Source organism: Roseobacter sp. FCG-D35, from assembly GCF_033436665.1.
In the GTDB taxonomy this organism is placed as follows: Bacteria; Pseudomonadota; Alphaproteobacteria; order Rhodobacterales; family Rhodobacteraceae; genus JAWQFO01.
The window spans coordinates 112,755-168,141 of sequence record NZ_JAWQFO010000007.1 but is presented as its reverse complement, the minus strand read 5'-3'; the positions used below and the strand labels follow the sequence as shown (position 1 = coordinate 168,141).

Here is a 55,387-nt window from a genome sequence, read left to right as displayed (position 1 = left end):
CTTCCCTCGTTCGACGAGTGCCGAAAGCCACGCATCCGCGTGGCTTTTCGCGTCTCGGGGCCCCTGCGAATGAGTGTCAGGAACGGCGATGCCCAAGGAAGGCCACTACATCAATCGCTCCAACTGGCTGCGCGCGGCGATGCTCGGGGCCAATGACGGGATCGTCTCGACGGCAAGCTTGCTGGTCGGCGTGGCCGCCGCCGGCATGGACCGCACCCACCTGCTGCTCGCCGGGCTTGCAGGACTGACGGCCGGCGCGCTGTCGATGGCCTCGGGGGAATACATTTCGGTCTCGACGCAGGCCGATGTCGAGGCCGCCGATCTCGAGCGCGAGCGTCTCGCCCTTCACGAAGATGCCGAGTACGAGCTTGGTGAACTTGCCGATGGGCTGTCGCAGCGCGGTGTCGACGAGGATCTCGCCCTGACCGTGGCCCAGCAGATGACCGACCACGACGCGCTCGATGCCCATGCGCGCGAGGAACTCGGCATGAACGGGCTGGCCGGAAACGCCAACCCGATTACAGCGGCAGCGGCATCCGGGCTCGCCTTCGCCGCCGGCGCGGCGATGCCGGTGACCGGTGCGTTCCTGGCCACGCCCGGTCGCGCCGCACTTGTGATCCCCATCGTGGCGCTTTTGGCGCTCGGCCTGCTGGGCGCGCTCGGCGCGCGGCTGGGCGGCACACCTGTGCGACCCTCCGTGCTTCGGGTGCTGTTCTGGGGCTGTTTCGCGATGACCGTCAGCTCGGGCGTGGGCTGGCTCTTCGGGGTTGCCGTCTGACGCTCAGGGCTCGGGCTTTTCCGCGGGGCCGCCGGCCAGCGTCGTGAAGCGCCGTTCGTCGTGCAGCCGATCGACATGTTGCACGCGGTCGTGCTCGGGATATGTGACCCGGTCGAGCGGCGCGCGCGTCCCTACGATTACATAGCGCGCGGGCGCGTCGCTGCGGTTGAGCAGGCAATGCGCCACCGGCGTGTCCTTCGGCCAGCAGACCGCGTCACCGGGTTCGAGCGGTGTCTCCTCACCGTCCTCCCGCAGGATCACCTCGCCCGACAGGATCAGGACCATCTCGTCCTCCTCTCGGTGCCAGTGCGGCAACGAGCTCTGCGATCCCGGTGCGAGCTCCTCGACCAGGGCCCCGAACTGGGTGAGCCCGCCGCTGTCGCTGAGCAGTTCGGCGGAATAGGCACCCAGCGGATCCTCGGGACCGGCTTCTTTCTTCCGGGCCGTGCCCGCCTTGATTACTGGCATTCCTCCGGCTCCTCCCCCCGCGCAGCCGGTCCTATGGCTATGAACCGTTGCTGCATTTCTGGCACGGCTCTGCTGGCCGCTGCCTGCAAGGCTAGCGCCGTGGCAGCGTTGCGTCGAGTCTCGGCCGCGGGTCGCGCAATCGCGCCGGATCCAAGGCTCCTGTTTCCACGCACGAAAAAGGCCGGCCCCAACCGGGACCGGCCTTATCATCAGGTCAGGATCCTGCGCTTATTCGCGGTTGCCGAACAGTTGCAGCAGGAACATGAACATGTTGATGAAGTCCAGGTAGAGGCTCAGCGCGCCCATGATCGCGGACTTCCCAAGCCACTCGCTGTCGCCGTGATGGGCGTGGGCGAGGTAGTTGTTCTTGATCGTCTGCGTGTCATAGGCGGTGAGGCCGGCGAAGATCAGCACGCCGATCACCGAGATCGCGAAGGCCATCGCCGACGAGGCGAGAAAGATGTTCACGATCGACGCCACGATCAGGCCGATCACGCCCATGATCAGGAAAGTACCCATCCCGCTCAGGTCGCGCTTGGTCACGTAGCCCCAGAGCGAGAGGCCCGCGAAGGCGATCGCGGTGATCAGGAAGACCTGCGCGATCGAGTAGCCGGTGAAGACCAGGAAGATCGAGCTGATCGACAGACCCATCACCGCCGCGAAGGCGTAGAACACCGTCTGCGCCGTGGCGGCGGACATACGGTTGATGCCGGCGCTGAAGCCGAAGACGAACGCCAGCGGAGCAAACATGATGACCCACTTCAGCGGCGAGGTGTAAAGCGTGGCGCCAAGCTGTGTCAGGTACTTGTCGGTGCCGATCTGGGCCACGGCGGCAGCCGGGTCGGTCGTGACCGCCAGGCCCGAGATGGCCCAGGCAGCTGCGAAGGTGATGAGCATGCCCACGGACATCGTGCCGTAGACCTTGTTCATGTGTGCGCGCAGACCCTCGTCAATCTGGGCAGCGCGCGTCCCTGCCGCAGTCCGGATTGTATTCACGTCAGCCATTTATCCCTCCAAGTTAAGACGCTTTCCCGCGGGTCCGCGGGACTTGTTGCGAATATCGGGATCATGGCGGCCCAATTCAAGAATATTCGGACGCGATTTCGCGGGTTTGATCGGAAATGAGCGGCAACGGACCGTTTCCGCGCAGGCTCGGCACCGAGTCGCCGCGCAAGCGCGCTCCGAACGTGACCTGCGCGGCGTAACCTCGCGCCTAGCGATGGCGCCAAGTCGACGGTGCATCCCAGAACCCGCGGGACGCCTCGCGCCTCGCGTCCTCCGGGCTGACACCGATGTCCTGCAACGCCTTTGCATCCAGTTCGCCTAGCCGCCGGCGCGATTTCTGCAAAGCGATGCGCGAGATCAGTCCACCCACGAACTTCGGCGTTCTGCGGGTCCGGGTCCTTCCAGAGATCAGGTCAAGCATAGCCATTGGTCGTATCCTTTCACGATTCGCGAATGTTCACAGCATCCGCATCAATTATCTTGATGTATCTATGCCGTTGTGAGAGATTGCGGAAACGAATGTTTGTAGGGCTTGGGATCAGGATTCTTGATATGCGTAATTTGGACGTCACGACCTTGCGGTCCTTCGTGGCCGTGGCCGACGCTGGCGGGGTCACCCGGGCGGCAGGCTTTCTGCATTTGACGCAGTCAGCCGTGTCGATGCAGCTCAAACGGCTCGAAGAGCTTCTCGGAGTGGACCTCATCGACCGCAGCGGTCGCCGCGTGGCCCTCACGGCTGCCGGCGAGCAGTTGCTGGTCTATGCCCGGCGCATCGTCGCGCTGAACGACGAAGTCGTGACGCGGCTGACCGACCAGGACTACGAAGGCGAGATCCGGTTGGGTGTGCCCCACGACATCGTCTACCCGGCGATCCCGCAGGTATTGAAGCAGTTCAACGCGGCCTTCCCGCGCGTCCGCGTCCAGCTCGTGTCGTGGAACACGGTGAACCTGAAGACCGAGTTCGCCCGCGGCGCCTGCGACATGATACTGACGACCGAGGCCGACCTCGAGCCCGGCGGCGAAACGCTGTCGGCCAAACCGCTGCGCTGGGTGGGCGCCCCGGGCGGCGCGGTCTGGCGGAGTTCGCCTTTGAAGCTCGCATTCGGACGCCAATGCGTGTTCCGGCCGCGGGTGATCGAGGCGCTGGACGAGGCCGACATCGCCTGGGAAGTCATCGTCGAGACCGAAAGCGACCGGACGATCGAGGCGACGGTCAGCGCCGACCTCGCAGTCCACACGATGCTTGACGGCACCGAACCGCCGCATCTCGAGCGGATCGATCACGGTGGGGCACTGCCGGAATTGCCATGGCAACTGGTCAATCTTTACGGCGGACACCAGGGTCGGGGCGTGGTTCACGATGCGCTTGCCGGATTCCTGCGCCGCGCCTTCGGCGGTCCCGGTCAACCACAAGCCCGGCTGAAAGCCGTCTGACGGGATGCCGGGCTTCACGCAGAGATTCGCGTTATGGTGGTTCAACCTCCGGGATTTTTACAATAAACGACATTTTCGAAAAAATAATGTCGGAGAATTTTTCGCGCATCGGCGGAAACTGGCCGTACCAAAAGCGACGTTTCCTCACGCTGCGTTGGGTTCCCGCCAAGCGAGAACTCTCTGCTGATTTGTTTGCCATAAACCAGCCAACAGCACGCTATAGTTGATTGATTTTGGGTCAAGCGGCTGATTTCCGCCTCTTTTCAACAGTTCATCTCGACCGCGGCCGCGTGGAAAACAGCCTGCCGACGCGCGCTAGAAGTGTATCGGGGATCATTCCGAGCGAACCATTCGCCCGGTCGAGGTGTTGATAGATGTCTACATCGCTGTATGTTGATTTGGTGCCAGAGATCGCTTCGGTACACATTTCAGTACCGTGTAGCGTTGCAAAATTGGGACCATGTATCCCGAGGGGTGTGAGGTAGTTTCGAATGACACATGTCGTGGACGTGCATGTTGGCAAGCGGATCCGTCAGCGTCGCTGGCTGGTCGGGATGACCCAGCAAAGACTGGCTGAACTGGTGGGCATAAAGTTCCAGCAGATTCAGAAGTACGAGACCGGTGCCAATCGGGTCAGCGCCTCGCGCCTCTGGGACATTGCCGATGCCCTCGAGGTCGACGTGTCGTTTTTCTTCGAAGGTCTCCGAACCGACCAGAAGGCTGACAAGCGCAAGTCGTCTTCCGTTCCGGACGACATGATGGGCGACAAGGAAGCGATGGAACTGGTGCGCAGCTACTATGCGATCCCCGAGAACCAGCGCCGCCGGCTGTTCGAACTCGCGCGGGTCCTGAGCGACGTCGCCTGATACGAACGGGGTTGCCTCGACGCCGTGCCGGTGGCACGGCTTCTCCATGAACGAGCGCCTCCAAGACATCGACAGCGTGGCCAACCGAATGGCCGACGCGGCACGCACTGCGATCCTGCCGCACTTCCGTGCGACGGGCCTTCTCCAAGAAAATAAGCTTGCCGGGGGATACGACCCGGTGACAGAGGCCGACAGGGCAGCCGAGCGGTCAATGCGCGAGGTGTTGGCGAAGGCGCGGCCTGACGACGCCATCCTCGGTGAAGAGTTCGGCGCCAGCGCCGGCACAAGCGGGCTGACCTGGGTGCTCGACCCCATCGACGGAACCCGTGGATTTGTCAGTGGGACGCCGACCTGGGGGGTCCTGATCGCCGTGTCCGACGAAACCGGACCGATCTACGGCATGATCGACCAGCCCTATATCGGAGAACGCTTCGTCGGCGCGGGCGGGATGGCGCATATGTCCGGGCCGCACGGCAACCGTTCGCTCAAGACCTCCGGCATCCGCGACCTGTCCGAAGCGACGCTTTTCACCACGTTCCCCGAGGTCGGCACGCAAGAGGAGGGTGCGGCCTTCCGTGCCGTGTCGCAGCATGTGCGCCTGACCCGCTATGGCATGGACTGCTATGCCTACGCATTGCTCGCCGCCGGGCAGATCGAGCTTGTCATCGAGGCCGGCTTGCAAGCCTACGACATCCAGGCCCCCATCGCCGTGATCGAGGCTGCCGGCGGGATCGTCACCGACTGGCGCGGCGGACCCGCGCACGGAGGCGGACGCGCGCTGGCCGCCGCCAACCGCGACATCCACGCCCGGGCGTTGGAACTCCTGCGGAACGTCCCGACGTGACCGAGCTGCTGATCCGCGGTGCTGCGCTGCTGGTCACCATGGACGACGCGCGCCGGGAACTCGAAGACGCCGATCTGCTGATGCGCGAGGGCTGCATCGCCGCCATCGGCACCGGTCTCGAAACCACGGGGAAGGTCGTCGACGCGCGGGGCTGCCTGGTCACGCCGGGGCTGGTGAACACCCATCATCACCTCTACCAGACCCTGACCCGCGCGGTGCCGGGCGGGCAAGATGCGCTGCTGTTCGGCTGGCTGCGCACGCTCTACCCGATCTGGGCCCGCTACACGCCCGAACACATGTTCGTCTCCGCTCAGGCCGGTCTCGCAGAACTTGCGCTGTCGGGCTGCACGACAAGCTCCGACCATCTCTATCTCTACCCGGGCGGTTCCCGCCTCGAAGACACGATCCACGCCGCGGCCGAGATCGGCCTGCGCTTCCACCCGACCCGCGGCGCCATGAGCATCGGTGAAAGCGCCGGCGGTCTTCCGCCCGACAGCCTTGTCGAGAGCGAAGCCGCAATCCTCGAGGATTGCATCCGCGTCGTCGACCGCTTCCACGATCCTGCCGACGGCGCGATGTGCCGCGTCGGGATCGCGCCCTGTTCGCCGTTCTCGGTCAGCCGCGAACTGATGCGCGACGCGGCGCTTTTGGCCCGCGACAAAGGGGTGATGCTGCACACCCACCTGGCCGAGAACGACGAGGACATCGCCTATTCCCTGTCGCAGTTCGGCTGCCGTCCGGGCCAGTATGCCGAGGAACTCGGCTGGACCGGGGCGGATGTCTGGCACGCCCATTGCGTCAAGCTCGATGCCGGCGAGATCAACCTCTTCGCGCGCAGCCGGACCGGCGTCGCACATTGCCCCTGCTCGAACTGCCGGCTCGGCAGCGGGATCGCCCCGGTGCGCGCCATGCGCGACGCCGGTGTCCCGGTCGGGCTCGGCGTGGACGGCTCGGCCTCGAACGACGCCGGCAATCTCGTGGCCGAGGCGCGCCAGGCCATGCTGATGCAGCGCGTGGCCCGCGGCGCCGACGCGATGAGCGCCCGAGAAGCGCTCGAGATCGCGACCCGCGGCGGCGCCGACGTCCTCGGCCGCTCCGATACCGGACGCCTTGCGACCGGCAAGCGCGCCGACATCGCCGTCTGGGACATGTCCGGCATCGAGGCCGCAGGCAGCTGGGACAAGGCGGCGCTGCTGCTGGCCGGCCCGTCCCGCGTGCGCGACCTCTTCGTGGAGGGACGGCAGGTCGTCGCCGACGGTCACCTGATGACCGTAGATTTGCCATCATTGGTTGAAAAACAGGAGCGGCTGGCCCTAACCTTGAGGGAATGACCATGTTGCGCATCCTGCCGATCCTGCTGTTTGCAGTGGCCCTCGCCGCGCCGGTGCCGACGCGCGCCAACCCGCAGGTCGCGGCCACCGTGAACCAGCTGCGCGCCGCCAATGGCCTGACATCGCTTGCCTACTCGAGGTCGCTCGAAGCGGTGGCGCGGCGGCATGCGAGAGACATGGCACAGAACAAATTTTTCTCGCATCGCGGCTCGGACGGCTCGAACGTCGCGCGCCGCGCCCGCGCGCACGGGTACAGCTACTGTTTCGTCGCCGAGAACATCGCCATGGGGCAGCGCTCGCTGGGCGAGGTGATGCAGGGCTGGTGGCAGTCGCGCCCGCACCGGCGCAACATGATGAAACCCCGTGTCCGCGAATTCGCGCTGGCAAAGGCGCCGGGCGATATCTGGGTCATGGTCCTTGCCGATCCCGGCTGCTGAGGCTGACGGGCTTTCTCTGGTTCACAAATAGCCCGGGGGAGCCGCGCAGCGCGCGGCGGGGGCAGAGCCCCCGTCAGCACCGCCGGGCGGGAATGTCGCAACCCTATTGGACGTAGCGCCGCAGTTCCCGCTCGCGCTCCCGGCCAAGTTCGATCCTGCACGACTCGATGCCGATCCCGGTGCCTGAGCCGCCTCCGAACATCGCACCGACATAGTCGCAATGGCTGTCGCGATAAGCCGTCCACGCCGTTTGCCCCGCCTCGAGCGCAGGCAAGGCGGACGCGCGCCCGGTGACCTCGTCGAGTTCCTGCGCCGCGCCCTTGGCGAACCCGAACATGATCTCCACCGAGGCATCGACGCGCGCAAGCGTGTCGGAGACACAGGCGCCGATCTCTACCTGACTGGCGCCGCCGCATTCGGTTGCCGGATCGGCCAGCGTCGGCCCGGCAACACTGGCGAGAGCGGCAAGGTAAACTTTGAAACGCGACATGGGCATATCCTCACAGCGATGCATCCTTCCCGCGCTGGCAGAGGTGCCGCGCGCCTGCCAGAGAACGCCAGAGCGCCGCGCGTCCTGTCAAGACGGTTCGATGATCTCGGTTTCGGTCACGACGAGATCGAGCGGCTGATCCGTCGCTTCGAGGGGCAGGTCCCGCGCTTCCTGAGCGGCGTATGCAAAGCCCACCGCAACGGTCGGTCGGCGTGCCCGCAGGAGGGCGAGCGTGCGGTCGTAGAAGCCGCCGCCGTAGCCCAGCCGTCCGCCGTTTCGCTCGAAGGCCACCAGCGGCACGATCAGCAACTCGGGCTCGAAGAACTCCAGGCGTTCGGGCACCTGCGCGCCGAACGGCCCGGGCACAAGCGCGATCCCCGGCTCCCAGGCCGCGAATTTCAGCGGCTGTCCCTTGCCTTCGATCACCGGTACGCCCACGGGGCCGTGCGCGGCCGCCTCGGCCATCGCAGGAAGCGGATCGATCTCGGTCCTTATCGCGAGGTAGCCCGAGAGAGGCACGCCGCGATAGCCCGCCAGCAGCGACGATAGCAGTGCGGCACCGGTGCCGCGGTCAGTGGCATGAGCCTGCTTGCGGCGCGCGAAGGCCGCGGCGCGCGCCGCCGCCTTGTCGCCGGCAAGCCGGGTCACAGCAGCAGCGCCGCGGCGAGACCGAGGAAGGCGAAAAAGCCCACCACGTCGGTCACGGTGGTCACGAAGGTTCCAGAGGCCAGCGCCGGGTCGACGCCGACCCGTTCCAGTACGATCGGGATGCAGGTTCCGGCCAGTCCCGCCACCAGCAGGTTGATCACCATGGCCGCGGCGATCACGTAGCCCAGCGCGGGCGAGCCGAACCAGATCACGCCGACGACGCCCATCACGACCGCGAAGACGAGCCCGTTGATCAACCCGACCAGCGTTTCGCGCCGGATCACGCGCCAGACGTTGTTGCCGGTGAGATCCTTCGTGGCCAGCGCCCGCACCGCCACAGTCAGCGATTGCGTGCCGGCATTGCCGCCCATAGAGGCGACGATCGGCATCAGCACGGCCAGCGCCACCAGTTGCGCGATCGCGCCTTCGAAGAGCGAGATCACCATCGACGCGACGATGGCCGTCACCAGGTTCACCGCGAGCCACGGCAGGCGCTGCCGGGTGGTTTCCATGACCCGGTCCGACAGCGAGCTTTCCTCGCCGACGCCTGCAAGGCGCAGGATGTCCTCCTCGTGCTCCTCGTCGAGAACGGCCATGGCGTCGTCGATGGTGATGATCCCGATCAGGCGGCCTTCCTCGTCCGTCACGGGGGCCGAGATCAGGTGGTACTGGTTGAAGGCGTAGGCGACGTCGGCCTCTTCCTGCATCGCCGGGATCACGCGGAAGGTCTCTTCCTGGATGTCGGCCAGCTTCACCTCGCGCTTCGAGCGCATCAGCTTGCCCAGCGTCACGTTGCCCACCGGATGCAGGCGCGGATCGACCAGGACGATATGGTAGAACTGGTCCGGCAATTCCTCTTCCGGTGTCGAGCGCAAATGGTCGATGGCCTCGCCCACGGTCCAGAATTCGGGTGCCATGACCACCTCGCGCTGCATCAGGCGGCCGGCGGAATACTCCGGGTAGGACAAAGCGCGCTGCACCGCCATGCGGTCGGATTCCTCGAGCGCGCCGAGGATCGCGGTCTGCTGGTCGTCCTCGAGATCCTCGACCAGATCGACGACATCGTCGCTGTCCATCTCGCGGACCGCCTCGGCGAGGACCTGCGGCGTGAGAATCGCGATGATCTCTTCGCGGATCGCCGGATCGAGCTCGGAGAGGATCTCGCCGTCGAACTCGCGGTCGTAGAGCCGCACCAGCCGGGCCCGGTCGTAGGCGTTGATCTGCTCGAGCAGGTCGGCGATGTCGGCCGCGTGCAACGGCTCCATCAGCTCGACGAGCTTTTCGCGATCCTCGATCTCGACTGCGTAGAGGATCGCCGCGATCACCCGGGGCGTGAGCGAGTAGGCGTCCTCCTCGCCGGCCTCTTCGATCTCCTGCTCCAGGTCTTCGGTCTGGTCGGACATGCCGGGATCTCCTTTCGCGCGTGGCGGACACTACGCAGCCCGCCGCGCCGTTACAATGGTCGCAAGCCGGCGCGGGACTGGCAATTTACCTCCGACCGCGCTGGGCCTAGAGATAGGTCATGAGCAACGAAAAACTTCTTCTCGGCCAGGTCCTCGAAATCGACGGCGATCCGTTTGCGGATGCCTGGCAGGACGTGGTGCGGATCGACACCGGGGGCGGCGTGCTGGTGTCGGACGGGGTGATCCGCGCGGTGGGCGACGGCGCGGCGTTGCGCCAGGCGCATCCGCGCGCCGAGGTGATCGACCACGGCGATCACCTGATCTGCCCGGGCTTTGTCGACGCCCATGCGCATTACCCGCAGACCGCGATCATCGCGAGCTGGGGCAAGCGCCTGATCGACTGGCTCAACACCTATACCTTTCCCGAGGAAATGCGGTTTTCGGACCCCGCCTATGCCCGCGAGGTGGCCGAACGGCATCTCGCGCTGACACTTGCGCATGGCACGACGACGGTCTGTTCCTATGCCACCATCCATCCCGAAAGCGTCACGGCCTATTTCGAGGCTGCGGCGGTGGAGAACCGGCGGGTGATCGCGGGCAAGACCTGCATGGACCGCAATGCGCCGCCGGGCCTGTGCGACACGCCGCAATCGGCCTATGACGACAGCAAGGCGCTGCTGGAGCGCTGGCATGGGCGCGGACGTGCGGAATACGCGATCACGCCGCGTTTCTCGCCGACCTCGACACCGGCGCAGCTCGAGGCGCTGGGCAGCCTCTGGGCCGAGCATCCGGACTGCCTCATGCAGACCCACCTGAGCGAACAGACCGACGAGATTGCCTGGGTCAAGGAACTGTTCCCGCAGGCGCGCGATTATCTCGACACCTACGAGACCCACGGCCTGCTGGGCGCGCGCGGGGTCTATGGCCATGCCATCCATCTCGAGCCGCGCGAGATCGACCGGCTGCGCGAGACAGGTGCGGCGCTGGTGCATTGCCCGACGTCCAACACCTTCATCGGCTCGGGGCTTATGGATGTCGCAAGGCTTGCGGCCCGGGGCATCTCCCTGGGGCTTGCGACCGACACCGGCGGCGGATCGTCGTTCTCGATGCTGCGCACGATGGCGGCGGCCTACGAGATCGGTCAGCTGCGCGGCGCGGCGCTGCATGCAGCGCAGCTGATGTGGCTCGCCACGGCGGGCTCGGCGCGCAGCTTGCACCTGTCGGACCGGGTCGGGCGGCTTGCGCCGGGGCTCGAGGCGGATCTGTGCGTGCTCGACCTCGCCTCGACCCCGGCCATCGGGCAGCGCGCGGCGCGGGCTGAGACCGTCTGGGAGGCACTTTTTGCGACGATCATGATGGGCGACGACCGCGCCGTGGCGTCGGTCTGGGTGGCGGGCGACCGGCGCCTGTGACGAGCCGACGGAGGGGGCTCTGCCCCCGCCGCGCTGCGCGCGACTCCCCCGGGATACTTCCGAACCAGAGAAGGACGGGGCGGGGGAGCGCTCAGAGCGGCCAGATCAGCGGGATCACGGCCGAGACGATCACCGACATGGAGAGGTTGAGAGGGATACCGATGCGCATGAAGTCGGTGAACTTGTAGCCGCCGGGACCGTAGACCAGCGTGTTCGTCTGGTATCCTATGGGGGTCGCGAAGGCACAGGAGGCGGCGACCATCACGGCAACGACCAGCGGGCGCGGATCGAGGCCGAGTGCCTGGGCGAGGCCGATGGCGATCGGGGTCATGATCACCGCAACGGCGTTGTTCGAAACCAGCTCGGTCACGATCGTGGTCAGCAGGAAGACTGCGAAGACCACGAATTGGGGTGGCACCGCGGCGAGCCCCGGGGCGATGGCCTCGACCAGAAGGCTGATCGCGCCGGATTCCTGCAAGGCCACGCCGACGGCGAGCATCGCGAAGATCAGCGCCAGCAGGCTGCCCTCGACGTAAGAGAACGCCTCGTCGGCGTCGATGCAGCCGGTGAGCAGCACGATGGCGACGCCGAGGATGGCAAGCTGCAGGATCGGGGCGACCTCGAGCGCCGCGAGCACGATGATCCCAAGCATCACCGCGATTGCGATCGGGGCATGCGAGCGCCGGAAGCCGCGCGCCGAAGGCTGGGAGACGTCGACCATGTCCATCTCGGCGGCAAGGCGCTGGATGTCCTCGGGTGCGCCCTCGAGCAGCAGCGTGTCGCCGACCTTGACGACGAGATCGTCGAGCTGGCGGCCGATGTTCTGGTTCCGGCGGTGCACGGCGAGCGGGTAGACGCCGTAGCGCCGGCGCAGGCGCATCGCGCCCAGCGAGCGTCCGACCATGCGGCAGCCTGGCGTGATCAGCACTTCGACGGTGGTGGTCTCGACCGCCGAGACCTGGTCGACGCGGCGCAACTCCTTGTTCGATTGCAGGCTCAGAAGCTCGGTCATCTTCGTGCGCAGCACCACCCGGTCGCCGACCTGCAGGCTGACGCCCGAAAGATCGCGGCGCAGCGAGCGGTCGCCGCGGATCACGTCGATCAGCCGCACACCGTCGCGCCTGAAGAGCTGCACGCCGAGGACCTCGCGGCCGATCAGGTTGCTGTCGGGCGGGATGACGGCCTCGGTGAAGAACTTCATGCGCGAGCGGTCCGAGAGCATGTTGGCCATGCTGTCGCGCTCGGGCAGCAGGCGCGGGGCGAAGACGGTCATGTAGACGAGGCCCCAGGCGCAGACCACGAGACCGATCGGCATGATCTCGAGAATGCCGAAGGGCGCGAGCCCTTGCGAGCGCGCGACGCCGTCGACCAGCAGGTTGGTCGAGGTGCCGATGAGCGTGAGCAACCCGCCCATGATCGCGGCGTAGCTGAGCGGGATCAGGAGCTTTGAGGCCTTGGTGCCCAGGGTCTCGGAAAGCCGGACGAGCACCGGGATCATCACTACGACGACGGGCGTGTTGTTCATGATCGCCGAAGCGACCATCACCGCGATGATGACACCGGCAACGGCGGTTTTCGGATGTGTCCGGGCATAGCGCTCGGCGATCTGGGTCAGCACGTCGAGCGCGCCGGTGCGCACCAGCGCGCCCATGACGATGAACATCGCGGCGATAGTCCAGGGCGCGGAGTTCGACAGCACCGGCAGTGCCTTTTCGTACGGCAGCAGGCCGAGGGCGAGCAGCAGGGCGGCGCCGCCGATGGCGACGACCTCGGTGGGGTAGGTCTCGCGCATGAAGAGGACGAACATGCCGGCGACGACGAGAATCGTCAGGACCGGGCTGACCATGGGCGAAAGCTCGAGGAACGGCATTGGCGGAATCCTGGCAAATCGGGCTAGCGGCGCGTGTCACCGGTGGGCGACAGGGCCGCGAGGGCAGCTTTCGGTCTCGGTTGAACGAGGTACATTCCGAGGAACATACTGCCCAGTGCGACCCAGACAAACGGTGAATAGCTCTCGTCGAGGATCAACTTGGCCCAGAGAATGCCGAAGCCGGTCACGAGGTAGCTGACCTGGGCCGTAAAGACCGCCCCAGTGCGCCCGACGAGCCAGACATAGGCGGTGTAAACGGCCACATGAACCAGCGCCGTGACCACCAGCGCCTGGCCGGCGGTCGTCACGGCGAGGTTTACCGGTGCAATGAACTGGTCGCTGAAGACGGCAATTGGAAAGGCCAGAACCGTGCCGACCAGCGAGGCGCCGGTCAGCACCTGCGCGGTGTCGAGCCCTTCGGTGCCCCATTTGGCGACGTAGTTGCCCTCGAAGGCGTAGAACACACTGGACACGAGGCCGACGAGCACCCAGTGCAGCGCCACGCCATCGGGCAGCGATAGACCCGGTGTCATGATCAGCAGGACCCCGGCAAGACCGGCCAGCAGTCCGTAGAGCCGCCGTGGCGAGAAGCTGTCGTTGCCAAGCAGGAGAGCGATGGGAAAGGCCCACATCGGAACCATCGACAAAAGCAGCGACAGGATGCCCGAGGGCAGGTGGACGGCGGCCTGGTAGCCGGCGGAGTTGGGCAGGATCGTCCCGATCAGGGCGATGATCACGTAGAGGCGGATGTGCCGCGCCTCGCGCGGAAAGCCGGTGCCGCGTACGACGGCGATCAGTGACAGCACGGCGGCGCCGATCGCCAGTTGCCAGAAGACCAGCCCGAAGTGCTTGTAGCCGGTAGAGACCGCGATCTTGCTGAGCGGCTGGGTGATGCCCCAGCCTGCGCCGAGTACGGCGAGGATTGCAGTGTAGAACAGCACCTCACGGCGTGTCACGGTGCGGCCGCCTCCAGCAGGCCGCCGTCGCGGACCATCGCTACCCGGGTCGCGCGGCCGGTCCGATCATCGGTCTCGACATAGGTGCCGGAAAGGGTCGCCTCGCCGTTGGCGGGGGTGAAGCGGTCGCGCGGCATGCCGGTGACAAAGCGGCGCATCGGCTCGTCCTTTTCCATGCCAATGACGGAGTTGTAGTCGCCGCACATGCCGGCGTCGGTCTGGTAGGCCGTGCCGCCCTTCAGGATCGTCGCATCCGCGGTCGGGACATGGGTGTGGGTGCCGACGACAAGGCTCGCGCGGCCATCGCACCAATGGCCGATCGCCATCTTCTCGGAGGTGGCCTCGCAATGCACGTCGACGATGATTGCCTGGGCCAGACCGCCGAGGGGATGCGCCTTGAGCACGGGTTCGAGCGCCGAGAACGGATCGTCGAAGGGGCGCTTCATGAACACCTGTCCCAGGGCCTGCGTCACCAGCACCTTCCGGCCCGACCGTGCGGTGAACAGGCGAAATCCTTTGCCGGGTGCTGCCTTGGAGAAGTTGAGCGGCCGGATCACGCGGGGCTCGCTTTCGATGAATTGCAGCATGTCCTTCTGGTCGAAGGCGTGGTCGCCGAGCGTGAGGCAGTCGGCCCCGGCCTCGAGAAGCGTTTTTGCATGTGCGCCGCTGAGGCCGACGCCAGAGGTGGCGTTCTCGGCGTTGATCACGACGAAATCGAGTTTCCAGCTGTCGCGCAGTCGCGGCAGACGTTCCGTGACCGCGCGGCGGCCGGCGCGGCCCATGACATCGCCAAGAAAAAGCAGCTTCATGGCGCGATGCCTAGGGCCGGTCGCCGGCGCTCGCAAGCGCTAACTGCGGACGGGCCGGGGCGGGCGCGGAATTTTGAAAAATTCCGTGCCGGAAAATTGCAATGTTCCAGGGCCGGGCCGATGGTCATGTCACAACGGCCAGACGACGAGGATCACCGGGATCGAGACCGCGATGACGATGATCTCGAGCGGCAGGCCCATGCGCCAGTAATCCCCGAATGCATAGCCGCCGGGACCAAGAATGAGAGTGTTGTTCTTGTGCCCGATCGGGGTCAGGAAGGCGGACGAGGCCGCGACAGCCACCGCCATGAGGAACGGGTCCGGCGAAACCTCGAGCACGCGCGCCATCTGGATCGCCACCGGGGCCGCGACAATGGTCGTGGCGGTGTTGTTGAGTACGTCCGAAAGGGTCATCGTGACGACCATGAGGGCGGTCAGCACCGCCCAGGCTGGCAACCCTTCAGTGGCCGAGATCAGCCAGCCGGCGATCAGTTCCGTGCCGCCCGAGCTTTCGAGCGCGTTGCCGAGAGGGATCATCGAGCCCAGCAGCACGACCACCGGCCAGTTGATGTGGTCGTAGAGTTCGGCAAGCGGCAGGATGCCGCTGAGCACGTAGGCCATCACCACCAGGCCAAGCGCGATGGGCAGGTAAACCAGCCCGAAGGACGCCGTAGCGACAGCCCCCGCGAAAAGCCCGATGGCAAGCCAGACCTTGTCGTTCGCGGTCACCGTCAGTCCGCGGCTGGCCAGGGGAAGCGCGCCGAGCCAGTCGGTGACGTCCGGCCCGGTGTCGCGCGGCACCAGAAGCAGCAGGATATCGCCGCTCTGGATCCGCGTCTTCTGGACCTGCTCGGTGATCTTGCGCCCGCGCCGCGAGATGCCGAGCAGCACCGCCCGCAGGCGCCAGTTGAGGCCCACCGACATCGCCGTGCGCCCGGCGATGCGCGCACCTTCGGGCACCACGACCTCGATAATCTCGACGCCTTCGCCCTCGGCGCGCAGCTTCTCCTCGCGCTTGCTGTCGGCCAGTTGCAGGTCGAGCGCCGAGCGCAACTCGTCGAGCGCCTCGGGCGTTGCCTCGAGCACGATGGCGTCGCCGGCTTTCAGCGCCACGTTGCGGGACTGGCCGTAGAGCCGCTTCCCGTCCCGTATTAACCCGAGGATCGCCACGTCGTTCTTTTCGGCGGCCTCGTTGAGTTCGCCAAGGCGCTTGCCGATGTGGTCGCTGTCCTCGGGTATGCTGAGCTCGGCGATGTATTGCGAGATATCCTCGGCACGGATCGTGGCGTCCTCGCGCGCCGGGATCAGGCGCCAGCCGATCAGGGCCACGAAGGCCAGACCGGCGATCGCCGCGGCACCGCCGACCGGGGCGAAGTCGAACATGCGGTAGGGCTCGCCCAGAGCCTCCCCGCGGTAGGTCGCGATGATGATGTTTGGTGGCGTTCCGATCAGCGTCGCCATGCCGCCGAGGATGGTGGCGAAGCTGAGCGGCATCAGCGACAGCCCCGGGCTGCGCCCGGCCTTGCGCGCGGTCTGCATGTCCACCGGCATCAGCAGGGCCAGCGCCGCGACGTTGTTCATGAAGGCCGAGAGCACGCCGCCGACGGTGCCCATCAGCGCGATATGCGCCCCGAGGCCGCGCGCCGAGTCGACCAGCGTCCGGGTGATCAGGAAGACCGCGCCGGAGTGGACAAGCCCGGCCGAAACGACAAGCACCAGCGCCACGACGATGGTGGCGGGATGCCCGAAGCCCACGAAGGCGTCCTCGGTCGGCACCACGCCGACGACGACGGCGACCATCAGCGCCGAAAAGGCGACGATGTCATAGCGGAAACGGCCCCAGAGCAGCAGGCCGAAGACGGCGGCGAAGAGGCAGAAAAGGATGATCTGGTCGGTGGTCATGCGGCGAAGCTATCGCGGTTTCGTGCCGCGCACCAATGCGTTGTCGCGGTCTCAGGTTCCCTGGTAGGATCGGATCAGCTGCCAGATCGCCTCGATCACGTTGTCGACCGCCACCGCGGCCAGCACCATTCCCATCACCCGGCTGACGATGGCCGCCCCGCTGCGCCGGATCAGGCGCAGGATCGGCCCGGCCATGAGCATCGCGATCAGGGCGCAGAGGATCACCAGCAGCATCACGCCGGCCGTCACCGCCTGCTCGGGGACCGAAAAGCGGTTGTTGTCGGTCAGCAGGACGATGGCGAGCATCGCGCCGGGCGAGGCGAGCGACGGCACCGCAAGCGGGAAGATCGCCGGATTGTCGCCGTCGCGCGATCCCATGCCGGTGTCGTTTGTGCCGAAGATCATCGTCAACGCGAAAAGAAACAGCACCAGACCACCGGCGATCTGGAAGGCGGGCAGCGAAATGCCGAGCGCGTCGATCAGGAACTGGCCCAGCACCAGGAAGAAGCCGAGAACCAGCGCCGCGACGCCGGCCGCCTGCAGCGCGATGCGCCGGTGTGCGGCGGCGGAATAGCCCGCGGTGACGGCGACGAATACCGGGATCGTGCCGATCGGGTCGATCACCACCCAGAGGATCACGAATTGCTCGAAAAAGTCGCTTGTCATGGCGGGGTCCGGTCAGAGGCGATGCCCGTCCTGACCACGATTTCGCGGCAAAGGCAACGTCGGCCCGGCGCGTGCCGCGGCAAGAGGCTTGCGGCTGCAAGCGCGCCTGACGTATAGGACCCTGTCATTCAATTCAGCCGGAGAGAGATCCATGGCAGGCCACTCCAAATGGGCAAACATCCAGCATCGCAAGGGCCGGCAGGATGCCGTGCGGGCCAAGCTCTTCTCGAAGCTTTCCAAAGAAATCACCGTCGCCGCCAAGATGGGCGACCCGGATCCCGAAAAGAACCCGCGGCTGCGTCTCGCGGTCAAGGAAGCCAAGTCGAGCTCGGTCCCGAAGGACGTGATCGAACGCGCGATCAAGAAGTCGCAGGCCGGCGAGGGCGACGATTACGAGGAAATCCGCTACGAAGGCTACGGGCCCAACGGCGTCGCGGTCATCGTCGAGGCGATGACCGACAACCGCAATCGCACGGCATCGAACGTGCGGTCGACCTTCACCAAGAACGGCGGCAACCTCGGCGAGACTGGTTCGGTTGGCTTCATGTTCGAGCGCAAGGGCGAAATCACCTATCCCGCGGACGCCGGCGACGCCGACACGGTCATGCTTGCCGCCATCGAGGCCGGGGCCGAGGATGTCGAAAGCGGCGAGGACGGGCACGTGATCTGGTGCGCCGACACCGATCTCAACGACGTGGCGACGGCGCTCGAGGCGGATCTGGGGGAATCGGACTCGACCAAGCTGGTCTGGAAGCCGACCACCACGACCGAAATGGACCTCGAAGGCATGGAGCGGCTGATGAAGCTGGTCGAGGCGCTCGAGGACGACGACGACGTGCAGCGGGTGACCACGAACTTCGAAGCCACCGACGAGGTCATGGCGCAGCTCTGACGGCAAGGGTCACGCAACAAAAAAAGCCGCCCCCCGAGGGGGCGGCCGACTTTGCGCCACGGTCCGCTGCGCGTGTCAGCAGAAAATATTGCGTGCAATCACCCCGAAGCCCTGGCAGGGCGGGTTGTCGGCGGCAGCCTGTCCGGCGGGCATTGCGTTCACGATCGCCGTATCGCTTCGCGCGGCGGATTTCTGACGGCTCAGACGCTTCATCAGATGCTTCAGCGCGCTCAGGCGTTCCTGAGCGCCCATGCCGCCGGCCTCGCTTTGGACGGAGAGAATCTTTTGCTGCGTGTGTAGCGCAGCCTCGATAAGGTCGAGGTCCTTCTGGTTCAATTCCAGTGTATGGTTATCGTTCGGCATCTCAAATCTTCCTTCGTGCGGACGGTGTGTATATGGGACTTGGCCTGCAGGATTGAAGGAGATACGCAGCCCAATGACGAAAAGTTTTGGATTCTAGCTCAGCGTGCATTCACTTGAGCGTGATTGGTTGCAAGAAATCATGCCCAGTAACTTCGGAACGGCTGCGGCGCAGGCAATGATGACGAATTGCGACCTGGGGCCCGGGGCATGATCACCACGTTTCTTGCCGGCTTCGCGCTCGGGTTTTCGCTGATCCTCGCCATCGGCGCGCAGAACGCTTTCGTCCTGCGCCACGGTCTGATGCGCCTCCACGTATTCCAGGTCTGCCTGATCTGCGCGGTCTCGGACGCGCTGCTGATCGCCGCCGGGGTCGCGGGCATCGGTGTCATCACCCGCGCCCTACCGTGGTTCGAGCCGCTGATGCGCTACGGGGGTGCGGCCTTCCTGATCTGGTACGGGGCGCGCAGCGCCCGATCGGCCTGGAAGGGCGGCCACAGGATGGAAGCCGAGGGCCGCGCCGCGCCGACGCTGCGCGCGACGGTGCTCACGGCGCTGGCCTTCACCTGGCTGAACCCGCATGTCTACCTCGACACGATGCTTCTGATCGGCTCGATCTCGGCGCAGTACGCGGACCCCTGGATCTTCGGGTCCGGCGCGATCCTGTCGAGCTTCACCTTCTTCTTCGGCCTCGGCTACGGGGCGCGCATCCTCGCGCCGCTCTTTGCGCGGCCGCGCAGCTGGCAGGTGCTCGACGGGATCATCGCCCTGACGATGTGGGCCATCGCGGTCAAGCTGCTTGTGGGCTGAGAACGGCCCGCCCTTGCGGTGTCCCGGCAATTGCGATCAAGAGGGCGCATGAGCACGGTCAAACCCAATCGCCCGGTCACCGGTGTCTTCTGGATGCTGGTTACCGGGGTCTGCTTCATCTGCGTGACCGCCCTCGTCAAGCTGCTAGGCCCCGAGATCCCGCCGGCGGAATCGGCCTTCCTGCGCTATGTCATCGGGCTTGTCTTCCTGGTGCCGGCCCTTGGTCAGCTGCGTGCCGCGCACCTCACGCCCCGGCAGTGGCGGCTCTTCGCGCTGCGTGGTTTCTGCCACGCGATGGGCGTGATCCTGTGGTTCTACGCCATGCCGCGCATCCCGCTCGCGGACGTGACGGCGATGAACTACCTCGCACCGGTTTACGTCACGCTGGGCGCCGCACTGTTTCTCGGCGAGCGGCTCGCTGCGCGCCGCATCGCGGCCATCGTCTTCGCCCTTGTCGGCGCGATGATCATCCTGCGCCCGGGGTTTCGCGAGGTCAGCTCCGGCCATCTCGCCATGATCGGCACGGCGATCCTGTTCGGCGGCTCCTACCTGCTGGCCAAGATCGTCGCCGACGAGGTTCACCCCGCCGTCGTCGTCGCGATGCTGTCGATCTTTGTCACGATCGCGCTCTTTCCCTTCGCCGTCGCAGACTGGGTCATGCCGACCTGGCGCCAACTCGGGATCCTGTTCCTCGTCGCCTGCTGCGCTACCGCCGGCCACTACACCATGACGCTCGCCTTCGCGGCCGCGCCCGTGACCGTGACCCAGCCCGTCACCTTCACCCAGCTCGTCTGGGCCGTGCTGCTCGGCTATTTCGCCTTCGGCGAGGCCGTGGACATCTGGGTGGTCGTCGGCGGGGTGGTGATCCTCGGCTCGGTCACCTTCATCACCTGGCGCGAGGCGGTGCTGAACCGCCGCCCGGTGACCCCGCCGATGCCAGCCACGAAGACATGACGCCGCTTTAGTTGATTGACGAGTCAATCAAGCCTGCTCTAGGGTTGCGGCTGTCATCGATCGGGGACCCGGGGACATGCCGAAAGTGGGAATGGAAGTCATTCGCCGCACCGCGCTGGTGCAGGCGACCATCGCCGAGATCGGCGCGCGCGGGACGCTCGACGTGACCGTGGGCCAGATCGCGCGCCGTGCCGGCATGTCGACCGCGCTCGCGCATCACTATTTCGGCGGCAAGGATCAGATCTTCCTCGCCGCCATGCGGCAGATCCTGCGCGATTTCGAGGCCGAGATCGTGCGCGGCCTGAAAGTGGCAAACGGACCGCGCGCGCGCGCCGAGGCGATCATCGCCGCCAGCTTCGCGCCGGCCTGTTTCGCGCCCAATACGATCGGCGCCTGGATGACGCTCTACGCACAGGCCCAGACTCATCCCGAAACCCTGCGCCTGCTCCGGCTCTACCAGCGCCGCCTGCGCTCGAACCTGACCCACGCCCTGCGCCCGATCAGCGATGCCCCCGAACGCCACGCCGAAACCATCGCCGCTCTGATCGACGGGCTTTACCTGCGCGCCGCCCTGGCACGCTCGGAAAGCGCCGACACCGCACGCGCCGCGGCGCTGTCGATCCTGAACGTGCTGACCGGAAAGACCGGATGACCCGTCCCAACATCCTGATCCTGATGGTCGACCAACTCAACGGGACCCTGTTCCCCGATGGTCCCGCCGACTGGCTGCACGCGCCCAACCTCAAGGCGCTGGCAAAGCGGTCCACGCGGTTCCGCAACGCCTATACCGCCAGCCCGCTCTGCGCCCCCGGCCGCGCCTCCTTCATGTCCGGCCAGCTGCCCTCGGCCACCGGCGTCTACGACAACGCGGCCGAGTTTCCTTCCGCCGTGCCGACCTACGCCCACCACCTGCGCCGCGCCGGCTACCAGACCTGTCTGTCCGGCAAGATGCATTTCGTCGGCCCCGACCAGCTGCACGGCTTCGAGGAGCGCCTGACCACCGACATCTACCCGGCCGACTTCGGCTGGACCCCGGATTACCGCAAGCCGGGAGAGCGCATCGACTGGTGGTATCACAACCTCGGAAGCGTCACCGGCGCCGGCGTGGCCGAGATCAGCAACCAGATGGAATACGACGACGAGGTCGCCTACAACGCGCAGCGCAAGCTCTACGACCTGTCGCGCGGGGCCGATGCCCGCCCCTGGATGCTGACGGTCAGCTTCACCCATCCGCACGATCCTTACGTCGCCCGCCGCAAGTACTGGGATCTCTATGCGGAGTGCGAGCACCTTCTGCCGGAAGTTCCCGCGATCTCCTACGAGGATCAGGACCCCCACGCGAAACGCCTGTTCGACGCCAACGACTGGCGCGCCTTCGACATCACCGAAGACGACATCCGCCGGTCGCGCCGGGCCTATTTCGCCAACATAAGCTATCTCGACGACAAGATCGGCGAACTGCTCGACACGCTCGAGGCGACCCGGCAGAAGGCCATCGTCGTCTTCGTCTCCGACCACGGCGACATGCTGGGCGAGCGCGGCCTCTGGTTCAAGATGTCCTTCTTCGAGGGCTCCGCGCGGGTTCCGCTGATGATCAGCGCCCCGGACATGACGCCGGAGCTGGTCACCGCCCCGGTCTCGACGATCGACCTCTGTCCCACGCTCTGCGATCTCGCCGGCGTTTCGATGGACGAGGTCGCGCCCTGGACCACCGGCACCTCGCTGGTCCCGCTGGGGCAGGGGGCGGAGCGGCGCGAGCCGGTGCGCATGGAATACGCCGCCGAAGGCTCCCAGGCGCCGATGGTCTCGCTGCGCACCGGGCGCTGGAAGTACAACCGGTGCGCGCTCGATCCCGACCAGCTCTTCGACCTCGACGCCGACCCGCACGAGCGGACCAACCTCGCCGGCGACCCGACCCATGCCGACACCCTCGCGCGCCTGCGCGCCGAGAGCGAGGCGTCCTGGGATCTCGACGCTTTCGACGCCGATGTCCGCCACAGCCAGGCCCGGCGCTGGATCGTCTACGAGGCCCTGCGCCAAGGGGGCTATTACCCCTGGGACTACCAGCCGCTGCGCCAGGCCTCCGAGCAGTACATGCGCAACCACATGGACCTCAACGTCCTCGAAGACGCCCGTCGCTTCCCGCGCGGCGAATGATCCCTCTCTGGTTTCGAAATATCCCCGCCGGAGGCAAGAAAGTTCCGAGATGACCTATCCCACCCAGCCCACCGCCAGCCATTTCATCGATGGCGCCTATCTCGAGGATACCGCCGGCGCCGAAATCCCGGTGATCTATCCCGCGACAGGCGAACGCATCGCCACCGTGCACGCGGCCACGCCCGACGTGATCGAGCGTGCGCTCGCTTCGGCCAAACGCGCGCAGACCGCCTGGGCCGCTATGACGGGCACCGAGCGCGGTCGCATTCTGCGCCGCGCCGCCGACATCATCCGCGCGCGCAACCACGAGCTTTCGGTGCTTGAAACCCAGGACACCGGCAAGCCCTACCAGGAAACCTCCGTCGCCGATGCCACCAGCGCCGCCGACGCGCTTGAGTACTTCGGCGGCCTTGCCGGCAGTCTCACGGGCGAGCATGTGCAACTCGGCGAGAACTGGGCCTACACCCGGCGCGAACCGCTGGGCGTCTGCGTCGGCATCGGGGCCTGGAACTACCCGACCCAGATCGCCTGCTGGAAGGGCGCGCCGGCGCTGGCCTGCGGCAATGCGATGGTTTTCAAACCTTCCGAGACCACGCCGCTCTGTGCCCTGAAGGTGGCCGAGATCCTGTACGAGGCCGGACTTCCCGCGGGGCTTTTCAACGTCGTGCAAGGCCTGGGCGAGGTCGGGGCCGCGCTGGTGAACGACCCGCGCGTGGCCAAGGTTTCGCTGACGGGCTCGGTGCCTACGGGGCGCAAGGTCTACGCCGCCGCGGCACAGGGCATGAAACACGTCACCATGGAGCTTGGCGGCAAGTCGCCGCTGATCGTCTTCGACGATGCCGATCTCGACAACGCCGTCGGCGGCGCCATCCTCGGCAATTTCTATTCCTCGGGGCAGGTCTGCTCGAACGGTACCCGCGTCTTCGTGCAGCGCGGCATCCGCGAAGCCTTCCTCGACCGCATGGCCGAACGCCTCTCGAAGGCGGTGATTGGCGACCCGATGGAGCCCGAGACCAGCTTCGGGCCGATGGTGTCCGAGCGCCAGATGGACATCGTGCTGGGCTACATCGCGAAAGGCGAGGCAGAAGGCGCACGGCTGGTCTGCGGCGGCAAGCGCCTGAACCGCAACGGGTTCTACATCGAACCCACGGTGTTCGCCGACGTTACCGACGACATGACCATCGCGCGCGAAGAGATCTTTGGACCGGTCATGGCGGTTTTCGACTTCGACACCGAGGAAGAGGCGATGCGCCGCGCGAACGACACGCCCTTCGGGCTCGCCGCCGGGGTCTTCACCCGCGATCTCGCCCGCGCGCACCGGGTCGTCGCCGGGTTTGAGGCTGGCACCTGCTACATCAACAGCTACAACGACGCGCCGGTCGAAGCCCCTTTCGGCGGCATGAAGGCCTCGGGCGTCGGGCGCGAGAATTCCAAGGCGGCGATCGAGCATTACAGCCAGCTCAAGACCGTCTTCGTACGCATGGGCGACGTCGAAGCGCCGTTCTGAGCGCGACAAGGTTGGGAACGTGATGGAAGCGGATTTCGTGATCGTGGGCGCCGGCAGCGCCGGTTGCGCGATGGCCTACCGGCTCAGCGAGGCCGGGGCCTCGGTGATCGTCATCGAATACGGCGGCAGCGACGTGGGACCCTTCATCCAAATGCCGGCGGCGCTGAGCTATCCGATGAACATGCGCCGCTACGACTGGGGCTTCACCTCCGAGCCGGAACCGCATCTGGGCGGTCGCCGCCTCGCCTGTCCGCGCGGCAAGGTCATCGGCGGCTCGTCGAGCATCAACGGCATGGTCTACGTGCGCGGCCACGCGATGGATTTCGACCACTGGGCCGAGCAGGGCGCGGACGGATGGGCCTTTGCCGACGTGCTGCCGTATTTCAAGCGGATGGAGACCTGGCACGCCAACGGGCATGGCGGCGACCCGTCCTGGCGCGGCACCGACGGTCCCCTTCACGTCAGCCGCGGCCCGCGCCTCAACCCGCTTTATGCCGCCTTCGTCGAGGCCGGGCGGCAGGCGGGCTACGAAGTCACCGACGACTACAACGGGCGCAAGCAGGAAGGCTTCGGCCCGATGGAGCAGACGGTCTGGAAAGGACGGCGCTGGTCCGCGGCCAACGCCTACATCCACCCGGCGCTTCGCCGCGAGAATTGCACGCTGGTGCGCGGTCTGGCGCGGCGCGTGATCATCGAGGATGGCGCGGCCATCGGCGTCAAGATCGACCGCGGCGGCGCGACCGAGGTGGTCCGCGCGCGCCGCGAGGTGGTGCTGGCCGCCTCGTCGATCAACTCGCCCAAGCTGCTGATGCTCTCGGGGATCGGTCCGGCCGCGCAGCTGGCCGAACACGGGCTCGACATCGTTGCCAACCGGCCCGGCGTGGGACAGAACCTGCAGGACCACCTCGAGCTCTACATCCAGATGGCCTCGAGCCAGCCGATCACACTCTATCGCTACTGGAACCTCGTCTCGAAAGGGCTCATCGGGGCGCAGTGGCTTTTCACCAAGACGGGCCTCGGCGCCTCGAACCAGTTCGAGAGCGCCGCCTTCATCCGCAGCCGGGCCGGGGTGCCATATCCGGACATCCAGTACCACTTCCTGCCGATGGCGGTGCGCTACGACGGCAAGGCCGCGGCCGAGGGGCACGGATTCCAGGCCCATGTCGGGCCGATGCGCTCGCCTTCGCGCGGCGCGGTGACGCTGCGCTCGGGGGATCCCGCCGCCGATCCGCGCGTCCTCTTCAATTACATGTCGACCGAGGAGGACTGGGAGGATTTCCGGCGCTGCATCCGCCTGACGCGCGAGATCTTCGCGCAGGAAGCCTTCCGGCCTTATGTCAAGCACGAGATCCAGCCCGGGGTCCAAGCGCAAAGCGACGACGAACTCGACGCGGTGATCCGCGAACATGCCGAAAGCGCCTACCATCCCTGCGGCACCTGCCGGATGGGTCGCGCCGACGACCCGGAAGCCGTCGTCGATCCGCAGGCGCGCGTGATCGGCGTCGACCGGCTGCGCGTGGCCGACAGCAGCATCTTTCCGAGGATCACCAACGGCAATCTCAACGCGCCCTCGATCATGGTCGGCGAGAAGGTCTCGGATCACCTGCTGGGCCGCGATCCGCTGGCCCCGGCCAATGACGAGCCTTGGGTCCATCCGAACTGGCAGATCGCGCAACGATGAGTCACCTGCGTTAACTTTCCCTAACGTCGGCCTTAACTTGCCCCGGCGCCCGGTTCATACCGGGGCATGGTCCGTATTTTCTGCCTCCTGCTTCTTGTCCTTCCTTTTGCCGCGTCGGCGAGCGAGTTCTCGGGCCGTCTGCGCGTCATTGACGGCGACACTTTCGACGTGGGCGCGCGTCGCGTGCGGCTGCACGGGATCGACGCGCCGGAGGCGGATCAGACCTGCCGGACACGGCAGGGCGTGGAATGGGAATGCGGAGCCTGGGTCACGGCGCAGGTCCGCGCGCGCTACCAGGGACAGGCGGCGACCTGCACGGCCGTCGACATCGACCGCTACAAGCGCATCGTCGCGCGCTGCGCGGTCGGCGGGGCGGACATGGGCCGGCAGATCGTCTCGGACGGCCTTGCCTTCGCCTATCGCCGCTATTCGATGGCATACGATCTCGACGAAAAGCGCGCGGCGGTGAACGATCGCGGGCTGCACGCCAGCCAGGTGCAGTCGCCGGCCCAGTTCCGGCAATCCCGCGGGCAGGGCGGCACACCCGCCGACGGGTCCTGCGCGATCAAGGGCAACATCTCGAAGAACGGCAGGATCTACCACATGCCGGGCCAGCGCGACTATGCGCGCACGAGCATCCGCACGGACAAGGGCGAACGCTGGTTCTGCAGCGCCGCCGAGGCCGAGGCTGCGGGCTGGCGCCGGGCCCAGCGCTGAGGCTCAACCGACCTGGTAGGGCAGCACGTCGCGGCGATTGGCATCGACGCTGAGCCGGCGTTCCAGCGGCGGAACCGAACGCTGGTGGCAATCCGGACGCTCGCAGATCCGGCAGGAGATCCCGATCGGTTCGAAGGCAGACGCACGGGCGATGTCCATGCCGTCGGCATAGACGAGATCGCGTGCGTGCCGAACCTCACAGCCGAGCGCGATCGCAAAGCGCCGAACCGGCGCGCCGAAATGCCCCGCCGCCTTGGACACGTCGCGCGCCAGGCTGATGTAGCGCGCCCCGTCCGGGGTCTCGGCCAGTTGCCGCAGGAACTGGCCCGGCGTCTCGAATGCGCGGTGCACGTTCCAGAGCGGACAGGCCCCGCCGAAGCGCGCGAACTGCAGCCGCGTCGCCGAATGGCGTTTGGTGATCGTGCCGGCCTGGTCGACGCGCACGAAGAAGAAGGGAATACCCTTGGCGCCGGGGCGCTGCAGGGTGGACAGGCGGTGCGCAACCTGCTCGATCGATGCGCCGAAGTCGTTGGCGAGGATCTCGAGATCGTGACGGCACTCGAAAGCGCGGCGCTGGAAGGTTCCGTAAGGCATCAGCGCGGCGCCGGCGAAGTAGTTGGCAAGCCCCATCTTGGCGATCGCGCGCGCCTCGGGGCTGTGGAACCGCGCCAGGTCGAGCGTCGCCTCGAGCAGCGCATCCTGCCGCACCAGCGCTACCTGAAGCAGCATCTGGAAGGTCTGCGTCTCCGGTGCCACGCGCCGCGACAGGGTGAGCAGCTTCCGCTCGGGATCGAAGTGGCGCAGCCGATCCGTGTCGACGAATTCGACCGTGACCCCGGCGTTGCCAAGCGCCGAGGAGGCCGCGACGCGGATGTTGCGAAACCCGCCCTGCCTTTCGGCGAAATGCTCGGCCGCCCGGTCGACCGCGTCGATGTAGTTGTCGCAGTAGTGGAAGAAATCGCGCACCTCTTCCCAGGGAGAGGGTGTTGCGCGCGCGTCCTCGCGGCCCAGCGCCTCGTCGAGCGAGGCCAGGCGTTCCTGCATTTCGCGGTAGCCGCGGTGCAGTTCCAGAAAGGCCCGCGCGAAGGCGGGCGCGTTCGATGCCGCGAGGCGCAGGTCGGCCATTGGCGGCAGGCTGCTGCCGAAGACCGGGTCGGCCATCGCCTCGCGCATGTCGCTGACCAGGCGTTCGCTGTCGCCTTCGCTCAGCTCGGTCACGTCGAGCCCGAATTCCTGCGCCAGTGCGAGGACGACCGTGGTCGACACCGGCCGATTGTTGTTTTCCATCTGGTTCAGGTAGGGCAGCGACACGCCAAGCTTGGCCGCGAAATCCTTCTGCGTATGTCCGAGCCGGGTGCGCAGTTCGCGCAGTTTCGCCCCGGCGTAGAGTTTTTGCGTGGCCATCCGCTTCGTCCCGCTGCGATTTGCAAATTTGCTTCGCGCGAGGCTAGCTTTGCAAACTTCGCGCGGCAAGCTACCCGATCGTGGTTAAGGTCGTGCAAAGGCGCGGGGTCAGGCCCCGACGCCGAGCCGGCGTTCGCGCCAGTAGACCACGAGGATCGACACCAGCGCCGCGATCGAGGTGCTGAACATGATGTAGAGAAGCGGGAAGGCGCCGGTGTCGGGGCCAAGCAAGGCACCCGCGAGCGCGCTCAGGCCCGCGCCGCCGCCGATCATTATGGCACCGCCGAGACCCGAAGCGGTGCCGGCAAGGTGCGGTCGAACCGACAGCATGCCTGCCGTGGCATTGGGTATGACCAGGCCGTTGCCGACGCCGACCAGGGTCATCAGGCCGAAGAAGCTGAGCGGTGTGCCAGTGCCGAACACGAAGATCGCCAGAGAGATCGCGACGCCAAGTGCGTTGAAGATGCATCCCCAGAACACGAGCTGGTTGACTCCGAACCGCGTGGCATAACGCCCGGTCAGGAAGTTGCCGGCGAAATAGCCGATCGCCGGAGCGCCGAAGAAGAGGCCGAGCTGAGCCGGCGAGAGCGAGAATACCACCGATCCCACAAACGGCGCCCCGCCCAGATAGGCGAAGAACGAGCCCGAACAGAAGGCCGCGGCCAGCGAGTAACCCCAGAACCGCGGCGCGCCCAGCAACTCGGGATACTCGCCGAACTGTCCCAGCAGGCTCTTGCTGCTGGTGGCGGCCGTCTCGCCGAGATCCGCCCAGGCCAGCGCAAAGGTCAGCGCCCCCATGATGAACAGCGCCCAGAAGTTCGCCTTCCATCCCAAGAACTCGTCGAGGACGCCGCCGATCATCGGGCTGATCATCGGCACCACGGCCATGCCCATGGTGACATAGCCGATCATCGACGCGGCCTTGTCCTGCGTGTAGAGGTCGCGCACGACGGCGCGGCTGAGAACCATCGCCACGACGACCATCGCCTGGCACATGCGCGCAATCAGGAACGTCTCGGCGGTGGGTGCCACGACGCAGCCCAAGGTGGCGACAAGGAAGATGCCGAGCCCCCAGAGGATGACGCGCCGCCGCCCGACGTTGTCCGAGATCGGTCCGATGAAGATCTGCAGGATGGCGCTGACGAAAAGGTAGAGCGAGACCGACAGCTGCATCGTGCCGTACTCGGTCTGGAAATGCTCCGTCATCTTCGGCAGGCTCGGGAGGTACATGTTCATGACCATCGCCGACATGCCCGAAAGCAGGATCAACGTCGAAATGTGCGGAGCTGTCGAACGGTCGAGAAATCGGACCCGGGTCGCGTGTTCCATGCAAACGCAAGTATCCGCCGCCGTGAGAACTGTCCATCCTTCACGATGCTTGAGTTCGCAAGTTTGCACTTAGCATCTTTAGGTGTGCATAGGATTTGCAAATTTGCGAGAATCCGCTTCGGTTGTATCCCGCGCGGCGATAAGGTGCGCCGAAATGGTCGGAGGGGGCGGAATGAAGGACATCATCGCGGAACTGCAGGACCGTCGCGAGGCGGCCCGCATGGGCGGCGGGCAGAAGCGGATCGAGGCGCAACACGCCCGCGGCAAGCTGACCGCGCGCGAGCGTGTCGATCTGCTGCTCGACGAGGGCAGCTTCGAAGAATTCGACATGTTCGTCACCCACCGCTGCACCGATTTCGGCATGGAAAAGCAGAAGCCCGCCGGCGATGGCGTGGTGACCGGCTGGGGCACGATCAACGGGCGACTGGTCTACGTCTTCAGCCAGGATTTCACCGTCTTCGGCGGCTCGCTCTCCGAAACCCATGCCCAGAAGATCTGCAAGATCATGGATATGGCGGTGCAGAACGGCGCCCCGGTCATCGGCATCAACGATTCCGGCGGCGCGCGGATCCAGGAGGGCGTGGCGAGCCTTGCCGGCTATGCCGAGGTGTTTCAGCGCAACATCGAGGCCTCGGGTGTGATCCCGCAGATCTCGGTGGTCATGGGGCCCTGCGCAGGCGGCGCGGTCTACAGCCCGGCGATGACCGATTTCATCTTCATGGTGAAGGACACCTCCTACATGTTCGTGACCGGCCCCGACGTGGTCAAGACGGTCACCAACGAGCAGGTCACGGCCGAAGAGCTTGGCGGGGCGGCCACCCACACGCGCAAGTCCTCGGTCGCCGATGCCGCCTTCGAGAACGACGTCGAAGCGTTGGCCGAAGTGCGGCGGCTGGTCGATTTCCTGCCGTCGAACAACCGCGAGAAGCCGCCTGTCAGGCCCTTCTTCGACGATCCCAACAGGATCGAACCTTCGCTCGACACGCTGGTTCCCGAGAACGCCAACACCCCCTACGACATGAAAGAGCTGATCCTGAAGCTCGCAGACGAGGGCGATTTCTACGAAATCCAGGCCGAGTTCGCCAAGAATATCGTCACCGGGTTCGTCCGGATCGAAGGGCGCACCGTGGGCGTGGTGGCCAACCAGCCGCTCGTGCTGGCCGGCTGTCTCGACATCGACAGCTCGCGCAAGGCGGCGCGGTTCGTGCGGTTTTGCGACGCCTTCGAGATCCCGCTGCTGACGCTGGTCGACGTGCCGGGCTTTCTTCCCGGCACCAGCCAGGAGTTCGGCGGCGTCATCAAGCACGGCGCCAAACTGCTCTTTGCCTACGGGCAGGCGACGGTGCCGATGGTCACGGTGATCACCCGCAAGGCTTACGGCGGGGCCTATGACGTCATGGCCTCGAAGCACCTGCGGTCCGATTTCAACTACGCCTGGCCCACGGCCGAGATCGCCGTGATGGGTGCCAAGGGCGCAACCGAGATCATCCATCGCGCCGATCTCGGCGATCCCGAGAAGATCGCCCGGCACACCGCCGACTACGAGGCGCGCTTTGCCAATCCCTTCGTCGCGGCCGAGCGCGGTTTTGTCGACGAGGTGATCCAGCCACGCACAACGCGCAAGCGCGTGGCGCGTGCGTTTGCGTCCTTGCGCAACAAGACGACGCACCTTCCCTGGAAGAAACACGACAACATTCCGCTGTGAGGGGAACCGGGATGATCGGTTGGGCATTGGCTCCGCAAGGAGTGCGTCATGACGAAAGATCACGGCAAGAGCATCAAGGACGACGAGACCTACGAGGAGCTTCGCAAGCAGGGCGCCTCGAAGGAAAAGGCGGCGCGAATCGCGAACGCCAAGGCGAACCCGTCGATGGAGCCATCGAAAAAGGGCGGCAAGCAGCCGCCCTACGAGGAGTGGACGCGGGATGCGCTTTACGAACGCGCCCAGGAACTCGACATCGACGGGCGCTCGGAGATGGACAAGGACGCGCTGATCGAGGCCTTGCGCAACCACTGATCCGGCGCGCGGCCGCGACACTTGTGATAGTCGCGGGCGTCAGCTGCGGTCCGCTGCACGCGATGGACGTGCCCTCCGGACAGGATGTCGAACTTTCCGAGGTTCTCGTGGAGACCGTGGGCGAGGAGACCTGGCTCCGATTCCGGTTTCTCGCCCCCGAAATCGCAGCCGACACCGGTGGTCTGGCCTTCGGCGATGTCGAGGACGACCTTGAGTATCTCTGCTCGCGGCTGGCCCTTCCATACATCGAGGAATTCGACCTTGCGGGCAATCTTGTCATCGTCACGCTGCAGGACAGGCCGGTCGCATTCGGCCAGTCCGACCCCGACGCGACGCAATACATCGACGCCTTCCGCATCGATACGGGCGACTGCATCTGGGAGGCCTATTGATGTCTCTACAAAATATTGTGGAGCGGCGGAAAGTTGCCCGGAATTGTGCGACATTGCCGTCACAGCCCAAAGCAATAGTGGTGCCCAAGTATCATTCGCCAGTGACTTGCCCTATGATTCTGTTGGGGAATACCCAACACTACGCAACCGGGAATTGCGCCGGGAGAATGTTTCTCGCGGATGCGTCCCGACCAAGAACTAACAGGAGACTTGGATGTCCAAGAAGATGGTATTGCTGGCCGCTTTCGGCTTTGTCACTTTTGCCGCAGCCTGCGCACAGCAGGAAGAGGAAGTGGTCATCGTGCCGGAACCGGTCACGGTCGAGCCGACCTACACCGGCAAGCTCTGAGACCCTGATACCGGGGCGGGCGGCAACGCCTGCCCCACTCCCCCGGGCCGCAGCCACCCTGCGAGGTGGGCCATGCTGAAGCACCGGGGCTTCCCGAGCCGCCTTTCGGGGACAGATTTTCAATTCACAGTCAGACGTGCCAACCCGCGGGGTGCAACGCCCCTCGTCGAGCGCAGACGTTTCGCCGATCGCAAGGCCGTGGACCGGCACGCCGACGAAGCCTTCATGGCGGCGCTTTGGCAGCAATTCGGGACCGAGCCGTTCGAGCGCGGCAATCTCGACGCGGGGCGACTCTCGTGGCTTTTCGGACGCGAGGTCGTGGCTGCGACCGATCCGTTCGATGCGACCAGTTACGAGTCGCTTCTGGTGATCGATGAGGACGCAGCCCGCGCATCCTTCCCGGCCGTTTTTGGAGGTTCGGCATGATTTCGCCCGGGTTCCGAGCCGAACGGCGGCAGAGCGCCCATTCCGGCTTCGGTTCGCAAAAACCGTTTGGAGATTCAACTCGAGCGAGTATTCTTCGATTCGTGGGTGCGGTCGTCTATCCCCGAATCGCATCTGCGCTCCATTTTCGTACCCCTTCCCTTGGCGGGCGGCCCGGCACATTAAAAGCTTGGCTGTCCGCCTTTTTCTTGGCCGGCGGCGACGGAAATTGCTGGCCGGAACGTGCAATCAACAGAAACGGGAACCGTTTCGGGCCGCTGCGCGTTGAAGGGCACGGTTTTGAACCAAACAAAAGACGAGGTAATCAGTCATGTCACTCAGGACATTCGTTCTTTCCATCGCAGCCTGTGCCGGTCTCGCCGCCTGCGGCGACACCATCGGTGAACAGGCTCTGGGCGGAGGCGCAGTGGGCGCAGGCGTCGCGGCCGCAACCGGCGGCGACCTGGTCGAAGGGGCCGCAATCGGCGCTGGTGGCAACGTCGCGTTCTGCCAACTCAACCCCGGACGCTGCTGACACTCGTCTGACATTTTGGCGCTTCGGCGTCGCTAAGGCCGCGCAAACCCGTTTTGCGCGGCCTTTTTGCGTGCATGCGCGCACGCTCTTCCCTGCGAACTGATACGCCACAAAGGACCGCCCGATGTTCAAAAAGATCCTGATCGCGAACCGTGGCGAGATCGCCTGCCGCGTCATCAAGACGGCGCAGCGGATGGGGATTGCCACGGTGGCGATCTACTCGGACGCCGACAAGAAGGCGCTGCACGTCCAGATGGCGGATGAGGCGGTTCACATCGGGCCGCCGCCTGCCAACCAGTCCTACATCGTCATCGACAAGGTGATGGAGGCGATCAAGGCCAGCGGCGCCGAGGCGGTGCATCCGGGCTACGGGTTCCTGTCCGAGAACCCGAAATTCGCTGAGGCGCTGGACACTGCCGGCGTGGCCTTCATCGGCCCGCCGAAAGGCGCGATCGAGGCGATGGGCGACAAGATCACGTCGAAGAAGATCGCGCAGGAGGCCGGCGTCTCGACCGTGCCGGGGTACATGGGCCTGATCGAGGATGCCGACGAGGCGGTGAAGATCTCGACCGAGATCGGCTATCCGGTCATGATCAAGGCCAGCGCAGGTGGCGGCGGAAAAGGCATGCGCATCGCCTGGAACGATGCGGAAGCGCGCGAGGGCTTCCAGTCGTCGAAAAACGAGGCGGCAAGTTCATTCGGCGACGACCGGATCTTCATCGAGAAGTTCGTCACCCAGCCGCGCCACATTGAGATCCAGGTGCTGTGCGACAGCCACGGCAACGGCATCTACCTCGGCGAACGCGAATGCTCGATCCAGCGGCGCAACCAAAAGGTCGTCGAAGAGGCGCCGAGCCCGTTTCTCGACCCCGAGACCCGCAAGGCGATGGGCGAGCAGGCCGTGGCGCTGGCGCAGGCGGTGGGCTACACCTCGGCCGGCACCGTCGAGTTCATCGTCGACGGCGACAAGAACTTCTACTTTCTCGAGATGAATACGCGATTGCAGGTCGAGCATCCGGTGACCGAGCTGATCACCGGCGTCGATCTGGTTGAACAGATGATCCGGATCGCCAATGGCGAGAAGCTGTCGATCGCGCAGGAGGACGTGAAGCTCAACGGCTGGGCCATCGAGAACCGGCTCTACGCCGAAGATCCCTATCGCGGGTTCCTGCCCTCGATCGGGCGCCTGATCCGTTACCGTCCGCCCGAAGAAGAGGCGACGTCCGAGCGGGTCGTGCGCAACGACACCGGCGTCTACGAAGGCGGCGAGATCTCGATGTATTACGATCCGATGATCGCAAAGCTCTGCACCTGGGCGCCGACGCGCAGCGATGCAATCGAGGCGATGCGGGTGGCGCTCGACAGCTTCGAGGTCGATGGCATCGGACACAACCTGCCGTTCCTCTCGGCCGTCATGGACCATCCGAAATTTGTGTCGGGCGACATGACCACGGCCTTCATCGCCGAGGAGTGGCCCGACGGCTTCGATGGCGTCGAACTGCCGGACGCGGAACTGGCCCGTATCGCTGCCGCCTGTGCCGCCATGCACCGGGTCGCCGAAATCCGGCGCACGCGGGTCTCGGGCCGGATGGACAACCACGAACGGCGCGTCGGCAACCACTGGAACGTGACGCTTCAGGGGCAATCCCACGACCTGCGCATCGCCGCCGATCCCGAAGGCGCTACCGTGCATTTCGACGGTGGTGACAGCCTGCGCGTGAGCGGCGACTGGGTGCCCGGCATGCAGCTGGCGACGATGACCGTCGACGACGAACCGCTGATCCTGAAGGTAGGCAAGATCAGCGGGGGTTTCCGCATCCGCACGCGCGGGGCCGACCTCCGCGTCCACGTGCGCCGGCCGCGCCAGGCGGAACTTGCGCGGCTCATGCCCGAAAAGGTGGCGGCCGACACGTCCAAGATGCTGCTGTGCCCGATGCCGGGGCTTGTCGTCAATCTCGACGTGGCCGAGGGCGACGAGGTGCAGGAAGGCCAGGCGCTCTGCACCATCGAGGCGATGAAGATGGAAAACATCCTGCGCGCCGAGCGCAAGGGCGTGGTCGCGAAGATCAATGCGGGGCCTGGTGACAGCCTCGCGGTGGATGACATCATCATGGAGTTCGAATGATCCCGTGACCGCTGTCGGCCGGATATCGCGGATGACCATGGCGCGCCCGGCCTACCGTCCCCGGGCGCGTTCCTTCATCTCGCGGATCTCGCGCTTGCGCTCGGGCTGCTTGTCGATGCTGCGGCTGATTTCGCGCACGTGCCAGGGAAACGGCTTGCGCAGTTTCACACCGCCGTCCTTGCCGACAATGACCAGCATGAAGCCGCGCGGGCGCAGCTTGAGCCGCAGGTCCGAACGCGCGTCGGGATCGGTGTCGGTGATCACCACGACGTCGCGGCGTTCAAGTTCTTCCGGCAGGGCGCGCAGCAACTCCATCTGCTCGGCGAAGGCCGGATCGTCGGCTGTGTCGGCGAAGACGACCAGCGGCCGCTTCTTCCATTTGAATTGGTTCAAATCGACCTGGTCGGAGGTGACGAACATTTCGTCCGTGACCGTCGCATCGGTGGCGTGCGCCCCGAGCGGAACTGCCAAAATGCAAGCGAGAACAAGCGGTCGTAAAGCGGTCATCGGGTCTCCTGTCGCTTTCAATATAGCCTCTGGCCCGCGATATGCGATGCCGCTCACGTGCAATTTTATCTTTAGCGCCGCGGCAATGGATCGCGTGAGATGATGCCCCGATCCCCGGACGAAACGGCCGATCGGGGCGGCCATACTTTGCCGGGCGGGGCGGGCCATGAAAGTCATCCTTCACGTCGGGGCGCATCGCACGGGCACCGCGACCTTACAGGACTACATGCGCACCAATGCAGGCGCGCTGGCGGAGATGGGAGTCGGTTTCTGGGGCCCCGAACGGCGGCGGGCCGGGCTGTTTGCCCGACTGGACCAGAAGCCGGGCTGGAGGGGGCTGTGCCGCGATCCCCGGCGCAGGGCCGAGGGGCGGATCAGGCTGCATCTGGCGGAGGCGGAGCGTCGTGGCATCCGCACGCTGGTGATCAGCGATGCGGCGATGCTCGGTTCGCTGCGCAGCAATTTCCGCGCCCGGTCGCTCTATCCCGCCGCGGGCGAGCGCATGGCGCGGCTGGCACGGGCTTTCGACGGCAGGCTGTCGACGATCCTGCTGTGCGTCAGAAGCCTCGAGCTTTACTGGGCATCGGCCGCGGGCCGGGTCGTGATGCAGGGCATGGCGCCGCCGAGTGCATTCCGGTTGCGCCAAATCGCGGCCCGTCGGCGCGGCTGGCGCGATGTCGTGACCGATCTGGCATGCGCGGCGCCGGGCGTGCGGATCCTCGTGATGCCCTTCGAGCGCGTGGCCGGTCGGCCGCAGGCGCTGCTGCAACACGCGACGGGTTTGGACATGCCGGGCGAAGGCTCGGACATCTGGCTGAATCGCGCACCGACAGCGGCCGAGCTGGGCGAGGTCTCTGGCGGTTCGGCCTTGAGGGACGCGGGGCTTGTCGAGGCCGGCGATGGCCGGGTGACAGTGCCGGCTTCACTGAGGTCGGACCTGAGACGGCGCTACGCAGAAGATATGTCCTGGCTGCGGTCCGGGGCCGAGGGCCTCGCGGTATTGACGGAGGATCTTGCGCGGTCGGACGCAGGGACAGACACGCCGCCGCGCGCGGATGTGAAAGGACAGGATGATGAGCCCGAAAAAGGATACTTGGCGCGATCTGGCTGAGGCGGAGCTGCGCGGCAAACCGCTCGAGTCGCTGACCTGGCACACGCTCGAAGGCATCGCGGTGCAGCCGATGTACGACGAAGGCGACATCGAGGGGTTGGACCACCTCGGTTCCGTGCCGGGCGAGGCGCCGTTCACCCGCGGCGTGCGCGCGACGATGTATACCGGCCGACCCTGGACGATCCGGCAATACGCCGGGTTCTCCACCGCCGAGGAAAGCAATGCCTTTTACCGGCAGGCGCTGGCCAACGGTCAGCAGGGCGTCTCGGTCGCCTTCGATCTCGCCACCCATCGCGGCTATGACAGCGATCACGAACGCGTCGAGGGCGACGTCGGCAAGGCGGGCGTCGCAATCGATTCGGTCGAGGACATGAAGATCCTTTTCGACGGAATCCCGCTCGACCAGGTCTCGGTCTCGATGACGATGAACGGGGCGGTGATTCCGATTCTGGCGAATTTCATCGTCGCGGGCGAAGAGCAGGGACATGACCGGTCGGTGCTGTCGGGCACCATCCAGAACGACATTCTCAAGGAGTTCATGGTCCGCAACACCTATGTCTATCCGCCCGAACCCTCGATGCGGATCGTGGCGGACATCATCGAGTACACCTCCGAAAACATGCCGCGGTTCAACTCGATCTCGATCTCCGGCTACCACATGCAGGAGGCCGGGGCGAACCTGGTGCAGGAACTCGCCTTCACCCTGGCCGACGGGCGCGAGTACGTGCGCGCCGCCATCGCGCGCGGCATGGACGTGGACCGGTTCGCCGGGCGGTTGTCGTTTTTCTTTGCCATCGGCATGAACTTCTTCATGGAAGCCGCCAAGCTGCGCGCCGCGCGCCTGCTCTGGAGCCGGATCATGTCCGAGTTCGAGCCGAAGAACCCCAAGTCGTCGATGTTGCGCACGCATTGCCAGACATCGGGCGTCTCCCTGCAGGAACAGGACCCCTACAACAACGTGATCCGAACCGCCTACGAGGCGATGAGCGCGGTTCTGGGCGGCACCCAGTCGCTGCACACCAACGCGCTTGACGAGGCGATCGCGCTGCCCACGGCCTTCTCCAGCCGCATCGCGCGCAACACGCAGCTGATCCTGCAGGAGGAAACCGGCGTGACGCGGGTCGTCGATCCGCTGGCGGGCTCCTACTACGTCGAGGCGCTGACGGCGGAACTGGCCGACAAGGCCTGGGCGCTGATCGAGGAGGTCGAGGAGATGGGCGGCATGACCAAGGCGGTGGCGTCCGGCATGCCCAAGCTCCGGATCGAGGAGGCCGCGGCGCAGCGGCAGGCCAACATCGACCGCGGGACGGAAGTGATCGTGGGCGTCAACAAGTACCGCCGCGACAAGGAGGATGCGATCGACATCCTCGACATCGACAACGCCGCCGTACGCAAGAGCCAGATCGCGCGGCTTGAGCGGGTGCGCGCCGAGCGCGACGACGCGGCCTGCACGGCGGCGCTCGACGAGCTCGGTCGCCGGGCGGCCGAGGGCGGCAACCTGCTCGACGCCGCGGTCGAGGCGGCGCGGGCGCGCGCAACGGTGGGAGAGATCAGCATGGCGATGGAAAAGGCGTTCGGGCGGCATCGCGCCGAGGTCAAGACGCTGTCGGGCGTCTATGGCGCGGCCTACGAGGGCGACGAGGGGTTCGCGGCGATCCAGAAGTCGGTTGAGGACTTCGCCGAGGAAGAGGGCCGGCGTCCGCGGATGCTGGTGGTGAAGATGGGCCAGGACGGTCATGACCGCGGCGCCAAGGTGATTGCCACCGCCTTTGCCGACATCGGCTTTGACGTCGACGTCGGTCCGCTGTTCCAAACGCCTGCGGAAGCGGCACAGGATGCGGTTGACAACGATGTGCATGTGGTCGGGATCTCGAGCCAGGCGGCGGGTCACAAGACGCTGGCGCCACAGCTCGTCAAGGCGCTCAAAGACGCCGGGGCCGAGGATGTGCTGGTTATCTGCGGCGGGGTGATCCCGCAGCAGGACTACCAGTATCTCCGGGATGCCGGCGTCAAGGCGATCTTCGGTCCGGGCACCAACATCCCCAATGCCGCGCAGGACATCCTCGACCTGATCCGCGCCGCGCGTCGCTGAGGCCGCTGCTTGTCCCGCAGGCCAGATCGGCTCTGGTAACCGCCCCGAAGCGGGGGCATTCTCGCGGCACGTCCGGTGCGCGTCACCCCTTGTGAGCGAAGGAAACTGCCGTGCAATTCGACCATATTGCCATTTCCGGAACAGATCTGGAAGAAGCGGCCGCCTGGGTCGAGGACGCGCTCGGCGTACGCCTGCAGACGGGCGGCGCGCATGACGTCTTTCACACCCACAACCGGGTTCTGGGGCTCGCGGACGGGCTCTATCTGGAGGCCATCGCGATCAACCCGGAGGCGCCGCAACCGGACCGCCCGCGCTGGTTCGATCTCGACCGCTTTTCGGGGCCGCCGCGGCTGACCAACTGGATCTGCCGCTGCGAGGATCTCGACACCGAGTTGCGGCGCCTGCCGCTGGGCTTCGGGAGGCCCGTCGACCTGCAGCGCGACACGTTGCGCTGGCGCATGGCGGTGCCGGACGACGGCATCCTGCCGTTCGACAACTGCGCCCCGGCGCTGATCGAATGGCAGACGCCGGTGCATCCCGCCAAACGCCTCGTGCCAAGCGGCATCCGCCTGACACGGCTGACGGTCCGCCATCCTGAGGCCGAGAAGCTGAAAGCCCTTGTCGCGCCTGCGCTCGGCGATGACCGGGTGGCATACGAGACCGGTTCCGCAGGTCTGCACGCGGCCTTCGAGACGCCGCGCGGTCCGCGGGAGCTTGAGGCGTGATCCGGCCCGCCCGGTCAAGCGACGCCCGCGACATCTGCGACCTTTGGAACGTGATGATCCGCGACACGCTGTCCACCTTCACGACAATCGAGAAGACCGAGCGCGGCATCGCCGCGCTGATCGCCGAGCGCAAGGACGGGTTTTTCGTGGCCGAGGCCGAAGCCCGGTTTGCAGGCTTCGTCACCTTCGGCCGTTTCCGCCCGGGCCCCGGCTATGCCCACAGCGTGGAACTGTCGATCATGCTGAGCGAGGCGGCGCAAGGCAGAGGCATCGGACGCGCGCTGTTGAACAAGGCCGAAGGGGCAGCGCGGCAGGCTGGCCATCACGTCATGGTCGCTGCGATCAGCGGCCAGAACGCCCCGGCTCAGGCGTTTCACGCCAGCATGGGATATGCCGAAACGGGGCGCCTGCCCGAAGTCGGGTACAAGCATGGCCAATGGCTCGATCTCGTGCTGATGCAGAAAATCCTCTGATGCAACCATTCGCCGCCTGACACGCTGCGGTGCAGCGGGTATGATCGCGCCATGTCGATCTGGTCCCGCATCTCCGACGCTCTCGCGGCGCTCGCAACGGGCGAAAGCCTGTCGACGGTGTTCGACAAGCTGCGCACGCCGCCCGAACGGTCCATTGCCTTCACGATTGCCGTGATTGCGCTGGGCGCGAAGATGGCCAAGGCCGACGGGCAGGTCACCCGCGACGAGGTGCGCGCCTTCCGGCAGGTGTTCCATATCCCCGACGAGGCCGAAGAGCAGGCGGCGCGGGTCTTCAACCTCGCCCGGCAGGACGTTGCGGGGTTCGAGACCTACGCCGGACGGATCGGAGCGATGTTCGACGGCCAGCCGCAGACCCTGCATGACCTGCTGGAGGGGCTGTTTCACATCGCGGCGGCGGACGGGTTCTATCATCCCAACGAGGACGCGTTTCTTGAACGCGTCGCCGAGATCTTCGCGGTGCCGCCGCGCGAGTTCAGCCGGATGCGGATGCGCTTTGCACCCGACGCGCCCAAGGATCCCTATGCGGTCCTGGGCGTCGATCCGGACGCGCCTTTGACAGAGATCCGCAAGGCCTGGCGCAAGCTGGTGCGCGAGAACCATCCCGACGCAATGATGGCCCGCGGCGTGCCGGAAGAGGCATTGCGGCTAGCGCAGAAACGGATGGCCGACATCAACATCGCCTGGGAGGCGATCTCCGGCAAAGCAGCCTGATGCGCATCGCCACCTACAACGTCGAGTGGTTCAACGCACTGTTCGACCGGAACGGGCGGCTTTTCGACGATGACGGCTGGTCCGGGCGTCACGAGGTGACCCGCCGCGCGCAGACCGCCGCGCTGGGGCGCGTGTTCCGCGCGCTGGATGCGGACGGTGTCCTTGTGGTCGAGGCTCCGGATGCGCTGCACAACCGCAGCACCGGGATGGCGCTGGAGAACTTTGCCGCGACTTTCGACCTGCGGGCGCGCGAATGCGTGACCGGTTTCACCAACGACACCCAGCAGGAAATCGCGTTCCTGTTCGATCCCGACCGGCTGTTGCCGCGCCATGCTCCCGAACCCGGTCACGTCGACCTGCCACGTTTCGACGGTGTCTTCCGTATCGACCTCGACATCGATGCGACCGAAGACGAGGTGGTGTTTTCCAAGCCGCCGCTGGAACTGTCGGTAGAAACCTCCGGCGGCTTTGCCTTCAACGTGATCGGCGCGCATCTGAAATCCAAGGCGCCGCACGGCGCGCGCAATCCCGACCAGGTGATGCAGCTTGCCATCGCCAACCGTCGCAAGCAGCTGGCGCAGGCGGTCTGGCTGCGGGCGCGCATCGAGCGGCACCTCGAGGCAGGGACGCCGCTGATCGTGCTGGGCGATCTCAACGACGGCCCGGGGCTCGACGAGTACGAGAACCTTTTCGGGCGCTCCTCGGTCGAGATCGTCATGGGCGGCGAGAACGAGCCGCATCTGTTCGACCCGCATGCCCGTCTGGCGCTGAGCCGGCGCATCGGGGCCGCGCCGACCTCGGCACGGTTCTGGGTCGAGCCGGAGCAGCGCTACCTTCAGGCACTTCTCGATTACGTGATGGTCAGCCAGGATTTTCTCACGCACGGGCCGCGGTGGCGAATCTGGCACCCGTTCGACGATCCGGATTGCTGGGAAGACGCCGATCTGCGCGATGCCCTGCTGACCGCCTCGGACCACTTCCCGGTCACGCTCGATATCGAGATCTGATCTCGAATTTCCCGACGAAGGGCTTATATTCGACCCATGCGTACCGTGATCCTCTCCATTGTTCTTGCGACCGGCGTCGGCGCGGCGGCCATTGCTCAGGATGCTGACCCGGAAGAGGGGCCGTCGCTGATGGAACGCGGCGCGGATCTCTTTCTCGAGGGCCTGATCGACGAGATGGGACCGGCGCTGGAAGGCATGCGGCAGTTTGCCGAAGAGATGGGTCCGGCGCTGCAGGAGCTGATGACTCGGGTCGAGAACTGGGCCGAGTACGAAAAGCCCGAGATGCTGCCGAACGGTGACATCATCATCCGCCGCAAGACACCTTTGGACCCGGAAAACCGACCCGAAGCGGCGCCGGACGACGATCCGGTCGAGGACCCGCTGGAGAAACCTTCGATCGAGCTTTAGCGCGCGGCCTTCACGTCGACCTCGGCGCCGAGCGAGCCGGCCAGCGACATGAACCGTGCCTCGGCAACCTCGCCATACAGCGGAACCATGTCCGGGGTCAGGCGCAGTTCCAGCAGCTTTTTCTTCGGGAACCAGCGCATGGTGCCGCGCTGCGCGCCTTGCGTCATCCAGAGCATCGCGCCGAACCGCATCGCCTTGCCGAGGACCTCGGCCTCCTTCTGCTCCTTCTCGTCGAGCAGGCCGAGCAGATCCTCGAACCGCGTGCCTTCACGCTTGTTGGTGTATCGGTGCAGCAGCGCCAGTCCGAGATAGACGCGCTCGGAGTGCTTGAGACCACCGAGGTTGGCCCGCGTGGCGTTGTCGAAACAGGTCTCCGCACGATAATCCGGATGCGCGCGCCAGCTGACGTCATGCAGCAGGCAGGCCGCCTTGACGAGGCGCTTCTTGGCCAGCGGCGCGGACTTGAAGATCGGGTGGATGAACCCGTAGAGCTGCTTGCCGAAACCGGGCATGCGGGCGTCCTTGGCCTCGGCGAAGCGACAGGATTCGATCAGCGGGTCGCGGTCGCGCAAGCGTTGCGGCATCTGCTCGTACAGCATGCCCTCGCGGATGCCGTAGCTGGAGATCGCGATATCCTTGGGCTTGAAGGTCTTGACCAGCCGGCTCAGCACCTCGGTGGCCAGTGGAACGAGGCTCATCCGGGCCGAGGAGATCCGGCAGGCGCTGCGCAGGTCTTCAAGGTCCGCCTCGGCGATGTACTTGACCGTCGCCGCGACCGAGCGCGCACTCATCCGGTACTCGTGCAGGACATGCAGCGGGTAGCCGCGGCGGTGCATGTCGATCCGGGCGATGGCGCGCCAGGAGCCGCCGACGAGGAAAAGCCGGTCACGCTGGGCGCCCATCTCGTCCTGCAACCCGTTCATGACCTCCTTGATATGCGCGGTGCGCCCTTTCTTGCCGCCCTTGACGTCCTGCAGTTTCAGCGGGCCCAGCGGCGAGGTCACGCGCCGGCCGACGCGGCCCTGGCTGATCTCGGCGAGTTCCATCGACGAGCCGCCGATGTCGCAGACAAGACCGTAGGATCCCGGCCAGCCCAGCAAAACGCCCTGCGCCGAGAGCCGCGCCTCTTCTCGGCCGTCGATCACCCACAGCTTCAGCCCGGTTTCCCGGCGCACCTCCTCGCAGAAGGCCGGCCCGTCGTCGGCATCGCGGACCGCTGCCGTGGCGACCACCGACAGGCCGGGAAGATCCATGCCCTGCGCGAGGCGCTGAAACCGGCGCAACGCGTTGAGCGCGCGGGTCCGGCCCGCCGGGTTGAGCCGTCCGGTCTCGGACAGGCCCGAGCCAAGGGCGCACATGATCTTCTCGTTGTAGAAATAGGCCGGAGAGCGCGCGGCGCCGTCGAAGACCACGAGGCGCACCGAGTTCGACCCGACGTCGACGACACCAACGCGCGACAGCGCGCGCGCGGACGGATCCTCGAACAGGGGTTTCCCAAAGAAATTCGCATCCGGATGCGACAAGTCCACCGATTCTGCCTGCGACGGATCGACGATCTGCATCCAAAGGCTCCTCGCTCTGCTCTGGCCGCGCTCACCCTGTTGCAATCGCATCAAGCGGTCAACTGCCCGCGACAGGCAGCGCGCTTCAGTCCTCGGTGTGGGTCAAGTGGGGCACGTCCGAGGCACCGGCGGAGCCACGGCCGGACAGCGACGGGTTTTCCATGAAGAAGCGGTGACAGTTGAACGCGAAGGCGCCATCGGGGATCGGCGGCCGCGTGAAGGTGCCGTCGGCGCCCATCACCCAGCTTTGCGCAACGTCAGCGAGGTTCGCCGCCATGATCTGGCTGACGATCTGCGCCTTGACGGTCGGGTTCTCGATTTCGACCAGCGTCTCAACGCGCCGGTTCAGGTTGCGTCCCATCCAGTCCGCGGACGAGATGAACACGCGCGCCTTCTTGTGCGGCAGGTCGTGACCGTTGCCGAAACAGACGATCCGGCTGTGTTCGAGGAACCGCCCCACGATGGACTTGACGCGGATGTTGTCGCTCAGCCCTTTCACGCCCGGGCGCAGGCCGCAGATACCGCGCACGACGAGGCTGATCTTCACGCCTGCCTGGCTGGCGGCATAGAGCGCGTCGATGACCTCTTCGTCGATGATCGAGTTCATCTTGGCCCAGATCGCCGCCGGCTTGCCGTTGCGCGCGTGCTCGGCCTCGGCAGCGATCAGTTCGAGCAGGCGCGGTTTCAGCGTCGTGGGCGAGATCGCGAGGTTGTCGAGACTGTCGGGCTGGGCATAACCCGACAGGAAGTTGAAGACCTTCGTGGCATCCCGCCCGAGGCGCTTGTCGCAGGTGAAGAGCGACAGGTCGGTGTAGATGCGCGCGGTGATCGGGTGATAGTTGCCGGTGCCGTAATGGGTGTAGGTGACAAGCTGGCTGCCTTCGCGCCGGACCACGGTCGAGATCTTGGCGTGGGTCTTGAGATCGAGAAAGCCGTAGACGACGTGCGCCCCGGCGCGCTCCAGCCGGCGGGACTGGCGGATGTTGGCGGCTTCGTCGAAACGCGCCTTGAGTTCGACCAGCGCAGTGACCGACTTGCCCTCTTCGGCGGCCTCGCAGAGCGCCTCGACGATCGGGCTGTCGCGCGAGGTGCGATAGAGGGTCTGCTTGATCGCCACGACGTTCGGGTCGCGTGCGGCCTGTTGCAGGAAGCGCACCACCATGTCGAAGGTCTCGTAAGGATGGTGCAACAGCATGTCCTTGCTGCGGATCGCCGCGAACATGTTGCCCTCGTGGTCCGAGACCCGTTCCGGAATCCGCGGCGTGAACTGCGGCCAGAGCAGGTCGGGCCGCTGTTCGAGCACCAGCTCGGACAGGTCCGCGACCCCGATCATGCCGTCGATCTCGATGACCTCGTCGAGCGCCACGCCAAGTTCGCGCATGATGACTTCCTTGAGCGGGCCGGACGCGCCTGCGGAATGGGTCAGGCGCACGACCTCGCCGCGGCGGCGGCGCTTCAGCGCCACCTCGAACTCGCGCACGAGATCCTCGGCTTCTTCCTCGACCTCGAGATCACTGTCGCGCAGCACGCGGAAACCGAAATGCGATTTCAGGCGGTAGCCGGGAAACAGGCCGGGAACGTTGAGGATCAGCAGGTTCTCGAGCGCGAGGAACCGCGCGGCGCCATTCTCGGCGGGCAAGGCGACGAAACGCGGGATCTGCGCCGGAATCGGCAGCAGCGCCTGCAGCGGGCGCTTGTCCGAGGTGCGTTCCATCTGCAGGGCCAGCGCGTAGCCGGTGTTGGGAATGAACGGGAAGGGATGCGCCGGGTCGATGGCGAGCGGCGACAGAACCGGAAACACCTGTTCGAGGAACACGTCCGACAGGAACGCGCGGTCGTCATCGCTCAGGTCTTCCGGCGACAGGACCGAGATGTTCTGCTGCTCCATCTCGTCGAGCAGCTCGACCAGGATACGCTGCTGCGTGTTCATCAACCGGCGCGCGTTTTCGTCGATCAGGACCAGCTGTTCCAACGGGGTGAGCCCGTCCGCGGCGGGCGTCGTGTTGCCGGCATGGGCCAGTTCGCGCAGGCCGGCGACCCGGACGGTGTAGAACTCGTCGAGGTTCGCCGCCGAGATCGACAGGAAGCGCAACCGTTCGAGCAGAGGCACGCGCGGGTTCTCGGCTTCTTCGACAACGCGCCAGTTGAAACCAAGCCAGCTGAGTTCACGGTTGAAAAAGCGGCGTGGGCCGGCGGTGTCGGCTTCGGCCATCTTCGTCGCCGGGGGGAAGTCGGCGGCGAGGAAATCCGAAGCGAATGCAGTTTGGTCCGGAACGCGAAGAGGCTTGGTCATGCCTTCGTTATCGCGTGTCCTCCGCGGGATTGTCCAGAACGCGCGCAGCAAGCGCACGGGAGAGTGGGCGCTTGCTTGCCAACGAGGCCGCATCGAGAGCGGCCACGAGGTCGCCCGCTGCGGCGAAGGATCGGTCCATGCGCGCGATGAGGTAGGGGATCAACGTGGCCGGCGGTGTCAGTTGCCGGTCGGAGAAAAGCTTGGCCAGAACCGCGGCCAGTAGGGCGTCGTCGGGCGCTTCCAGCGCCGCGACCGGCGTTGCAGACAACCTGCTTGCGAGATCGGGCAGCGTCAGGCCCCAGGCCGGAACCGGATCGGCGCCTGTCAGCAGCAGCGAGTGCCCCTCGGCCAGTGCGAGGTTGTGAAGGTGGAACAGCGCCGTCTGCGCCACGTCGTCGGACGCGATCCCGGGCACGTCTTCGACGGCGACCGGGGCGCGGGCAAGCGCTGCGACGTCGCCTCCGGCAAGATCGGTGGCGGCAACGATCCGGGCGCCGGACCGAGCCGCCCAGACGTGTGCGAGGTGGGTCTTGCCGGCGCCTTCCGGGCCGGTCAGGATCAGCTTGCCGCCGGCCCAGTCCGGCCAGGCGTCGATCATCGCCATCGCCACGGAATTCGACGGCGCGACAAGGAAATCGTCGCGCCCGAGCGCCGGAACACCGGGCAGGTCGAAACCGAGCTGGCGGGCCATGTCAGTCGCCGTGCGAGATGTCGTAGGGCTCCGCGGCGTCATGGGCCGGACCGCCGCGATAGAGCTGGCTGTCCTTGTAGAGACCGATGACGAAGCGGGCGATGACGCCGAGCGCGGCGGCGACGGGCACGGCGACAAGCATGCCGACGAAGCCGAAGAGCGCGCCGAAGACCGACAGGGCGAAGATCAGCCAGACCGGGTGCAGCCCGACCGAGTCGCCCACGAGCTTGGGGGTGAGGATGTTGCCCTCGACCACCTGTCCCAGAACGAAGATCCCCGCGACGAGACCGATCGCAAGCCAGTCACCCCAGAACTGGAACAGCGCAAGGCCGATGGCCAGCATGCCTCCGATGAGCGCGCCGAGGTAGGGAATGAAGGTGACCAGCCCGGCCACGAAACCGACCACCAGCCCGAATTGCAGACCCACGGCCATCAGCGCGACGGCGTAGTAGGTTCCGAGGATCAGGCAGACGGTCCCCATGCCGCGAATGAACGACGCCAGCGTCTGGTCGATCTCGGCGGCAAGGTGGCGGATGGTGGGGGCATGTTCGCGCGGCAGAAGCTCGTCGACGCGGGCGACCATCCGGTCCCAGTCGAGCAGCAGGTAGACCGAGACCACCGGCACGACGACAAGCAGCACCACGACGTTGAGCAGCGAGGCCGCCGAGGCCACGGCGGTATCCAGGAACTCGCCGCCACGCGCCTTGATCGTTTCGCCGACCGTGTTGATCGAGGTGCGCAGGGTCGAGCCTTCCTCGAGAATCGAAGGGAATCGCTCGGTCATGATGGCCGTGAACTCGCGTGCGTATTGCGGCGCGGCGTCGACAAGCGAGATCGTCTGGTTGACCAGCGTCGGCACGACGAGCAGCGCCATGACGATGAAGATCAGAATCCCGCTGATGGTGATCACGGCGGTCGCCGCGATCCGGCTGAGCCCGAGCCGTTCCAGCCGGTCCGCGAGCGGGTCGAGGAAATAGGCGATCGCGCCGCCGAGGACAAAGGGCAGCAGGACATTTCCGAGCGACCACAGCAGGAGCCCGAACACGAGCGCCGCGACGCCCCAGTACTTCAGTTGGACGCGCATCGGCAGCGCCATGAGACTTCCTTTTCTTCCCGTCCTAGTGAAATCGCCCATAGACGGTTCGGTTTCAAGGGGCATCCTCCGGCGCGACGCGGGCCGACCGTGCGTGCAAGCGGCCTGCTCCGTCTGCTTTGGGCACCCCGGCAATCGAGATTGCGGGGGCGCGGCGTTTGGCATAGTCAGTGGCGGCGAACGTTGAAGAGGTACACGATGCGCCTGACCCGCTATTTCCTGCCCGTGCTGCGCGAGACCCCGGCCGAGGCCCAGATCGTCAGCCATCGGCTGATGCTGCGCGCGGGGATGATCAAGCAGGCCTCGGCCGGAATATATTCCTGGCTGCCGTTGGGCTACCGCGTGCTGCGCAACGTCGAACGCATCGTGCACGAGGAACAGCAGCGCGTGGGACATATCCCACTGCTGATGCCTACGCTGCAGCCGGCGGATCTCTGGCAGGAAAGCGGTCGCTACAACGCCTACGGCCCCGAGATGTTGCGCATCCGCGACCGGCAAGACCGCGACATGCTCTACGGGCCCACCAACGAGGAGATGATCACCGACATCTTCCGCAGCCATGTCGGCAGCTACAAGGACCTGCCGCTGACGCTGTATCACATCCAGTGGAAGTTCCGCGACGAGATGCGCCCGCGCTTCGGCGTCATGCGGGGGCGCGAGTTTCTGATGAAGGACGGCTACAACTTCGATCTGACCAAAGAAGACGCGCTGCACGCCTACAATCGTCACCTCGTAAGCTACCTGCGCACCTACGAGCGCATGGGCCTGCAGGCGATCCCGATGCGCGCCGACAGCGGCCCCATCGGCGGCGACGACACTCACGAGTTCCTCGTGTTGGCCGAAACGGGCGAGTCCGAGGTCTTCTACGACAGCGAGATCACCGAGCTGAAGTTCGGCGAGCGCGAGATCGACCATGACAGCCACGACGCCTGCCGCGCAGTTCTGGAAGAGTTCACCTCGCGCTATGCCCGCACCGACGAGACCCATGACGAAGCGGTCTTCGAAAAGGTCCCCGAAGAGCGTCGCCGCAAGGCGCGTGGCATTGAGGTGGGGCAGATCTTCTATTTCGGCACCAAGTATTCCGAACCGATGGGAGCGACCGTACAAGGCCCCGACGGCAAGCCCGTGCCGGTGCACATGGGCTCGCACGGCATCGGGGTCAGCCGCCTCGTCGGTGCCATCATCGAGGCGAGCCACGACGACAAGGGCATCATCTGGCCCGAGGGCGTCACGCCGTTCCATGCCGGGATCGTCAACCTCAAGCAGGGCGACGGCGAGGCCGATGCCGCCTGCGAGCGCATCTATGCCGCGCTGACCGAAAACGGGCTCGAGCCGCTCTATGACGACCGCGACGAACGTGCGGGCGGGAAGTTCGCGACGATGGACCTGATCGGCCTGCCGTGGCGCATCACCGTCGGGCCGCGCGGGCTCAAGAACGGCGTCGTGGAACTGACCAGCCGACGCAGCAGCGAAAGCGAGGAGATGTCGCCGGAGGCCGCCGTGGCGCGGCTGGTCGAGATCTACGCGCCGCATCGCGCGCGCCTCTGATCGCAGGCGACAGGTGACCCGCGTGGCGCGCAGCCCGGCCCCCTTTTCCCCGTTCGAATGGATGATCGCCTGGCGCTACCTCAGGGCGCGTCGCGCCGAGGGTGGCGTCAGCGTGATGACCTGGATCAGCCTCATCGGGATCGCGCTGGCGGTTTTCGCCCTGATCGCGACGCTTGCCGTGCGCTCGGGTTTCCGGGCCGAGTTTGTCGACACCATCCTCGGGGCCAATGCCCATGTCACCGTCTACGGGCTGGGCGAGATCACCCAGGCGGGCACGGTCGACCGGACGATCAAGGATTACGAGGACCTCGCCCAACGCATATCCGCCGTGCCGGGCGTCGCGCAGGTCGCGCCGCTGGTGAAAGGGCAGGTGCTGTCGAACTACCGGGGCGCCAATACCGGGGTCGAGGTCTACGGGATCGCGGCCGAGGACCTGGCCAACATTCCGCGCATCGCAAGTCCCGAAGCCTTTTCCGGAGATCTGGCGGACTTCCCTCAGGGCATCGCCATCGGATCGGGCGTGGCCCAAGCGCTCAACGCGCAAGTCGGCGACCGGATCAAGATCGTCTCGCCCAACGGCGTGCGGACCGCGATGGGTACCGCCCCGCGCGTCAATGCCTATGACGTGGTCTACATCTTCACCGCCGGTCGCTACGACATCGACCGCACCCGGGTCTATCTGCCCTTCGCCGAGGCGCAGTCCTTCTTCAACCGCGAGGGCGTCGCGGACGAGTTGGAGGTTCTGGTCGAGGACCCTGAAGAGGTCGAAAGCCTCGTGCCCTACCTGCAAGAGGCCGGGGGCGCGGTGCAGGTCTGGACCTGGCGCGATGCCTCTGGCGGGTTCCTGCGCGCGCTCGAGGTCGAGGACAACGTGATGTTCATCATCCTGTCGATCCTCGTGCTGATCGCGACCATGAACATCGTCTCGGGCCTGATCATGCTGGTCAAGAACAAGGGCCGCGACATCGGCATCCTGCGCACCATCGGCCTGACCGAAGGATCGGTCCTTCGGGTCTTCTTCCTCTGCGGCGCGTTCACCGGGATCGTCGGAACCGTCATCGGGGTAATCCTCGGATGCCTCTTCGCGATCTACATCGACCCGATCTTCTCCTTCGTGAACGTGATGATGGGCGGCGGGGTCTGGGACCCGGCGATCCGCGGCATCTACGCGCTGCCGGCCCAGCTGCATCTCGAGGACGTGCTGAAGGCGGTCGGCCTGTCGCTGGGTCTGTCGTTCATCGTCACCATCTTCCCGGCCCGCCGCGCGGCGCTCATGAACCCGGTCGAGGCGCTGCGCTATGAGTAACGCGGTGCTGCGCCTTGCCGACGTCGAGAAGTCCTACAATCCCGGCACGCCCGCCGAGGTCGCCGTGCTGCGCGGTGTCGATCTTGCGATCGGGCGCGGCGAGGTGGTGGCGCTTGTCGCGCCGTCGGGTGCGGGCAAGTCGACGCTGCTGCACATCGCGGGGCTGCTCGACCAGCCCGACCGCGGCCGGGTCGAGATCGGCGGCGCGGATATGAGCGGGCTTGGCGACGGACGCCGCACCGGGGTGCGCCGGGCGGACGTCGGCTTCATCTACCAGTTCCATCATTTGCTGCCCGAGTTTTCGGCCTTGGAGAACATCGTCCTGCCGCAGCTTGCGAACGGCACGGCGCGCAAGGACGCCGAGACCCGCGCCCGCGACCTGCTGAGCCAAGTCGGCATCGCCGGGCGCGCCGGGCACCGTCCGGCGGCGATGTCGGGCGGCGAACAGCAGCGCGTCGCCTTCTGCCGGGCGCTGGCGAACGCGCCGAAGCTGCTTTTGGCAGACGAGCCCACAGGCAATCTCGATCCCGCGACGTCGGACCAGGTGTTCGACGCGCTGATGGCGTTGGTGCGCAATACCGGCCTTTCGGCGCTGATCGCCACCCACAACCTCGAACTTGCCGCGCGCATGGACCGGCAGGTGCGGCTCGACGCGGGCCATCTCGTTTCGGTCTGAGATCAGGCGCGCTGCGTCACCCAGACCCCAAGCGCCATGATCCCGATCCCCAGCGCCCGCTTGAACTCCAGCGGCGAGACCCGCGCCCCGAACAGCCCGTAGTGGTCGATTGCCGCGGCGCTGAAGAGCTGGCCGATCAGCACGAAGAAGACTGCGTTGCCGACCCCGAAATGCGGCGCGATGAAGGTGATCGACAGCACGTAGAAGGCGACCAGCAGCCCGGCGGTATAGAGGTGCTTTGGCGCGCCCGCCATCCGCGCGAAGGCCTGCGGGCCGGTCCACAGCGCCACCGCAAGCGAGGCCGCGAAGGCCACGACGAAAAGCACCGTCGCTGCCGCTGCGGGCGAGCCGATGCGCGTCCCCAGCGCGGCGTTGAGCGCGGCGAGCAGCGGGATGCCGACCCCGGCAAGGAACATGATGATCGCGTATTGTGCCATTCGGTCTGTCCTTGCGCCGCCAAGCCGGTATGATCGGATCATGGCCGTGAAGCCGGGCAACGGCAAGGGCGGCGGGATGATCGGGCAGAAGGGGACAACATCCATGAAGATCAACGTATTGGCCGCCGGTTGCGTGCTGCTGGCGACGACCGCCTGCAACCGTGAAACCATGCCCGGCCCCGATGCCGGCGCGATGCTCTTCGCCGAGAACTGCACGGCCTGCCACGGCATCACCGGAACCGGCGACGGGCCGCTCGCCGACGAGTTGCCCAGGCGCCCGCCGGATCTGACCACCATCGCGGCACGCAACGGCGGCACCTTCCCGCGCGCCGAGGTGATGTCGACCATCGACGGCTATTCCAAGGGCACCAACCCGGGCCGGGTGATGCCGGAGTTCGGCGCGCTGATGACGGATGCCGAGCTTGTGCCGGTCGAGGTCGACGGCACCATGACGCCGACGCCGCGCCCGCTGGCCGCGGTGCTGGCCTATCTCGAGTCGATCCAGCAGTAGCCTAACTGCAGATGCCCTCGACCTTCACGCCGCTCCACGGCATCCGCACGTCGTCCGGGCGCGAGTGCGGCAGCGGCGCCACCGGCATCGCCTCGGAAATCATCGCGTGCAGCCGCTTGGTGCGCGGCGCGGTGGGATCGAGCGCGCGGCAGCAGACGAATTCCTCGACGATGTTGCCCTGCTGCTCGAAGCCGAAGTCGCCGAACTTGCGGCCCGTGGTCAGCTCGAAGAGGTAGGGATCGTCAGTGTACTGATGCTCGAAGGCCGCGCGCAGCGGAGAATAACCGGTCTTGGCGCGGTTCTGCCACTGCCAGACATGCGTCAGCTCATGGGCAAGCAGCATGGCCTCGATCAGCCCGATCTGGCCTGGATAGGCGGGCAGGTAATCGTCGAGATACCAATCGCGGTCGAAGAGCACCGTGTTGAACAGCGCCACCGCCGCCGGTTTCGAGGTGATGGTGTCACCTTGCGGTGGCGGCAGGATGCGTTCGCGGCAGGTGGTACGGGGGCGGGCCTTGAACTTGAAGGTCACGGCTCGGGTCGGCGCGCCATCGTGCAGGCGCACGCGGTCGAGGTCGATCTCATTACCCTGCACGGTTTGGGCGAAGGCGCGCTCGCCCTCCGTCAGGGGCCGGCCGCAGGCGGCGGTCAGCGACAAGACCAGCAGGGCCGCGACCCAGCGCCTCATCGCGCGAAGGTCGCCGTGGCCGGCGCCACGGTCTTGCCGGAGGGTTCTTCGCGGATGGCACAGCGGGCGAAGATCATCGAGCGTCCGGCCCGCGTCACCTCGGCCTCGGCCCGCAGCGCCGCGCCCGAGGCCGGGCGCAGGAACTGCGTGTCGAGCGTGACGGTGCCGACGGGGTGCATCTCGCCCAGATGACCGCAGCAGCCAAACACCATCGCCGTGTCGGCAAGTGCTGCCAGCGCCTGCCCCGAGACGATGCCGCCCGTGCGGTTGATCTCGTCGGTGATGGGCATCTCCAGCACCGTGCGCTCGGCGTCGATCTGCGCAATCCGCAACTCGAGCGCGCGGATCCACGGGGCGAAATTCGCCTCGAGAAAAGCCTGCGCGGTCTCGGGGGTGAGCGTCTCGGTCATGACCGCAGTCTCACCCGGTTTGCGCGGAAAAGAAAAGGCCCGGGCGTGCGGATTTGATCGAGGTCAGAGCAGGCCGCCCGGCAATGTGCGAAGTTCCGCCCGAGCAATGGGAGACCGGTGATGAAGGCGATGATTTTCGGTGTTGCACTGTGCCTTGGCGGAGCGGTCCAGGCGCAGGACGCCGCCCGAGGGGCGGACCTCTTCGAGCGACACTGCGCGACATGCCACGGTGCCGAGGCACGCGGCAGCGGGCCTATGGCCTCGGCCTTGTTGCTGCAGCCGCCTGACCTGACCACGCTGCAGGCGCGCAACGCCGGCGTCTTTCCGATGATCCGCGTCGTCATGCGCATCGACGGCCGCGACCCGCTGGTCAGCCACGGCTCGCCGATGCCGGTCTACGGCGAATTTTTCGAAGGCGAGGATGTGGCCCTGAAGGCCGAAACCGGCCAGCCGATCATGACCAGCCGGCCTGTGGCGGACCTCGTGGCCTATCTGGCGGGGTTGCAGGAGTGAGGGAGGTCGCTATACGACCTACCAGAACGTTTCAGCCGCTAACGTGTCAATTTACCAATATGCTCTATCCGCCGACTCTATCATCCAACGCCGTCGTTGCGTCAACTTGGAGCGTCGGAAGGACGTCGTCTTGCCTAGACCCCCGTGTGAATTTTTTTGTCCGAGTGTGGGCGTGAAATGCGTGCCCTTGAGGCGAGGCGAGTGCTGCGAGGCGTTGACGGCGGACGGGAAGCGACTTGTGAAACTCGCAGCGCCAGTAACCTTACAACGAATACAAAAATTCGCGGCAACCGGTCTGAAATTTAAGCCGATACTGGTTGCTTAATGCCGAATCGGTTGTCGATAATCTGATCACAGTTCGTCACAAACAAAAGGATGTCATTTATTCTTTTCAAGGTGTCTTCTGCGTCAATAGATTTAGCATTCCCGCTTACGTCTACGTGCGCTTCATGTGCAATTTCGTTTCGAATGTCCACGAGCTTCATTATTCTTTTGACCAGACTTTTCCTATTTGCCTTGGCTTCGGCGGATTTGCTGAGATTTTTCAGTCCAAAATGCAGAAATAGACTGTCAATTGCGTCTGACCTGTGAGTTGTATGTCGTGACAGAGAGTTTTGAACGATAGTTCTGATCTTTCGAAAGGGGCGTCGGGAAACGGCCAATTCTAGAGCAAATCGTGTATCCAGCCCGGCGTCATTCAAAAGCTTACAAATTTCGGAGGAAGGAGCTTTTCCCTCTTTCAAATGTGGAACCAGAACATCGCAAAATTTTGCCGTAAAGTGCCGATCGAATCCGGCAACCGAAATCACTACCGCACCGCGAACTAGGTCGTCACCCTCTGTAAGATTTGTGCCAGATTTATGATAATTGATTAAGTCAATCGCCCTTTGTGTGGTTTTTTCGAAAACGGTAAATGGTTTTACGACACTACCCACTTTAAAATCTCCTCAAACATCCAGCTCCTCCACGAACCGCGCGTTCTCCTGGATGTACTGGAACCGCAATTCCGGCTTCTTGCCCATCAGGCGTTCCACCAGGTCGCCGGTCTCTCCGGGTTCGTCCTCGTCGATGCTCACCCGGATCAGCTTGCGCGTGGCCGGGTCCATCGTGGTCTCCTTGAGGTCCTTGGCATCCATCTCCCCGAGGCCCTTGAAACGCGAGACGTCGATCTTGCCCTTGCCGCCGAGCCCTTTCTCGAGCCAGGCGTCCTTTTCCGCCTCGTCGAGGCAGTAGACGCGCTTCGCGCCCTGCGTCAGGCGGAAGAGCGGCGGGCAGGCGAGGTAGAGGTGGCCGTGGTCGATCAGCGGGCGCATCTGGGTGAAGAAGAAGGTCATCAGCAGCGAGGCGATATGCGCGCCGTCGACGTCGGCGTCGGTCATGATGATGATCTTGTCGTAGCGCAGGTCGTCGAGGTTGAACTTCGTGCCCATGCCGACACCGAGCGCCTCGCAGAGGTCCGAGATCTCCTGGTTCGAACCGAGCTTCGACGAGGCCGCCCCCAGCACGTTCAGGATCTTGCCCTTGAGCGGCAGCAGCGCCTGGGTTTCGCGGTTGCGCGCCCCCTTGCCGGAGCCGCCCGCGCTGTCGCCCTCGACGATGAACAACTCGGTGCCCTCGCGGTTCTTCGCGGTGC

Annotated in this window: 58 protein-coding genes (1 of these 58 running past the window's edge); 34 read left to right on the top strand and 24 right to left on the bottom strand. The window is 65.8% G+C overall.

The features are described from left to right. Window positions 1-88: 88 nt before the first annotated feature. Complete coding sequence (locus R5H30_RS16530; RefSeq protein ID WP_318329645.1) at window positions 89-778, top strand: VIT1/CCC1 transporter family protein; 690 nt, start codon at window positions 89-91, stop codon at window positions 776-778. 3 nt (window positions 779-781) lie between these two features. Here the strand turns inward: R5H30_RS16530 and R5H30_RS16525 are convergent, their stop codons facing one another. From R5H30_RS16525 to R5H30_RS16515, 3 genes are all read right to left on the bottom strand, one after another. After that, window positions 782-1,246: a cupin domain-containing protein gene (locus R5H30_RS16525; protein ID WP_318329644.1), complete on the bottom strand. Its 465-nt coding sequence runs from the start codon at window positions 1,244-1,246 to the stop codon at window positions 782-784. Window positions 1,247-1,474: 228 nt separating this feature from the next. Continuing rightward, window positions 1,475-2,251: a Bax inhibitor-1/YccA family protein gene (locus R5H30_RS16520; protein ID WP_318329643.1), complete on the bottom strand. Its 777-nt coding sequence runs from the start codon at window positions 2,249-2,251 to the stop codon at window positions 1,475-1,477. 208 nt (window positions 2,252-2,459) lie between these two features. Continuing rightward, window positions 2,460-2,678 (bottom strand): DUF1127 domain-containing protein, encoded by a 219-nt coding sequence (locus tag R5H30_RS16515; protein WP_318329641.1) that lies wholly within the window; start codon window positions 2,676-2,678, stop codon window positions 2,460-2,462. Window positions 2,679-2,803: 125 nt separating this feature from the next. Here R5H30_RS16515 and R5H30_RS16510 point away from each other — a divergent pair, with 125 nt between their 5' ends. From R5H30_RS16510 to R5H30_RS16490, 5 genes are all read left to right on the top strand, one after another. Then, on the top strand, window positions 2,804-3,685 hold the full coding sequence (locus R5H30_RS16510) for a LysR family transcriptional regulator (protein ID WP_318329640.1): 882 nt from the start codon (window positions 2,804-2,806) through the stop codon (window positions 3,683-3,685). A gap of 491 nt (window positions 3,686-4,176) precedes the next feature. Continuing rightward, window positions 4,177-4,551 (top strand): helix-turn-helix domain-containing protein, encoded by a 375-nt coding sequence (locus R5H30_RS16505; RefSeq protein ID WP_318329639.1) that lies wholly within the window; start codon window positions 4,177-4,179, stop codon window positions 4,549-4,551. A 46-nt stretch (window positions 4,552-4,597) separates the two neighbouring features. Continuing rightward, window positions 4,598-5,395 carry a histidinol-phosphatase gene (hisN, locus tag R5H30_RS16500; RefSeq protein ID WP_318329638.1) on the top strand — a complete coding sequence of 266 codons (798 nt, stop codon included), beginning with the start codon at window positions 4,598-4,600 and terminating at the stop codon, window positions 5,393-5,395. Continuing rightward, window positions 5,392-6,726, top strand: coding sequence for an 8-oxoguanine deaminase (locus R5H30_RS16495; protein ID WP_318329637.1), 1,335 nt, complete (start codon window positions 5,392-5,394; stop codon window positions 6,724-6,726). Before hisN ends, R5H30_RS16495 begins: the two co-directional genes overlap by 4 nt. Continuing rightward, window positions 6,723-7,163, top strand: a complete 441-nt coding sequence (locus R5H30_RS16490) for a CAP domain-containing protein (protein WP_318329636.1) — start codon at window positions 6,723-6,725, stop codon at window positions 7,161-7,163. The genes R5H30_RS16495 and R5H30_RS16490 overlap by 4 nt, the downstream gene beginning before the upstream one ends. 103 nt (window positions 7,164-7,266) lie before the next feature. On the opposite strand, the gene R5H30_RS16485 is transcribed toward R5H30_RS16490, so the two are convergent. From R5H30_RS16485 to mgtE, 3 genes are all read right to left on the bottom strand, one after another. Further along, a complete protein-coding gene (locus tag R5H30_RS16485) occupies window positions 7,267-7,653 on the bottom strand; it encodes a lysozyme inhibitor LprI family protein (RefSeq protein WP_318329635.1) in 387 nt (128 codons plus the stop codon). A gap of 87 nt (window positions 7,654-7,740) precedes the next feature. After that, window positions 7,741-8,301: a 5-formyltetrahydrofolate cyclo-ligase gene (locus R5H30_RS16480; protein WP_318329633.1), complete on the bottom strand. Its 561-nt coding sequence runs from the start codon at window positions 8,299-8,301 to the stop codon at window positions 7,741-7,743. Continuing rightward, window positions 8,298-9,704, bottom strand: coding sequence for a magnesium transporter (gene mgtE / locus R5H30_RS16475; RefSeq protein WP_318329632.1), 1,407 nt, complete (start codon window positions 9,702-9,704; stop codon window positions 8,298-8,300). The genes R5H30_RS16480 and mgtE overlap by 4 nt, the downstream gene beginning before the upstream one ends. Before the next feature lie 119 nt (window positions 9,705-9,823). Here mgtE and guaD point away from each other — a divergent pair, with 119 nt between their 5' ends. Beyond that, window positions 9,824-11,116, top strand: a complete 1,293-nt coding sequence (gene guaD / locus R5H30_RS16470; RefSeq protein WP_318329631.1) for a guanine deaminase — start codon at window positions 9,824-9,826, stop codon at window positions 11,114-11,116. Window positions 11,117-11,207: 91 nt separating this feature from the next. On the opposite strand, the gene R5H30_RS16465 is transcribed toward guaD, so the two are convergent. The 5 genes from R5H30_RS16465 to R5H30_RS16445 form a co-directional block, all read right to left on the bottom strand. Next, window positions 11,208-12,986 carry an SLC13 family permease gene (locus R5H30_RS16465; RefSeq protein ID WP_318329630.1) on the bottom strand — a complete coding sequence of 593 codons (1,779 nt, stop codon included), beginning with the start codon at window positions 12,984-12,986 and terminating at the stop codon, window positions 11,208-11,210. A 23-nt stretch (window positions 12,987-13,009) separates the two neighbouring features. Further along, window positions 13,010-13,942 (bottom strand): DMT family transporter, encoded by a 933-nt coding sequence (locus tag R5H30_RS16460; RefSeq protein ID WP_318329629.1) that lies wholly within the window; start codon window positions 13,940-13,942, stop codon window positions 13,010-13,012. Further along, window positions 13,939-14,751, bottom strand: coding sequence for a TIGR00282 family metallophosphoesterase (locus tag R5H30_RS16455; protein ID WP_318329628.1), 813 nt, complete (start codon window positions 14,749-14,751; stop codon window positions 13,939-13,941). The genes R5H30_RS16460 and R5H30_RS16455 overlap by 4 nt, the downstream gene beginning before the upstream one ends. A 129-nt stretch (window positions 14,752-14,880) precedes the next feature. Continuing rightward, window positions 14,881-16,653, bottom strand: a complete 1,773-nt coding sequence (locus R5H30_RS16450; RefSeq protein ID WP_318329627.1) for an SLC13 family permease — start codon at window positions 16,651-16,653, stop codon at window positions 14,881-14,883. A gap of 51 nt (window positions 16,654-16,704) precedes the next feature. Continuing rightward, complete coding sequence (locus tag R5H30_RS16445) at window positions 16,705-17,319, bottom strand: MarC family protein (RefSeq protein ID WP_318329625.1); 615 nt, start codon at window positions 17,317-17,319, stop codon at window positions 16,705-16,707. Window positions 17,320-17,470: 151 nt separating this feature from the next. On the opposite strand from R5H30_RS16445, the gene R5H30_RS16440 reads away from it, so the two are divergent. After that, window positions 17,471-18,211: a YebC/PmpR family DNA-binding transcriptional regulator gene (locus tag R5H30_RS16440; RefSeq protein ID WP_318329624.1), complete on the top strand. Its 741-nt coding sequence runs from the start codon at window positions 17,471-17,473 to the stop codon at window positions 18,209-18,211. Window positions 18,212-18,286: 75 nt separating this feature from the next. Here R5H30_RS16440 and R5H30_RS16435 read toward each other — a convergent pair whose 3' ends face one another. After that, entirely contained in the window at window positions 18,287-18,574 is a 288-nt protein-coding gene (locus R5H30_RS16435) for a hypothetical protein (protein ID WP_318329623.1), read from the bottom strand. A 207-nt stretch (window positions 18,575-18,781) separates the two neighbouring features. On the opposite strand from R5H30_RS16435, the gene R5H30_RS16430 reads away from it, so the two are divergent. From R5H30_RS16430 to R5H30_RS16400, 7 genes are all read left to right on the top strand, one after another. Then, window positions 18,782-19,381 carry a LysE/ArgO family amino acid transporter gene (locus R5H30_RS16430; protein WP_318329622.1) on the top strand — a complete coding sequence of 200 codons (600 nt, stop codon included), beginning with the start codon at window positions 18,782-18,784 and terminating at the stop codon, window positions 19,379-19,381. A 48-nt stretch (window positions 19,382-19,429) separates the two neighbouring features. Next, on the top strand, window positions 19,430-20,335 hold the full coding sequence (locus R5H30_RS16425; protein ID WP_318329621.1) for a DMT family transporter: 906 nt from the start codon (window positions 19,430-19,432) through the stop codon (window positions 20,333-20,335). Between the two features lie 76 nt (window positions 20,336-20,411). Further along, window positions 20,412-20,987 carry a choline-binding transcriptional repressor BetI gene (gene betI / locus R5H30_RS16420; RefSeq protein ID WP_318329620.1) on the top strand — a complete coding sequence of 192 codons (576 nt, stop codon included), beginning with the start codon at window positions 20,412-20,414 and terminating at the stop codon, window positions 20,985-20,987. Further along, a complete protein-coding gene (gene betC / locus R5H30_RS16415; RefSeq protein WP_318329619.1) occupies window positions 20,984-22,492 on the top strand; it encodes a choline-sulfatase in 1,509 nt (502 codons plus the stop codon). The genes betI and betC overlap by 4 nt, the downstream gene beginning before the upstream one ends. Window positions 22,493-22,541: 49 nt before the next feature. After that, the gene (betB, locus tag R5H30_RS16410; protein WP_318329618.1) at window positions 22,542-23,999 is read left to right on the top strand and encodes a betaine-aldehyde dehydrogenase; all 1,458 of its coding nucleotides are present in this window, start codon (window positions 22,542-22,544) and stop codon (window positions 23,997-23,999) included. Between the two features lie 22 nt (window positions 24,000-24,021). Next, window positions 24,022-25,680 carry a choline dehydrogenase gene (gene betA / locus R5H30_RS16405; RefSeq protein WP_318329617.1) on the top strand — a complete coding sequence of 553 codons (1,659 nt, stop codon included), beginning with the start codon at window positions 24,022-24,024 and terminating at the stop codon, window positions 25,678-25,680. Between the two features lie 66 nt (window positions 25,681-25,746). Further along, window positions 25,747-26,397: a thermonuclease family protein gene (locus R5H30_RS16400; protein WP_318329615.1), complete on the top strand. Its 651-nt coding sequence runs from the start codon at window positions 25,747-25,749 to the stop codon at window positions 26,395-26,397. Between the two features lie 3 nt (window positions 26,398-26,400). Here the strand turns inward: R5H30_RS16400 and R5H30_RS16395 are convergent, their stop codons facing one another. Both R5H30_RS16395 and R5H30_RS16390 read right to left on the bottom strand, forming a co-directional pair. Then, window positions 26,401-27,801, bottom strand: coding sequence for a helix-turn-helix domain-containing protein (locus R5H30_RS16395; protein WP_318329614.1), 1,401 nt, complete (start codon window positions 27,799-27,801; stop codon window positions 26,401-26,403). A 108-nt stretch (window positions 27,802-27,909) separates the two neighbouring features. Beyond that, complete coding sequence (locus R5H30_RS16390; protein WP_318329613.1) at window positions 27,910-29,130, bottom strand: multidrug effflux MFS transporter; 1,221 nt, start codon at window positions 29,128-29,130, stop codon at window positions 27,910-27,912. A gap of 172 nt (window positions 29,131-29,302) precedes the next feature. Between R5H30_RS16390 and R5H30_RS16385 the strand changes: the two genes are divergently transcribed. From R5H30_RS16385 to R5H30_RS16355, 7 genes are all read left to right on the top strand, one after another. Continuing rightward, entirely contained in the window at window positions 29,303-30,835 is a 1,533-nt protein-coding gene (locus tag R5H30_RS16385; protein WP_318329612.1) for an acyl-CoA carboxylase subunit beta, read from the top strand. 48 nt (window positions 30,836-30,883) lie between these two features. Next, on the top strand, window positions 30,884-31,147 hold the full coding sequence (locus R5H30_RS16380) for a DUF7218 family protein (protein ID WP_318329611.1): 264 nt from the start codon (window positions 30,884-30,886) through the stop codon (window positions 31,145-31,147). Between the two features lie 23 nt (window positions 31,148-31,170). Continuing rightward, complete coding sequence (locus R5H30_RS16375; protein ID WP_318329610.1) at window positions 31,171-31,539, top strand: DUF6497 family protein; 369 nt, start codon at window positions 31,171-31,173, stop codon at window positions 31,537-31,539. A 214-nt stretch (window positions 31,540-31,753) separates the two neighbouring features. Then, window positions 31,754-31,888: a hypothetical protein gene (locus R5H30_RS16370; RefSeq protein ID WP_318329609.1), complete on the top strand. Its 135-nt coding sequence runs from the start codon at window positions 31,754-31,756 to the stop codon at window positions 31,886-31,888. A gap of 72 nt (window positions 31,889-31,960) precedes the next feature. Next, complete coding sequence (locus tag R5H30_RS16365) at window positions 31,961-32,314, top strand: hypothetical protein (protein WP_318329607.1); 354 nt, start codon at window positions 31,961-31,963, stop codon at window positions 32,312-32,314. A 328-nt stretch (window positions 32,315-32,642) separates the two neighbouring features. Then, entirely contained in the window at window positions 32,643-32,846 is a 204-nt protein-coding gene (locus R5H30_RS16360; RefSeq protein WP_318329605.1) for a hypothetical protein, read from the top strand. 124 nt (window positions 32,847-32,970) lie between these two features. Beyond that, the gene (locus R5H30_RS16355) at window positions 32,971-34,971 is read left to right on the top strand and encodes an acetyl-CoA carboxylase biotin carboxylase subunit (protein WP_318329603.1); all 2,001 of its coding nucleotides are present in this window, start codon (window positions 32,971-32,973) and stop codon (window positions 34,969-34,971) included. Between the two features lie 51 nt (window positions 34,972-35,022). Here the strand turns inward: R5H30_RS16355 and R5H30_RS16350 are convergent, their stop codons facing one another. Next, complete coding sequence (locus tag R5H30_RS16350; protein WP_318329602.1) at window positions 35,023-35,646, bottom strand: DUF4174 domain-containing protein; 624 nt, start codon at window positions 35,644-35,646, stop codon at window positions 35,023-35,025. On the opposite strand from R5H30_RS16350, the gene R5H30_RS16345 reads away from it, so the two are divergent. The 7 genes from R5H30_RS16345 to R5H30_RS16315 all read left to right on the top strand — a co-directional run bounded on the left by R5H30_RS16345 (window position 35,645) and on the right by R5H30_RS16315 (window position 42,026). Continuing rightward, a complete protein-coding gene (locus tag R5H30_RS16345; protein WP_318329601.1) occupies window positions 35,645-36,589 on the top strand; it encodes a hypothetical protein in 945 nt (314 codons plus the stop codon). The two genes, R5H30_RS16350 and R5H30_RS16345, sit on opposite strands and share 2 nt — an antisense overlap. Continuing rightward, on the top strand, window positions 36,552-38,681 hold the full coding sequence (scpA, locus tag R5H30_RS16340; RefSeq protein ID WP_318329599.1) for a methylmalonyl-CoA mutase: 2,130 nt from the start codon (window positions 36,552-36,554) through the stop codon (window positions 38,679-38,681). Before R5H30_RS16345 ends, scpA begins: the two co-directional genes overlap by 38 nt. A gap of 110 nt (window positions 38,682-38,791) precedes the next feature. Continuing rightward, window positions 38,792-39,406 carry a VOC family protein gene (locus R5H30_RS16335; RefSeq protein WP_318329598.1) on the top strand — a complete coding sequence of 205 codons (615 nt, stop codon included), beginning with the start codon at window positions 38,792-38,794 and terminating at the stop codon, window positions 39,404-39,406. Beyond that, complete coding sequence (locus tag R5H30_RS16330; protein ID WP_318329596.1) at window positions 39,403-39,879, top strand: GNAT family N-acetyltransferase; 477 nt, start codon at window positions 39,403-39,405, stop codon at window positions 39,877-39,879. Before R5H30_RS16335 ends, R5H30_RS16330 begins: the two co-directional genes overlap by 4 nt. A 51-nt stretch (window positions 39,880-39,930) precedes the next feature. Then, window positions 39,931-40,611 (top strand): TerB family tellurite resistance protein, encoded by a 681-nt coding sequence (locus R5H30_RS16325; RefSeq protein ID WP_318329595.1) that lies wholly within the window; start codon window positions 39,931-39,933, stop codon window positions 40,609-40,611. Then, window positions 40,611-41,618: an endonuclease/exonuclease/phosphatase family protein gene (locus R5H30_RS16320; protein ID WP_318329593.1), complete on the top strand. Its 1,008-nt coding sequence runs from the start codon at window positions 40,611-40,613 to the stop codon at window positions 41,616-41,618. The genes R5H30_RS16325 and R5H30_RS16320 overlap by 1 nt, the downstream gene beginning before the upstream one ends. A gap of 36 nt (window positions 41,619-41,654) precedes the next feature. Then, window positions 41,655-42,026: a hypothetical protein gene (locus tag R5H30_RS16315; protein ID WP_318329592.1), complete on the top strand. Its 372-nt coding sequence runs from the start codon at window positions 41,655-41,657 to the stop codon at window positions 42,024-42,026. Here R5H30_RS16315 and R5H30_RS16310 read toward each other — a convergent pair. The 4 genes from R5H30_RS16310 to R5H30_RS16295 all read right to left on the bottom strand — a co-directional run bounded on the left by R5H30_RS16310 (window position 42,023) and on the right by R5H30_RS16295 (window position 47,668). Further along, window positions 42,023-43,588: a Ppx/GppA family phosphatase gene (locus R5H30_RS16310; protein WP_318329591.1), complete on the bottom strand. Its 1,566-nt coding sequence runs from the start codon at window positions 43,586-43,588 to the stop codon at window positions 42,023-42,025. The genes R5H30_RS16315 and R5H30_RS16310 overlap by 4 nt on opposite strands. A gap of 85 nt (window positions 43,589-43,673) precedes the next feature. Next, the gene (locus R5H30_RS16305; protein WP_318329590.1) at window positions 43,674-45,881 is read right to left on the bottom strand and encodes an RNA degradosome polyphosphate kinase; all 2,208 of its coding nucleotides are present in this window, start codon (window positions 45,879-45,881) and stop codon (window positions 43,674-43,676) included. A 7-nt stretch (window positions 45,882-45,888) separates the two neighbouring features. After that, window positions 45,889-46,572, bottom strand: coding sequence for a P-loop NTPase family protein (locus R5H30_RS16300; RefSeq protein ID WP_318329589.1), 684 nt, complete (start codon window positions 46,570-46,572; stop codon window positions 45,889-45,891). 1 nt (window position 46,573) lies between these two features. After that, a complete protein-coding gene (locus tag R5H30_RS16295; protein ID WP_318329588.1) occupies window positions 46,574-47,668 on the bottom strand; it encodes an AI-2E family transporter in 1,095 nt (364 codons plus the stop codon). A 195-nt stretch (window positions 47,669-47,863) separates the two neighbouring features. Between R5H30_RS16295 and proS the strand changes: the two genes are divergently transcribed. Genes proS through R5H30_RS16280 form a run of 3 tightly spaced genes read left to right on the top strand, consistent with a single transcriptional unit; the run spans window position 47,864 to window position 51,195 of the window. After that, a complete protein-coding gene (proS, locus tag R5H30_RS16290) occupies window positions 47,864-49,213 on the top strand; it encodes a proline--tRNA ligase (protein ID WP_318329586.1) in 1,350 nt (449 codons plus the stop codon). 22 nt (window positions 49,214-49,235) lie between these two features. Beyond that, complete coding sequence (locus tag R5H30_RS16285; RefSeq protein WP_318329584.1) at window positions 49,236-50,519, top strand: lipoprotein-releasing ABC transporter permease subunit; 1,284 nt, start codon at window positions 49,236-49,238, stop codon at window positions 50,517-50,519. After that, on the top strand, window positions 50,512-51,195 hold the full coding sequence (locus R5H30_RS16280; RefSeq protein ID WP_318329583.1) for an ABC transporter ATP-binding protein: 684 nt from the start codon (window positions 50,512-50,514) through the stop codon (window positions 51,193-51,195). Before R5H30_RS16285 ends, R5H30_RS16280 begins: the two co-directional genes overlap by 8 nt. Window positions 51,196-51,197: 2 nt before the next feature. On the opposite strand, the gene R5H30_RS16275 is transcribed toward R5H30_RS16280, so the two are convergent. Continuing rightward, window positions 51,198-51,632, bottom strand: a complete 435-nt coding sequence (locus tag R5H30_RS16275; protein WP_318329582.1) for a DMT family transporter — start codon at window positions 51,630-51,632, stop codon at window positions 51,198-51,200. Between the two features lie 40 nt (window positions 51,633-51,672). On the opposite strand from R5H30_RS16275, the gene R5H30_RS16270 reads away from it, so the two are divergent. After that, the gene (locus R5H30_RS16270) at window positions 51,673-52,143 is read left to right on the top strand and encodes a c-type cytochrome (protein ID WP_318329581.1); all 471 of its coding nucleotides are present in this window, start codon (window positions 51,673-51,675) and stop codon (window positions 52,141-52,143) included. A 1-nt stretch (window position 52,144) separates the two neighbouring features. Here the strand turns inward: R5H30_RS16270 and R5H30_RS16265 are convergent, their stop codons facing one another. Both R5H30_RS16265 and R5H30_RS16260 read right to left on the bottom strand, forming a co-directional pair. After that, window positions 52,145-52,831 (bottom strand): eCIS core domain-containing protein, encoded by a 687-nt coding sequence (locus R5H30_RS16265; RefSeq protein ID WP_318329580.1) that lies wholly within the window; start codon window positions 52,829-52,831, stop codon window positions 52,145-52,147. Beyond that, the gene (locus tag R5H30_RS16260) at window positions 52,828-53,241 is read right to left on the bottom strand and encodes a PaaI family thioesterase (protein WP_318329579.1); all 414 of its coding nucleotides are present in this window, start codon (window positions 53,239-53,241) and stop codon (window positions 52,828-52,830) included. Before R5H30_RS16260 ends, R5H30_RS16265 begins: the two co-directional genes overlap by 4 nt. A gap of 120 nt (window positions 53,242-53,361) precedes the next feature. Between R5H30_RS16260 and R5H30_RS16255 the strand changes: the two genes are divergently transcribed. Continuing rightward, entirely contained in the window at window positions 53,362-53,754 is a 393-nt protein-coding gene (locus R5H30_RS16255) for a c-type cytochrome (RefSeq protein WP_318329578.1), read from the top strand. 302 nt (window positions 53,755-54,056) lie between these two features. Here the strand turns inward: R5H30_RS16255 and R5H30_RS16250 are convergent, their stop codons facing one another. Together R5H30_RS16250 and parE are read right to left on the bottom strand one after the other, a co-directional pair. After that, the gene (locus R5H30_RS16250; RefSeq protein ID WP_318329577.1) at window positions 54,057-54,689 is read right to left on the bottom strand and encodes a HEPN domain-containing protein; all 633 of its coding nucleotides are present in this window, start codon (window positions 54,687-54,689) and stop codon (window positions 54,057-54,059) included. Between the two features lie 12 nt (window positions 54,690-54,701). Next, a protein-coding gene (gene parE, locus R5H30_RS16245) for a DNA topoisomerase IV subunit B (protein WP_318329576.1) crosses the window boundary here: on the bottom strand, window positions 54,702-55,387 show its end. 1,273 nt of this gene lie beyond the right edge of the window; the window shows 686 of its 1,959 coding nt (coding positions 1,274-1,959); its start codon lies off the right edge, out of view; the stop codon is at window positions 54,702-54,704.

Coding starts and splice junctions, on each gene's coding strand:
- R5H30_RS16440 (WP_318329624.1), top strand. CDS start 17,471: ATGGCAGGCCACTCCAAATGGGCAAACATCCAGCATCGCAAGGGCCGG.
- R5H30_RS16310 (WP_318329591.1), bottom strand. CDS start 43,588: ATGCAGATCGTCGATCCGTCGCAGGCAGAATCGGTGGACTTGTCGCAT.
- R5H30_RS16515 (WP_318329641.1), bottom strand. CDS start 2,678: ATGGCTATGCTTGACCTGATCTCTGGAAGGACCCGGACCCGCAGAACG.
- R5H30_RS16445 (WP_318329625.1), bottom strand. CDS start 17,319: ATGACAAGCGACTTTTTCGAGCAATTCGTGATCCTCTGGGTGGTGATC.
- R5H30_RS16530 (WP_318329645.1), top strand. CDS start 89: ATGCCCAAGGAAGGCCACTACATCAATCGCTCCAACTGGCTGCGCGCG.
- R5H30_RS16490 (WP_318329636.1), top strand. CDS start 6,723: ATGACCATGTTGCGCATCCTGCCGATCCTGCTGTTTGCAGTGGCCCTC.
- betC (WP_318329619.1), top strand. CDS start 20,984: ATGACCCGTCCCAACATCCTGATCCTGATGGTCGACCAACTCAACGGG.
- scpA (WP_318329599.1), top strand. CDS start 36,552: ATGAGCCCGAAAAAGGATACTTGGCGCGATCTGGCTGAGGCGGAGCTG.
- R5H30_RS16525 (WP_318329644.1), bottom strand. CDS start 1,246: ATGCCAGTAATCAAGGCGGGCACGGCCCGGAAGAAAGAAGCCGGTCCC.
- betA (WP_318329617.1), top strand. CDS start 24,022: ATGGAAGCGGATTTCGTGATCGTGGGCGCCGGCAGCGCCGGTTGCGCG.
- R5H30_RS16510 (WP_318329640.1), top strand. CDS start 2,804: ATGCGTAATTTGGACGTCACGACCTTGCGGTCCTTCGTGGCCGTGGCC.
- R5H30_RS16425 (WP_318329621.1), top strand. CDS start 19,430: ATGAGCACGGTCAAACCCAATCGCCCGGTCACCGGTGTCTTCTGGATG.
- R5H30_RS16255 (WP_318329578.1), top strand. CDS start 53,362: ATGAAGGCGATGATTTTCGGTGTTGCACTGTGCCTTGGCGGAGCGGTC.
- R5H30_RS16435 (WP_318329623.1), bottom strand. CDS start 18,574: ATGCCGAACGATAACCATACACTGGAATTGAACCAGAAGGACCTCGAC.
- R5H30_RS16280 (WP_318329583.1), top strand. CDS start 50,512: ATGAGTAACGCGGTGCTGCGCCTTGCCGACGTCGAGAAGTCCTACAAT.
- R5H30_RS16320 (WP_318329593.1), top strand. CDS start 40,611: ATGCGCATCGCCACCTACAACGTCGAGTGGTTCAACGCACTGTTCGAC.
- R5H30_RS16400 (WP_318329615.1), top strand. CDS start 25,747: ATGGTCCGTATTTTCTGCCTCCTGCTTCTTGTCCTTCCTTTTGCCGCG.
- R5H30_RS16350 (WP_318329602.1), bottom strand. CDS start 35,646: ATGGCCCGCCCCGCCCGGCAAAGTATGGCCGCCCCGATCGGCCGTTTC.
- R5H30_RS16360 (WP_318329605.1), top strand. CDS start 32,643: ATGTCACTCAGGACATTCGTTCTTTCCATCGCAGCCTGTGCCGGTCTC.
- R5H30_RS16365 (WP_318329607.1), top strand. CDS start 31,961: ATGCTGAAGCACCGGGGCTTCCCGAGCCGCCTTTCGGGGACAGATTTT.
- R5H30_RS16355 (WP_318329603.1), top strand. CDS start 32,971: ATGTTCAAAAAGATCCTGATCGCGAACCGTGGCGAGATCGCCTGCCGC.
- mgtE (WP_318329632.1), bottom strand. CDS start 9,704: ATGTCCGACCAGACCGAAGACCTGGAGCAGGAGATCGAAGAGGCCGGC.
- R5H30_RS16305 (WP_318329590.1), bottom strand. CDS start 45,881: ATGACCAAGCCTCTTCGCGTTCCGGACCAAACTGCATTCGCTTCGGAT.
- R5H30_RS16520 (WP_318329643.1), bottom strand. CDS start 2,251: ATGGCTGACGTGAATACAATCCGGACTGCGGCAGGGACGCGCGCTGCC.
- R5H30_RS16300 (WP_318329589.1), bottom strand. CDS start 46,572: ATGGCCCGCCAGCTCGGTTTCGACCTGCCCGGTGTTCCGGCGCTCGGG.
- R5H30_RS16265 (WP_318329580.1), bottom strand. CDS start 52,831: ATGAGGCGCTGGGTCGCGGCCCTGCTGGTCTTGTCGCTGACCGCCGCC.
- R5H30_RS16390 (WP_318329613.1), bottom strand. CDS start 29,130: ATGGAACACGCGACCCGGGTCCGATTTCTCGACCGTTCGACAGCTCCG.
- R5H30_RS16430 (WP_318329622.1), top strand. CDS start 18,782: ATGATCACCACGTTTCTTGCCGGCTTCGCGCTCGGGTTTTCGCTGATC.
- R5H30_RS16395 (WP_318329614.1), bottom strand. CDS start 27,801: ATGGCCACGCAAAAACTCTACGCCGGGGCGAAACTGCGCGAACTGCGC.
- R5H30_RS16450 (WP_318329627.1), bottom strand. CDS start 16,653: ATGACCACCGACCAGATCATCCTTTTCTGCCTCTTCGCCGCCGTCTTC.
- R5H30_RS16295 (WP_318329588.1), bottom strand. CDS start 47,668: ATGGCGCTGCCGATGCGCGTCCAACTGAAGTACTGGGGCGTCGCGGCG.
- R5H30_RS16275 (WP_318329582.1), bottom strand. CDS start 51,632: ATGGCACAATACGCGATCATCATGTTCCTTGCCGGGGTCGGCATCCCG.
- R5H30_RS16270 (WP_318329581.1), top strand. CDS start 51,673: ATGGCCGTGAAGCCGGGCAACGGCAAGGGCGGCGGGATGATCGGGCAG.
- R5H30_RS16260 (WP_318329579.1), bottom strand. CDS start 53,241: ATGACCGAGACGCTCACCCCCGAGACCGCGCAGGCTTTTCTCGAGGCG.
- R5H30_RS16485 (WP_318329635.1), bottom strand. CDS start 7,653: ATGTCGCGTTTCAAAGTTTACCTTGCCGCTCTCGCCAGTGTTGCCGGG.
- R5H30_RS16455 (WP_318329628.1), bottom strand. CDS start 14,751: ATGAAGCTGCTTTTTCTTGGCGATGTCATGGGCCGCGCCGGCCGCCGC.
- betB (WP_318329618.1), top strand. CDS start 22,542: ATGACCTATCCCACCCAGCCCACCGCCAGCCATTTCATCGATGGCGCC.
- guaD (WP_318329631.1), top strand. CDS start 9,824: ATGAGCAACGAAAAACTTCTTCTCGGCCAGGTCCTCGAAATCGACGGC.
- R5H30_RS16370 (WP_318329609.1), top strand. CDS start 31,754: ATGTCCAAGAAGATGGTATTGCTGGCCGCTTTCGGCTTTGTCACTTTT.
- R5H30_RS16315 (WP_318329592.1), top strand. CDS start 41,655: ATGCGTACCGTGATCCTCTCCATTGTTCTTGCGACCGGCGTCGGCGCG.
- R5H30_RS16325 (WP_318329595.1), top strand. CDS start 39,931: ATGTCGATCTGGTCCCGCATCTCCGACGCTCTCGCGGCGCTCGCAACG.
- betI (WP_318329620.1), top strand. CDS start 20,412: ATGCCGAAAGTGGGAATGGAAGTCATTCGCCGCACCGCGCTGGTGCAG.
- R5H30_RS16345 (WP_318329601.1), top strand. CDS start 35,645: ATGAAAGTCATCCTTCACGTCGGGGCGCATCGCACGGGCACCGCGACC.
- R5H30_RS16505 (WP_318329639.1), top strand. CDS start 4,177: ATGACACATGTCGTGGACGTGCATGTTGGCAAGCGGATCCGTCAGCGT.
- proS (WP_318329586.1), top strand. CDS start 47,864: ATGCGCCTGACCCGCTATTTCCTGCCCGTGCTGCGCGAGACCCCGGCC.
- R5H30_RS16385 (WP_318329612.1), top strand. CDS start 29,303: ATGAAGGACATCATCGCGGAACTGCAGGACCGTCGCGAGGCGGCCCGC.
- R5H30_RS16465 (WP_318329630.1), bottom strand. CDS start 12,986: ATGCCGTTCCTCGAGCTTTCGCCCATGGTCAGCCCGGTCCTGACGATT.
- R5H30_RS16380 (WP_318329611.1), top strand. CDS start 30,884: ATGACGAAAGATCACGGCAAGAGCATCAAGGACGACGAGACCTACGAG.
- hisN (WP_318329638.1), top strand. CDS start 4,598: ATGAACGAGCGCCTCCAAGACATCGACAGCGTGGCCAACCGAATGGCC.